At 64.5% G+C, this 50,209-nt stretch carries 43 protein-coding genes; 17 read left to right on the top strand and 26 right to left on the bottom strand.

Annotation, left to right across the window (positions count from 1 at the left end; translation table 11 throughout):
* Positions 1–382: 382 nt before the first annotated feature.
* Both AC1RTA_RS08565 and AC1RTA_RS08560 read right to left on the bottom strand, forming a co-directional pair.
* Positions 383–1,081 carry an FRG domain-containing protein gene (locus AC1RTA_RS08565; RefSeq protein ID WP_492784496.1) on the bottom strand — a complete coding sequence of 233 codons (699 nt, stop codon included), beginning with the start codon at positions 1,079–1,081 and terminating at the stop codon, positions 383–385.
* A gap of 480 nt (positions 1,082–1,561) precedes the next feature.
* Positions 1,562–2,272, bottom strand: coding sequence for an N-acetylmuramoyl-L-alanine amidase family protein (locus tag AC1RTA_RS08560; RefSeq protein WP_492784495.1), 711 nt, complete (start codon positions 2,270–2,272; stop codon positions 1,562–1,564).
* Between the two features lie 49 nt (positions 2,273–2,321).
* On the opposite strand from AC1RTA_RS08560, the gene AC1RTA_RS08555 reads away from it, so the two are divergent.
* The 3 genes from AC1RTA_RS08555 to AC1RTA_RS08545 all read left to right on the top strand — a co-directional run bounded on the left by AC1RTA_RS08555 (position 2,322) and on the right by AC1RTA_RS08545 (position 4,988).
* Positions 2,322–4,148 carry a M61 family metallopeptidase gene (locus tag AC1RTA_RS08555; protein WP_492784494.1) on the top strand — a complete coding sequence of 609 codons (1,827 nt, stop codon included), beginning with the start codon at positions 2,322–2,324 and terminating at the stop codon, positions 4,146–4,148.
* Positions 4,149–4,168: 20 nt separating this feature from the next.
* Complete coding sequence (locus AC1RTA_RS08550; RefSeq protein WP_492784493.1) at positions 4,169–4,534, top strand: cupin domain-containing protein; 366 nt, start codon at positions 4,169–4,171, stop codon at positions 4,532–4,534.
* A 76-nt stretch (positions 4,535–4,610) separates the two neighbouring features.
* The gene (locus AC1RTA_RS08545; protein WP_492784492.1) at positions 4,611–4,988 is read left to right on the top strand and encodes a hypothetical protein; all 378 of its coding nucleotides are present in this window, start codon (positions 4,611–4,613) and stop codon (positions 4,986–4,988) included.
* Between the two features lie 8 nt (positions 4,989–4,996).
* On the opposite strand, the gene AC1RTA_RS08540 is transcribed toward AC1RTA_RS08545, so the two are convergent.
* Positions 4,997–5,329 (bottom strand): DUF1840 domain-containing protein, encoded by a 333-nt coding sequence (locus tag AC1RTA_RS08540; protein WP_014235905.1) that lies wholly within the window; start codon positions 5,327–5,329, stop codon positions 4,997–4,999.
* A gap of 163 nt (positions 5,330–5,492) precedes the next feature.
* Here AC1RTA_RS08540 and can point away from each other — a divergent pair, with 163 nt between their 5' ends.
* Both can and scpC read left to right on the top strand, forming a co-directional pair.
* A complete protein-coding gene (can, locus tag AC1RTA_RS08535) occupies positions 5,493–6,149 on the top strand; it encodes a carbonate dehydratase (RefSeq protein WP_014235906.1) in 657 nt (218 codons plus the stop codon).
* 174 nt (positions 6,150–6,323) lie between these two features.
* Positions 6,324–7,883, top strand: coding sequence for a succinyl-CoA:acetate CoA-transferase ScpC (scpC, locus tag AC1RTA_RS08530; protein WP_014235907.1), 1,560 nt, complete (start codon positions 6,324–6,326; stop codon positions 7,881–7,883).
* 70 nt (positions 7,884–7,953) lie between these two features.
* Here the strand turns inward: scpC and AC1RTA_RS08525 are convergent, their stop codons facing one another.
* Complete coding sequence (locus tag AC1RTA_RS08525; RefSeq protein ID WP_492784491.1) at positions 7,954–8,469, bottom strand: DUF2059 domain-containing protein; 516 nt, start codon at positions 8,467–8,469, stop codon at positions 7,954–7,956.
* A 231-nt stretch (positions 8,470–8,700) separates the two neighbouring features.
* Here AC1RTA_RS08525 and AC1RTA_RS08520 point away from each other — a divergent pair, with 231 nt between their 5' ends.
* From AC1RTA_RS08520 to AC1RTA_RS08510, 3 genes are all read left to right on the top strand, one after another.
* Complete coding sequence (locus AC1RTA_RS08520) at positions 8,701–9,591, top strand: ROK family protein (protein ID WP_492784497.1); 891 nt, start codon at positions 8,701–8,703, stop codon at positions 9,589–9,591.
* 18 nt (positions 9,592–9,609) lie between these two features.
* On the top strand, positions 9,610–10,311 hold the full coding sequence (locus AC1RTA_RS08515; RefSeq protein ID WP_492784490.1) for an MOSC domain-containing protein: 702 nt from the start codon (positions 9,610–9,612) through the stop codon (positions 10,309–10,311).
* Positions 10,312–10,428: 117 nt separating this feature from the next.
* Complete coding sequence (locus AC1RTA_RS08510; RefSeq protein ID WP_492784489.1) at positions 10,429–12,681, top strand: bifunctional diguanylate cyclase/phosphodiesterase; 2,253 nt, start codon at positions 10,429–10,431, stop codon at positions 12,679–12,681.
* 10 nt (positions 12,682–12,691) lie between these two features.
* Here the strand turns inward: AC1RTA_RS08510 and AC1RTA_RS08505 are convergent, their stop codons facing one another.
* From AC1RTA_RS08505 to rsmB, 9 genes are all read right to left on the bottom strand, one after another.
* Positions 12,692–13,804, bottom strand: a complete 1,113-nt coding sequence (locus AC1RTA_RS08505) for an SPM autocatalytic domain-containing protein (protein WP_492784488.1) — start codon at positions 13,802–13,804, stop codon at positions 12,692–12,694.
* A gap of 221 nt (positions 13,805–14,025) precedes the next feature.
* Positions 14,026–16,050, bottom strand: coding sequence for a primosomal protein N' (locus AC1RTA_RS08500; protein WP_492784487.1), 2,025 nt, complete (start codon positions 16,048–16,050; stop codon positions 14,026–14,028).
* Between the two features lie 651 nt (positions 16,051–16,701).
* Positions 16,702–17,784, bottom strand: a complete 1,083-nt coding sequence (gene hemE / locus AC1RTA_RS08495; protein WP_014235914.1) for a uroporphyrinogen decarboxylase — start codon at positions 17,782–17,784, stop codon at positions 16,702–16,704.
* 99 nt (positions 17,785–17,883) lie between these two features.
* Positions 17,884–19,338 carry a TrkH family potassium uptake protein gene (locus AC1RTA_RS08490; protein WP_492784486.1) on the bottom strand — a complete coding sequence of 485 codons (1,455 nt, stop codon included), beginning with the start codon at positions 19,336–19,338 and terminating at the stop codon, positions 17,884–17,886.
* Between the two features lie 10 nt (positions 19,339–19,348).
* Positions 19,349–20,779, bottom strand: a complete 1,431-nt coding sequence (gene trkA / locus AC1RTA_RS08485; protein WP_014235916.1) for a Trk system potassium transporter TrkA — start codon at positions 20,777–20,779, stop codon at positions 19,349–19,351.
* Positions 20,780–20,895: 116 nt separating this feature from the next.
* On the bottom strand, positions 20,896–22,152 hold the full coding sequence (locus AC1RTA_RS08480) for a sigma-54-dependent transcriptional regulator (protein ID WP_130459642.1): 1,257 nt from the start codon (positions 22,150–22,152) through the stop codon (positions 20,896–20,898).
* A 23-nt stretch (positions 22,153–22,175) separates the two neighbouring features.
* On the bottom strand, positions 22,176–24,296 hold the full coding sequence (locus tag AC1RTA_RS08475; RefSeq protein ID WP_130459641.1) for a sensor histidine kinase: 2,121 nt from the start codon (positions 24,294–24,296) through the stop codon (positions 22,176–22,178).
* Positions 24,293–24,901 carry a DUF4390 domain-containing protein gene (locus tag AC1RTA_RS08470; protein WP_492784485.1) on the bottom strand — a complete coding sequence of 203 codons (609 nt, stop codon included), beginning with the start codon at positions 24,899–24,901 and terminating at the stop codon, positions 24,293–24,295. The genes AC1RTA_RS08475 and AC1RTA_RS08470 overlap by 4 nt, the downstream gene beginning before the upstream one ends.
* Positions 24,861–26,198 carry a 16S rRNA (cytosine(967)-C(5))-methyltransferase RsmB gene (gene rsmB, locus AC1RTA_RS08465; protein ID WP_492784484.1) on the bottom strand — a complete coding sequence of 446 codons (1,338 nt, stop codon included), beginning with the start codon at positions 26,196–26,198 and terminating at the stop codon, positions 24,861–24,863. Before rsmB ends, AC1RTA_RS08470 begins: the two co-directional genes overlap by 41 nt.
* 173 nt (positions 26,199–26,371) lie before the next feature.
* Here rsmB and AC1RTA_RS08460 point away from each other — a divergent pair, with 173 nt between their 5' ends.
* Both AC1RTA_RS08460 and AC1RTA_RS08455 read left to right on the top strand, forming a co-directional pair.
* Positions 26,372–27,274, top strand: a complete 903-nt coding sequence (locus AC1RTA_RS08460) for a cation diffusion facilitator family transporter (RefSeq protein WP_130459638.1) — start codon at positions 26,372–26,374, stop codon at positions 27,272–27,274.
* Positions 27,274–28,197, top strand: a complete 924-nt coding sequence (locus tag AC1RTA_RS08455) for a S1/P1 nuclease (protein ID WP_492784483.1) — start codon at positions 27,274–27,276, stop codon at positions 28,195–28,197. The genes AC1RTA_RS08460 and AC1RTA_RS08455 overlap by 1 nt, the downstream gene beginning before the upstream one ends.
* Before the next feature lie 89 nt (positions 28,198–28,286).
* Here AC1RTA_RS08455 and htpX read toward each other — a convergent pair whose 3' ends face one another.
* From htpX to def, 3 genes are read right to left on the bottom strand one after another with little or no spacing between them, the layout of a single operon-like run.
* The gene (htpX, locus tag AC1RTA_RS08450) at positions 28,287–29,132 is read right to left on the bottom strand and encodes a zinc metalloprotease HtpX (RefSeq protein WP_130459636.1); all 846 of its coding nucleotides are present in this window, start codon (positions 29,130–29,132) and stop codon (positions 28,287–28,289) included.
* 57 nt (positions 29,133–29,189) lie between these two features.
* Positions 29,190–30,116 (bottom strand): methionyl-tRNA formyltransferase, encoded by a 927-nt coding sequence (gene fmt, locus AC1RTA_RS08445; RefSeq protein WP_492784482.1) that lies wholly within the window; start codon positions 30,114–30,116, stop codon positions 29,190–29,192.
* Positions 30,117–30,171: 55 nt separating this feature from the next.
* Positions 30,172–30,675, bottom strand: a complete 504-nt coding sequence (gene def / locus AC1RTA_RS08440) for a peptide deformylase (protein WP_130459634.1) — start codon at positions 30,673–30,675, stop codon at positions 30,172–30,174.
* A gap of 180 nt (positions 30,676–30,855) precedes the next feature.
* Here def and AC1RTA_RS08435 point away from each other — a divergent pair, with 180 nt between their 5' ends.
* The 5 genes from AC1RTA_RS08435 (at position 30,856) to AC1RTA_RS08415 (ending at position 36,252) form a co-directional block, all read left to right on the top strand.
* Positions 30,856–31,362 carry a LysM peptidoglycan-binding domain-containing protein gene (locus AC1RTA_RS08435; protein ID WP_492784481.1) on the top strand — a complete coding sequence of 169 codons (507 nt, stop codon included), beginning with the start codon at positions 30,856–30,858 and terminating at the stop codon, positions 31,360–31,362.
* Positions 31,363–31,448: 86 nt separating this feature from the next.
* The gene (locus tag AC1RTA_RS08430; RefSeq protein ID WP_492784480.1) at positions 31,449–31,850 is read left to right on the top strand and encodes a hypothetical protein; all 402 of its coding nucleotides are present in this window, start codon (positions 31,449–31,451) and stop codon (positions 31,848–31,850) included.
* Between the two features lie 9 nt (positions 31,851–31,859).
* Positions 31,860–32,978, top strand: a complete 1,119-nt coding sequence (dprA, locus tag AC1RTA_RS08425) for a DNA-processing protein DprA (RefSeq protein WP_492784479.1) — start codon at positions 31,860–31,862, stop codon at positions 32,976–32,978.
* 10 nt (positions 32,979–32,988) lie between these two features.
* On the top strand, positions 32,989–33,477 hold the full coding sequence (locus AC1RTA_RS08420) for a Smg family protein (protein ID WP_130459632.1): 489 nt from the start codon (positions 32,989–32,991) through the stop codon (positions 33,475–33,477).
* Between the two features lie 189 nt (positions 33,478–33,666).
* The gene (locus tag AC1RTA_RS08415) at positions 33,667–36,252 is read left to right on the top strand and encodes a DNA topoisomerase III (protein WP_152090174.1); all 2,586 of its coding nucleotides are present in this window, start codon (positions 33,667–33,669) and stop codon (positions 36,250–36,252) included.
* An 89-nt stretch (positions 36,253–36,341) separates the two neighbouring features.
* On the opposite strand, the gene AC1RTA_RS08410 is transcribed toward AC1RTA_RS08415, so the two are convergent.
* The 3 genes from AC1RTA_RS08410 to AC1RTA_RS08400 all read right to left on the bottom strand — a co-directional run bounded on the left by AC1RTA_RS08410 (position 36,342) and on the right by AC1RTA_RS08400 (position 38,999).
* On the bottom strand, positions 36,342–36,818 hold the full coding sequence (locus AC1RTA_RS08410) for a Dps family protein (RefSeq protein WP_014235930.1): 477 nt from the start codon (positions 36,816–36,818) through the stop codon (positions 36,342–36,344).
* A 114-nt stretch (positions 36,819–36,932) separates the two neighbouring features.
* Positions 36,933–37,844, bottom strand: a complete 912-nt coding sequence (locus tag AC1RTA_RS08405; protein WP_014235931.1) for a hydrogen peroxide-inducible genes activator — start codon at positions 37,842–37,844, stop codon at positions 36,933–36,935.
* A 450-nt stretch (positions 37,845–38,294) separates the two neighbouring features.
* On the bottom strand, positions 38,295–38,999 hold the full coding sequence (locus AC1RTA_RS08400) for a pseudouridine synthase (RefSeq protein ID WP_152090176.1): 705 nt from the start codon (positions 38,997–38,999) through the stop codon (positions 38,295–38,297).
* Positions 39,000–39,143: 144 nt separating this feature from the next.
* Between AC1RTA_RS08400 and AC1RTA_RS08395 the strand changes: the two genes are divergently transcribed.
* The gene (locus AC1RTA_RS08395) at positions 39,144–39,575 is read left to right on the top strand and encodes a hypothetical protein (RefSeq protein WP_492784478.1); all 432 of its coding nucleotides are present in this window, start codon (positions 39,144–39,146) and stop codon (positions 39,573–39,575) included.
* A 372-nt stretch (positions 39,576–39,947) separates the two neighbouring features.
* Positions 39,948–40,451, top strand: coding sequence for a thiol peroxidase (tpx, locus tag AC1RTA_RS08390; RefSeq protein WP_492784477.1), 504 nt, complete (start codon positions 39,948–39,950; stop codon positions 40,449–40,451).
* Positions 40,452–40,554: 103 nt separating this feature from the next.
* On the opposite strand, the gene AC1RTA_RS08385 is transcribed toward tpx, so the two are convergent.
* The 7 genes from AC1RTA_RS08385 to dnaA form a co-directional block, all read right to left on the bottom strand.
* Complete coding sequence (locus tag AC1RTA_RS08385; RefSeq protein ID WP_492784476.1) at positions 40,555–41,679, bottom strand: acyltransferase family protein; 1,125 nt, start codon at positions 41,677–41,679, stop codon at positions 40,555–40,557.
* Between the two features lie 423 nt (positions 41,680–42,102).
* Complete coding sequence (locus AC1RTA_RS08380) at positions 42,103–42,618, bottom strand: hypothetical protein (protein WP_492784475.1); 516 nt, start codon at positions 42,616–42,618, stop codon at positions 42,103–42,105.
* Positions 42,619–42,772: 154 nt separating this feature from the next.
* Positions 42,773–43,891, bottom strand: a complete 1,119-nt coding sequence (locus AC1RTA_RS08375) for a hypothetical protein (RefSeq protein WP_492784474.1) — start codon at positions 43,889–43,891, stop codon at positions 42,773–42,775.
* Positions 43,888–44,901 carry a PD-(D/E)XK nuclease domain-containing protein gene (locus tag AC1RTA_RS08370; protein WP_492784473.1) on the bottom strand — a complete coding sequence of 338 codons (1,014 nt, stop codon included), beginning with the start codon at positions 44,899–44,901 and terminating at the stop codon, positions 43,888–43,890. The genes AC1RTA_RS08375 and AC1RTA_RS08370 overlap by 4 nt, the downstream gene beginning before the upstream one ends.
* Before the next feature lie 300 nt (positions 44,902–45,201).
* Entirely contained in the window at positions 45,202–47,694 is a 2,493-nt protein-coding gene (gene gyrB / locus AC1RTA_RS08365; RefSeq protein ID WP_130459613.1) for a DNA topoisomerase (ATP-hydrolyzing) subunit B, read from the bottom strand.
* Positions 47,695–47,766: 72 nt separating this feature from the next.
* Positions 47,767–48,873 (bottom strand): DNA polymerase III subunit beta, encoded by a 1,107-nt coding sequence (gene dnaN, locus AC1RTA_RS08360; RefSeq protein ID WP_014235938.1) that lies wholly within the window; start codon positions 48,871–48,873, stop codon positions 47,767–47,769.
* A 229-nt stretch (positions 48,874–49,102) separates the two neighbouring features.
* The coding region (gene dnaA / locus AC1RTA_RS08355; RefSeq protein WP_492784472.1) for a chromosomal replication initiator protein DnaA at positions 49,103–50,209 on the bottom strand (1,107 nt) is incomplete at its 5' end.

Genomic DNA, 50,209 nt, shown 5'->3' with positions numbered 1-50,209 from the left:
GATGTGGGGGCGGTGATGGGGGCCGTGCAGGCCGGTGTGCGGGAGAAGTTTGGCGTCGGGCTGACGCCGGAGCCGATTTTTCTCTGAGGTTGGTTTGGGGTCTTCGCCTCGGAAGGCGTCGCTTCGTCTCAGACGTGATGGGGTGTTTTACGGCTGGGTTCCGCGCCTGACGCGCGGGCGTCCTTTCTTTTGTCTCGCCAAAAGAAAGGAGCCAAAGAAAACGCGAGCCCGGTTTGGCGCCCCTTCGGGGTCCCCTGCGCTACTCGCTTCCGGCGGGGGCTGCGCAACTCGGGCCTAAAAGGCCCTCAAACAGTGCTCGCCCTTGTCCCGCCAGAAGCTGCGTTGCTCGGCGCCGCACAGGGCCTTTCGGTGCCACGACCACTTACATCTTAACGGGTTGATGCTTCCAGTTCAGGTGAGCGCATAGCCCTTCAAGATCAGGAAATAGAGTACGGCGACTAATTCCATGGCGTTCTAACGAACCAACGATATCTTGTCTCTTCTCAGCAGGAATGCGGACCTCAATCAAATTGTTCTTTGCATGCGAATTGTGTTCAATCCCCACAAATTTTTTCTGGGTCTTTGAGTATCGATGAAGCGTGAACCAACCATGCTGAGCAATGATTCTCGGGTTATTTAATCGGGGCTGGAAAACACGTGTCTGTGTAGTTTCAAAAGGGTCCTGTGAATAGACATTCTTTTCCTGAAATCCATCCGCCATCAACGCATAGACGTAAGCATCCCCCGGTTCCCTATCTGCGCAGGCAAACCACAGTGCAACCAACGGGTTACTTGTCCAATCAAGGAGGCGAGTTCTAAGACCAAAATGTTGGGCCAATACCAAAAGATTTAAGGAATTGTGTTCCACACCTGACAGATATGAGGCTCCCAATATCTGTAGTTGCTCCAACATCTGCTTTTCTTCTTTAGTGGTATCAATCTTGGGATCTAGCCTTGCAATACTTGGAACCAAGTTGCCCTTAATTGCTTGTCCTCGAAAAACAACTAACTCCGCCAGCAAATCAAAGAACTCTGTTGTGCTAACGAAGTCTCTCAGGCTCTCTACGACAAATTTTTGCACAGACCAGTCCCCCAATTTGGCGATATCAAACCTGGCCAAAGCTCAGTAGCCAACAACCTTAATATTGAATCAAGACCTCGGAGCATCCTATGACCCCATCACGAATAATGTCAAAGGAATGCGCACTAAATTTTGACGAGGGCGTCCCCCCTTCCACCCCCGCCGAGCAGCGCAAGGCGGGCGGGGGGCTTTCGGCGAGGACTGTTTGAGGGCCTTTAGGCCCGAGTTCCGCAGCCGCCCCGCTCGACTGAGCAGCGCAGGGGAGCCCGGAGGGCCGGGGGTGAGGGTTCCCCTTCTTTTGGTTCCTTTTCTTGGGGAAGCAAGAAAAGGAACACGCGCGCCAGGCGCGGAACACAGCCGTCAATCAACAAACCACGCCTGAAGAATCCCCAAACCCCATCGGCCAAAAAGACAATATCCACGCCACTCTCGGCCACCCCCATGCCGAAGACGCCCGTCCCCATTGCCTCTCCCGAAGCCTCACTTCCCCACAGCCAAGCAGGCCGCCAACCCCTCCGCCAATCCGTCTGCCATAACCTTCTGCCGCGAACGATCCCGCAACAACAACTCCTCATCCCGATGCTTCAACACCCCCGCCTCGAACAGCACCGACGGCATCGCCCCGTGGGAGATGACGAACAGCGTGTCGTAGAAGCGCACCCCGTTCTCCTCGTCCGCCCAGGGCCGGGGCGTGCCGGCGGCGGTGGTGCCGTGGTGGGTGGCGGGGATGAAGCCCCGGGCCCGCAGCGCCCGCCCCATGGCGGAAGCGCAGGCCAGGCTTTCTTCCAGCCGGGGATTGCGGTGGGAGATGAAGAGGGCGAAGCCCCGGTCCTCGTCGGCGAAGTCCAGGTCTTCGCCCATCCAGTTCCAGGCGGTGAGCTTGAAGGAGGCCACCGAGTCGTGATGGATGGAAAGCAGGAAGTCGCTGCCGGCGGCGGCATCCACCCGGGCCTGCAGGCTTTCGATTTCGCCGTCGAAATTCACCGGACGCACCGTGAGGCCCCGGGCTTCCAGCACCGGCTGCAGCACCCGGGCCAGGTTGAGGTTGAAGTCGAATTCGGTGGCGCCCCGGGCGCTGATGGCGCCGGAGTCCCACAGGCCGTGGCCCACGTCCACCGCCACGGTGCCGGCGGCCCGGGCCGGGAGGGGGGCGAGGGCGGTCAGCAGCAGGCAGGCTAGAATGGCGGCCATGCTCCAGCGGCGGCCCCGCCGCCCTTCACTCTGACTCCGCGTGATTCCCATGGCCAAGAAAACTCCTTCCGTCGCTCTGCCGTCTGTCGATTACCGCCTGGTGCCGCTCAGGCCCGAGGCCCATCTGTTCCAGGTGACGTGCACCGTAACCGACCCGGACCCGGCGGGGCAACGCTTTGCCCTGCCCACCTGGATTCCAGGCAGCTACATGATCCGCGAATTCGCCAAGAATATCGTGCGCATCGAGGCCAGTGCCGGCGGCAAGGCGGTGGGCCTGACCCAGATCGACAAGGCCACCTGGCAGGCGGAGAAGGTGCCCGCCGGCACCGCCTTGAGCGTGACCATGGAGGTCTACGCCTGGGACCTCTCGGTGCGGGGCGCCCATCTGGATGCCAGCCACGGCTTCTTTAACGGCACCAGCGTCTTTCTCTGCGCCCTGGGCCAGGAAGACCGGCCTTGCCGGGTGGAACTGGTGAAGCCCCAGGGCAAGGCCTACGCCGCCTGGCGGGTGGCCACCAGCCTGCCCGTGGCCAAAGGGGAGAAGGGCGCCGCCGACCTCTACGGCTTCGGCCGCTACCGGGCCGCCGACTACGACGAACTGATCGACCATCCGGTGGAGATGGGTACTTTCGCCCTCGTCGAATTCAAGGCCCGGGGCGTGCCCCATGCCATCGCCGTCACCGGCCGCACGGACGTGGACCTGAAGCGTCTGGCCGCCGACCTCAAGCCCATCTGCGAGTGGCAGATCGATCTCTTTGGCGGCAAGGCCCCCATGGACCGCTACGTCTTCCTGGTGATGGCCGTGGGCGACGGCTACGGCGGCCTGGAGCATCGCGCCTCCACGGCCCTGCTCTGTTCCCGGGACGACCTGCCCAACAGCAATACACCCGCCAGCGGCCCCCTGCCCGAGGCCTACGTCACCTTCCTCGGCCTGTGCAGCCACGAGTATTTCCACACCTGGAACGTGAAGCGCATCAAGCCCGCCGCCTTCGTCCCCTACGACCTCACCCAGGAGGCCTACACCCGCCTGCTGTGGGCCTTCGAGGGTTTCACTTCCTATTACGACGACCTCTGCCTGGTGAAGAGCGGCGCCATCGACAGCGCCACCTATCTCAACCTGCTGGCCAAGACTGCCAGCGCCGTGAAGAAGGGCCCGGGGCGCCACCTGCAGAGCGTGGCCGAATCCTCCTTCACCGCCTGGACCAAGTATTACCGGCAGGACGAAAACGCTCCCAACGCCGTGGTCAGCTACTATGCCAAGGGCTCCCTCATCGCTCTGGCCCTGGACTTGAAGCTGCGGGCCGAGAGCGGCGGCAAGGCGAACCTGGATCAGGTGATGCAGCTGCTGTGGCAGCGCCATGGCCGTACTGGCATGGGCGTGGCGGAGGAGGGGCCTAACAGCGTCTTCGCCGCCGTGGCCGAGGTGGGCGGAGCGGCTGCCGCCCGCTGGCTGAAGCAGGCGGTGACGGGCACCGGCGATCTGCCCCTGGAGCGGCTGTTGAAGCCCTTCGGCGTCACCCTGGCCTGGGAAGCGGCTTCCAGCTTGCCTGTCCTCGGGGCCAAGACCGGCGGCGAGGGTAGCGAGGTGAAGCTGACCAGCGTGTACAACGGCGGCCCGGCGGAAGCGGCGGGTCTCTCGGCCGGCGACGTGCTGATCGCCTGGGACGGCCTCAAGCTCACCCCCGCCGCCCTGGACAAGCGCCTCAAGCGCCACCGGGCGGGGGATCAGGTACAGCTGCACGCCTTCCGCCGCGACGAACTGATCGAAGCCAACCTGACCCTGGCCGCCCCGGCGGCCGACACCGCCAAGCTCAGCCTCACTGCCAAGGCCGACCGGACCGCCCAGGCCCTGCGCCAGGGCTGGATCGGCGCCTGAGCATCGTGGAGAAGCCCGCCATGACAGCCCCCCGCGCCATCCACTTCGCCGACCCGCTGCCGGCGCCCACCTTGGACCAGCCGGCCCCGGAACGCTGTATCGGCGCGCCGCCCCGGCGCACCACCTGGGAGCTGTATGAGCAGCAGGGCATTTCCATGGGTGTGTGGGCCTGCGAGCCGGGGGCCTGGAAGATCGCCTTCCACGCCCATCGCCACGAGTTCTTCCAGGTGCTGGAAGGACGGCTGCAACTCATTGCCGACAGCGGCGAGGTACGGGAATACGGGCCCGGCGAGGCGGCCATCATTCCCGCCGGCTTCAGCGGGGTGTTCAAGGTGATCGAGGCGGTGAAAAAACGCTACGTGATGGTGGACCAGCCCGCCGGCTGAGGCGGGGTAAATACCCATGGCGGCTGAGGCCGTCCCCTCTTATGATGGAGCCAATGGCAAACGGGGAGGGCGGAATTTGTCCGTACTCAAGGCACTGTGGGGCGACCTGATCCTGGGCGTGCGCTGGCTCTTCAGCAAGCACGCCTGGAAACTGCTGCTGGCCGTGCTGGTGCCGGCCGGTCTGGTCATGTTCATCGGCTACCTGTCCCTGGCCAAGCCCCAGTTCTACCCCGGCTACCTGTGCCGCCTCTCGGAAAACGGCGCCATCGTCACCCTTTTCTACCTCTCCGCCGGCCTGGCCCTGAGCGGCATGGTGCTCATCGGCGAGGTGGTGAACCTGGTGGAAGCACAACGCCAGCAGCGCTCCCCGGACAATCAGCGGCGCATCGCCGTGGCCGGCATCCTGGCCCTGGCCTTCGCCGCGGCCATCGTCTTCGTCATGCGCAGCTGCTGAAGGCGCCTTCAGTCTTCGTAGAAATCCTTGGCCGCCGTCCAGGTCACCGGCTTACCCGCCAGATGGGCCCGGTCGAACATGCGGATGAAGGGCTGCACCCGCTGGGAGAGGGCCACCAGTTCGTGGGCCTCGACGCCGACGCCGCTGTCCGGCGCCGCCTCGGCGCTTTCCCCTTCCTTGTGGCAGAGGGCCGCCAGGCGGGCCAGGGCCTCGGTCATGTCTTCGGGCACGATGACGCCCCGGGCGGTGGGCTCCTTGCCGAGAATTTTCAGCAGAACCCGGGCCACGTCGGCGAAAGTGATGATGTCGGCGGTGGCGACGGACTGGAACTTGACGATCATGGTGTGCTCTCCTGTGGCGGCAGGGCCCGCCGGGCCTGGGCTTGGCGCCCTGGTGCAGGCCTCGATTCTACCCCTCTCCCGGCCCTTCGCCCCCGACCTTCGACCTACCCGGCGCCATGGGGTAAAATGCCGTTATTCATAATTATGTAATGGAAGGCCATGCATGGCATCCAGTCTTGACCACCTTTTCGAACAGAACCGGATATGGTCGGAACGCATTCGTTCCGAAGATCCGGAATTCTTCGACCGCCTCGCCACATTACAGAATCCCGAATACCTGTGGATCGGCTGTTCCGATTCCCGGGTCCCGGCCAACCAGATCACCGGCCTGCAACCGGGGGAAGTGTTCGTCCATCGCAACATCGGCAACGTGGTGGTGCATAGCGACCTGAACTGCCTCTCGGTGCTGCAGTACGCCGTCGATGTGCTGCACGTGAAGCACATCCTGGTGGTGGGCCACTACGGCTGTGGCGGCGTCAAGGCGGTGCTCGACAACCTGCGCGTCGGCCTGGTGGACAACTGGCTGCGCCACATCCAGGACGTGCGCCAGAAGCACCTGGCCATGCTCAATGCCATCGCCGACCCGGCTGTCCGCCTGGACCGCCTGTGCGAACTCAACGTCATCGAGCAGGTGCTCAACGTCTGCCATGCCACCGTGGTCCGCGATGCCTGGGACCGGGGCCAGGACCTGACGGTGCACGGCTGGGTCTACGGCCTGGCCGACGGCCTGGCCAACGACATGAACATTTCGGTGAATTCTCACCAGGACACCCACGCGGCCTACGAGGCTGCGATCGCCCAGATCGGCTCGCCGGCCTGATCTGACTTGCGGAGAGGCCGCCCGCAACACGGGCGGTTTTTTCACGTTAACGGACGCCCATCCGCGTCCCGCCGGCGTGCATCACCTTTGAGACCAGCCAGCCGCTGGACCCGGGCCACCCAAGAAAGTCCGGGCCGTTGCTGACACCCACAATCAACAGCAGGAGTTTCACCCATGTCCGGAACCCGGATTCTTAACGCTGCCATGCGCAGCAAGATCATGTCGGCCGAACAGGCCGCCGCCCTCATTCAGTCCGGCATGAACGTCGGCATGAGCGGCTTCACCGGCGCAGGCTACCCCAAGGTCGTGCCCGCCGCCCTCGCCAAGCACATCATGGACTCCAATCTGAACGGCAAGAAGTTCAAGATCGGCGTCTGGACCGGCGCTTCCACCGCCCCCGAACTGGACGGCGCCCTGGCCATGGTGGACGGCGTCGAGATGCGTCTGCCCTACCAGTCCGACCCCACCTGCCGCAAGCGCATCAACGCCGGCGAAATGGAATACATCGACATCCACCTGTCCCACGTTTCCCAGTTCGTCTGGGGCGGCTTCCTCGGCAAGCTGGATGTGGCCGTGGTGGAAGTGGCCGGCATCACCGAGGACGGCAAGCTGATTCCGTCCTCCTCCGTCGGCAACAACAAGACCTGGCTGGACCAGGCCGACAAGATCATCCTGGAAGTGAACTCCTGGCAGAGCCTGGACCTGGAAGGGATGCACGACATCTATTACGGCACCGCCCTGCCGCCCCACCGCAAGCCCATCCCCATCATCCGCACCGAAGACCGCATCGGCCAGCCTTACTTCAACGTCGATCCCAGCAAGATCATCGCCATCGTTGAAACCAACAAGCCGGACCGCAACTCCGCCTTCACCCCGCCGGACGCCAACTCCAAGCTGATCGCCGGCCACATCCTGGACTTCCTCCAGCATGAGGTGAAGATGGGCCGCCTGCCGACCAATCTGCTGCCCCTGCAGTCCGGCGTCGGCAACGTGGCCAATGCCGTGATGGCCGGTCTCAAGGACGGCCCCTTCGAGAACCTCACCGCCTACACCGAAGTGCTGCAGGACGGTATGCTGGAACTGCTGAAGTGCGGCAAGATGACCTGTGCTTCCGCCACCTCCTTCTCCCTCTCCCCCGAGGCCCTGGCCGATCTCACCGCCAACCTGAAGGACTTCAAGAACAAGATCATCCTGCGGCCCCAGGAGATCTCCAACCATCCGGAAGTGATCCGCCGCCTGGGCGTCATCGCCATGAACGGGCTCATCGAAGCCGACATCTACGGCAACGTGAACTCCACCCACATCATGGGCACTTCCATCATGAACGGCATCGGCGGCTCCGGCGACTTCGCCCGCAACGCCTTCATCTCCATGTTCATGACCCCCTCCAGCGCCAAGGGCGGCACCATCTCCTGCATCGTGCCCATGGTTTCCCACGTGGACCACACCGAGCACGACGTGCAGGTGATCGTCACCGAACAGGGCCTGGCCGACCTGCGTGGCCTCTCCCCCAAGGCCCGGGCCAAGGTGGTCATCGAGAAGTGTGCCCACCCCAACTTCAAGCCGGCCCTGCAGGAGTACTACGAGCGTTCCCTGCGCTACTCCCCCGGCCGCCACACCCCGCACCTGCTGGACGAAGCCTTCACCTTCATGCCCAACTGGATGGCCAACAAGGCCGCCCGGGAAGCCTGGCGCGACGACTCCCTGGTGCAGGCCGACGCCTGGAAGAAGTAAGCCGGGCGGTTCTTTCCGCCCAAACGAAAACCGGCCCCGAGGGGCCGGTTTTTTTTCGAGGAAAATCCTTTCAGGGCTTGCCGCTGGCGGCCTGCATCTCGGCCACGAAATCCCGTTGGATTGCCTTCAGCTGGGCGCCCATTTCCGCCATGGAGCGCTGGGACTCCTGGGATATCTGACGCAGCACCAGGGGCATCTTCTCGATGGTGGCGCGGCCCGCCGGCGTTTCGTAGAAGGCGAGCATGCCGGCCACTTCGTCCTCGGTGAAGGTCTGGGTATAAAGGCGCATGTACATCGGCTCCTGGCGCTCCCAGGACAACTGCTCCTGGATCAGGGCCACCATGCGCGCCGTCATCCGGGTGATGGCCGCCTCCTGGGCCGGGGTCGGCGACTTGCCCCGCAGGCTCTGCTGCGCCAGGCCCTGCATCATGCCCTGGGCCTGCTGCTGCACTTGCTGCAACAGGGCGCGGGCCTGGGTCACCTCCAGCAGGCGCCGGACCGAGGCTTCGCTGGCCGGCTCGGCCAGGGCTGCAGAGCCCCCGAGCAGAAGGACAAGGAGCAGCAGGTTGCGGATTGATGAGCGCATGGGGATTCCAAAAAAGGGATGGAGTAAAAGACAAGGCTACGAGCCCGGGGATTATGCCGTCCGACTTGGCAAACGCCAATGCGGGCTGCCCCGCGTCCCGGCCGGCTTTTCCCGCTCCCGCCCCTGTGCCAGAATGGCCCGCCTGCCATTTGCCGACGCTGCAATGCCCATCCCCGCCACCATCCGCACCATAGCGACCACCCCGCCTCTGCGGCTGCCGAGGGCGTGACCGTGCGTCTCGGCATCGACCTGGGCGGCACCAAGATCGAGATCATTGCCCTGGGCGACGACGGCCGGGAGCTGCTGCGCCGCCGGGTGCCGACGCCCCGGGGCGACTACGGCGCCACCCTGCAGGCGGTGGCAGGCCTGGTGCGGGAGGCTGAAGCGGCGCTGCAGATGACGGGCAGCGTCGGCGTCGGCATGCCCGGCAGCGAATCGATCCTCACCGGCCACATCCGCAACGCCAATTCCACCTGCCTCATCGGCCAGCCCCTGGGTCGGGACCTGGAGGCCCTGCTGCAGCGGCCGGTGCGCCTGGCCAACGACGCCAACTGCTTCGCCCTGTCCGAAGCCATGGACGGGGCCGGGCGGGGCGCCCGCTGCGTCTTCGGCGTCATCCTCGGCACCGGGGTCGGCGGCGGCCTGGTCATCGACGGCCAAGTGCTGCGGGGTGCCAACGGCATCGCCGGCGAGTGGGGCCACATCCCCCTGCCCGGCGCCGGAGCCGACGACCTGCCCCTGCCGCCCTGCTACTGCGGCCGCCACGGCTGCGTCGAAACCTATCTCTCGGGCCCGGCCCTGGCGGCCGACCATCAACGCCACGGCGGCGAAGCCATGGAGACGGCCGCCATCGCCGCCGCCGCGGCCGCCGGCGACGCCCGCTGCGAGGCCACCCTGCAGCGCTATGAAGCCCGTCTGGCGCGGGCCCTGGCCACGGTGATGAATATCGTGGACCCGGACGTGATCGTCCTCGGCGGCGGTCTGTCCAACCTGCAACGGCTCTATGCCAACGTGCCCCGCCTGTGGGCACCCCACGTCTTTTCCGACCACATCGCCACCCGCCTGCTGCCGCCCGTGCACGGCGACTCCTCCGGAGTGCGGGGCGCCGCCTGGCTGTGGTGATTGCCTGAAAGTGAAAGCATGGCCCTGATCGTCTCCCGCCTCGCCGTCGGTCCCGTTTCCGCCCTGCCGGAAGGCCGCCCCACGGCTATCTACAAGAATGCCGTGGACGGCCCGCTGGCCATCGGCCCCCTCGGTCTGGAGGGCGACGCCCAGGCCGACCGGCGCGTCCATGGCGGGCCGGAGAAGGCCGTCCATCTTTACCCCAGCGACCACTACGGCAAGCTGGCGGCGGCCTTTCCCGAGGCGGCAAGCACCCTGGTACCCGGCAGCCTGGGGGAAAACCTGGCGGTGGCCGGCACCGACGAGGCCCAGGTCTGCGTCGGCGACATCTACGTCTTCGGCAGCGCCCGCCTGCAGGTTTCCCAGCCCCGCTCCCCCTGCTGGAAAATCGACTCCCGCCACGGCGCCGACGGCATCGCCGCCCACATCGCCGAGCACGGCCTCACCGGCTGGTATTTCCGCGTCCTCACCCCGGGCTCGGCCCGGGTGGGCGATGCCCTGCAACTGGAAGCGCGCAACCCGGACCCGGTGTCCCTGGCCGAACTGTGGCAGGGCTGGCAGATCCACCGGCCGCCCCTGGAACTGTTGGAGCACCTGGCCGCCACCCCGGGCCTGACCCCGGACTGGAGCCGGCGCCTGCGGCAGCGGGCCGACTGGCTGCGGGCCAATCCCCAGGCGGCTGCCGCGGCCGCCACCACCTGGCATCCGCGCCGCGACTGAATGCCCATTGTTTGACGTACGTTAAACCTTGCCGGCATCGGCATACTAGGATGGGATTAAAGTCATATAGGCGGAATGCACCGCCAGGAGCGGCTCCCATGGCCACAGGACGTGCCGATGAAGACTGACGCGCCCATCAGACCCCAGGTCTCCCTGCGCCCCATCCGGCGTGGTGTCGAGGCCTTGCCCCTGTTGCTGGCCCTGCTCCTCAGCGCCCTGCTGTGGGCTGCGGTGGATATCATCCTCGCCCACGAGAAGGAACGGGAGCTGGAACACGGCTACCGCCAGCTGGACTATCTGCGCCGCACCTTCCAGGAACACAGCCACAACACCCTGACCACGGCGGACCAGATTCTCCGCCTGCTCAAGGCCGAGTTCGAGGAGCGGCCGGGTACCCGGGAGTTCAGCGAATTCCGCCGGGCCCTGGAGCACAGTTCCATCTTCGTCCAGCTGGGGGTGATCGGGGCCGACGGCGAACTGCAGTGGAGCAACGTCCCCTTCAAGCAGGTCAACCTGAAGGACCGGGAGCACTTCCAGGTCCATGTGGACCGGGACAGCGGCCAGGTCTTCATCAGCAAGCCGGTGCTGGGCCGGGCCTCGGGCAAGTGGTCGATCCAGCTCTCGCGCCGCCTCAACCACCAGGACGGCAGCTTCGCCGGCGTCGCCGTGGCCTCGGTGGACCCCCAGTACCTGGCCCGCTTCTATCAGGAAGTGGGGCTGCAGGCCGGCACCGTGCTGGGCCTCATTGGCTACGACCGGGTGCTGCGGGTGCGCGTCACCGACAAGGAAACCGCCATCGGCCAGACCCTGAGCGACGGCGCCCCCCTGCTGCGGGCCCTGCACCAGGGCAGCGACGGGCGCTTCCGCGCCCCCAGTTCCTTCGACGGCACCATGCGCCTCTACAGCTACGGCCAGATGCCGGGCCTGGCCCTATCCGTGGTGGCGGGTTTCGACGAGGCCCAGGTCCTGGCGCCCTACCAGGAGCGGGCCCGCAGTTATCGTCGCATCACCGCCGCCAGCACCGCCGCGCTGCTGCTCACCGGGCTGCTCCTGTGGTGGCTGCTGGCCCGCCTGCGCCAGGCGCGGCAGGAAGTGGAGGCGGCCCACGCGGTCTTCTCCGCCTCCCCCGATCCCATGGTGATGCTGCAGCGGGACCCCGGCGGCCACTTCCACTATCGCTATTTCAATCCCGCCGCCCTGACCCTGGCCGGCCGCCGCGCCGAGGAAATGCAGCACCATCCCCTGGACCAGGTGCTGACGCCGGAAGATGCCCTGCGCCGCCAGCTGATGCTGGAGCAGACGGTGCGCAGCGGCCAGGTGCAGGAGGCCGAACAGACCACCACCTACCCCAGCGGCGAGCGCACCGTGCGCTGGACCGCGGTGCCGGTACACGATGGCAGCGACCACATCAGCCACGTCGCCCTGATCGGCCACGACCTCACCCAGCTGCGGGAAGAGCAGCGCCAGCTGTGGCTCTCCGACGCCATCGTGGCCCAGACCCACGAGGCGGTCATGGTCACCGATGCCAGCGAGCGCATCTTCCGCGTCAATCCGGCCTTCTGCCTGATGACCGGCTACGCGCCGGAGGAGGTGGAAGACCATTCCCCCGGCCTGCTGGCCTCCGGCGTGCACGACGCCGAGTTCTACCACCACATGCACCAGGCCCTGCAGAGTCGTGGTTTCTGGCAGGGGGAGGTGTGGCAGCGGCACAAGGACGGCCATCTCTTCGCCTGCCTGCTGGATATCTCGACCCTGCGCGACGGCGAAGGCCGCCTCACCCACTACGTGCACGTCTTTTCCGACATCACCGAACAGAAGCATCTGGCCGAGCAGATGGAGCACCTGGCCCATTTCGACGGCCTAACCCAGCTGCCCAACCGCAACCTGTTCCAGGACCGGGTCTGCCAGGCCCTGGCCCGGGCCGAACGCAACGGCACCGGCCTGGCCCTGATGTTCATGGACCTGGACGGTTTCAAGGCGGTGAACGACAGCGCCGGCCACAACACCGGCGACCGCCTGCTGGTGGAGGTGGCGCGGCGCATCACCAGCGTGCTGCGCAAGGTGGACAGCGTCTCCCGCCAGGGCGGCGACGAATTCACCGTGCTCCTGGAGAACCTCAACAACGGCCAGGGCATTGCAGAAACGGAAGAGGCAGCGCGACGCATCATCGCCGCCATCAACGAGCCGGTGCTGCTGGACAGCCGCAGCTTCCGCGTCGGCGCCAGCATCGGCATCGCCTTCTACCCGGCGGACGGCGACAACGTGGAACTGCTCATGGCCCGGGCCGATGCGGCCATGTACCAGGCCAAGGCCCGGGGCAAGAACCGGCATCTGTGCTGGACGCCGGAACTGGCCCCGGGAGAGGCCTGAGGCCAGCCCTTCAGGTGGTGGCCAGATCCACCTGCTGCAGGGAACCGGCCTCGCCGTTCTCGGCCAGCCAGACGCCGGTCTGGCGCACCTGGCCCTGCTGCTGGTTGTCCCCGTCCTTGAGGCTGAACTCGCTCTGCACCGAGCCCAGCCAGAGGGCGCCCACACCCGCCTCCTGCAAGGTCTGCAGGCCGGCGCTCTTGCCCTCCTGACCCGCCTTTCCGGCTGCCGCCGTGTCGGCGCCGGGCTGCCACAGCCGCAGTTGGGAATAGATGGCGTCGGCCTCGTCGATCCAGTTGTTGCCGTCCGTGTCGTAGGCCTTGAGATCGGCGAAGCCGTTGCCGGAAAGGGCGCCGAACAGCTCCCGGCCGTCGTTGATGGCGCCGTCGCCGTTGCGGTCCAGGGCCAGGAAGGCGGAGCCCCGGCCGAGGCCGGCCACCGACTCCTTGTCGCCGTCCGCATCCAGGTCGAAGTCGAAGCGAGTGTCGGCCAGCTCGGCCGCCTTGCCGGGGAAGTTGAGCACCAGGGGATCTTTCAGTTCCCAGGTACCGCTTTCCTTCTGTTGGTAGTCGGCCTCGTACTGGCGTTGCATGGCCACTTCCAGGTCGAAGTCGATGCAGCGGCCGTCGGCGGTGCGCACGCTGCCACTGGCGCAGACCGTGGTGGATTCGCTTTCCCGCACCTTGAGGTTGGTCTCCGATTCCCAGGTCATCACCCACACCCGGGGCATACGGGGCTGGGCTTCAAAATCCCCCGCCGCCGGCGTTCTGGCTGACGCCCCTTTGCCCTGGCCCAGGTCGGGCAGGCCGGCGCTGTCCTCGTCCTTGTCGCAGCAGCAGTCCTTGTCGCCGGCGGTGAGCATGGCGAACAGCCGGGTGATCATCTCCTGCAGCAGCTGGTCAACCCTGCGCCGGCGGCTTTCGTCGCCGCTGGCGATGGCGCCGCTGCTCCAGCTTTCCGGCACCAGGGCGATGGCCGAGGCCCTCGGCTCCACCTCCTGAGCGACGATCTTGCGGTCGTTGGCGTAGCTTTTCATCATGTTCTTGAACTCCTCGTCACGCTCGACCCGAAAGACATAGCTGCTCTCCCGGGTTTCGCTGGCCGTGCGCTGACAGCTGATATCCATCTGGCAATCCTGGATTCTCATGATTTCTCTCCACAAAAAACCGACCCGGAATGGGCTCGGGCCAGAGCCTTTGCAAGAGTCTTGCCAAATGTAAAAAAGCTTGTGTTTCAGCGGGTTGAAGCGGAGCGGGGGTATTCCATCGGGCTTGCCGGCGGCAATGATGGACGGTCTTGGCGGCAGGATGTGGCTGGGTGTGGCCGGCAACGGCCGCCGCCCCGGCTTCAGAATTCCAGGGGGTCCACTTCCAGATGCCAGCGCAGGCGGGAGGGCGCCTTGATGCCTTCGAGCAGGGGCCGCCATTCGGCCAGGAAGGCCTGCAGGGCGGGGCGGGAGGTGGATTCGGCGAGCAGCTGGGCCCGCTCCAGGTTGGCCCGGCGGGCCATGCGCATGGGCACCGGGTCGTACAGCAGCACCGGGCCGTTGCCGTTGAGGTCGGCCCCCAGGGCCCGGGCCTGGGCCAGGTACTCCAGGGCCGGCCCCATCTCCGGCGCCTCGGCCCGCAGCATGACCTGGTAGGAGTAGGGCGGAAAGCCGGCGCTGCGCCGTTCTTCCAGCTGGCTGGCGGCAAAGGCGGCGAAGTCGTGCTGCTGCAGGGCGCCGTAGAGGGGATGTTCCGGGTGTTCGGTCTGGATCAGCACCTCGCCGGGCAGTTCGGCCCGGCCGGCGCGACCGCCCACCTGCATCAGCTGGGCGAAGAGGCGCTCCGGGGCGCGCCAGTCGGCGGCGAAGAGGGCCGCATCGGCGCCGGTGACGCCCACCAGGGTGAGGCGGGGAAAGTCGTGGCCCTTGGCCAGCATCTGGGTGCCCACCAGGATGTCGGCCTCGCCGGCGTGGATCTTTTCCGCCAGGGCTTCCCACTGCTTGCGGCTCTTCGCCGAATCCCGGTCCACCCGCAGGATGCGGGCCTCGGGAAAGCGTTCCTGCAGGGTCGTCTCCAGGCGCTGGGTGCCGCGGCCGAAGGGATGGATGTCCTGGTTGCCGCAGCTGGGGCAGGCCCGGGGAATGCCGTTCTCGAAGCCGCAGTGGTGGCAGCGCAGGCGCCGGTCGGCCAGGTGCAGCACCAGGTTGGCGGCGCAGCGGCGGCAGCGGGAAATCCAGCCGCAGGAGGGGCAGGCCAGCACCGGCGCGTAGCCGCGCCGGTTGAGGAACACCAGGCTCTGCTCGCCCCGTTCCAGGCGCACCTGCAGGGCCGCCAGGAGGGCCGCGGAGAGGCCGTCCTGGAGCTTCTCCCGGCGGGTGTCCAGCAGCCGCACCGGCGGCAGGGAGGCGGCGGCGTTGGCCCGGTCCGCCAGGGTAAGCAGGGTGTAGCGCCGGGGAATACCCTCGCCGGTGGCGTTGGCCCAGGTTTCCAGGGACGGCGTCGCCGAGCCCAGGACGATGGGCACGCCCCGCTGCCAGGCGCGGAACACGGCCACGTCCCGGGCCGAGTAGCGCATGCCGTCCTGCTGCTTGAAGGAGGGATCGTGTTCCTCGTCCACCACGATCAGGCCCAGGTCGGGCAGGGGCGTGAAAATGGAAAGGCGGGTGCCGAGGACAATGCGGGCCTCGCCCTTGAAGGCCGCCTTCCAGTGCCGGGTGCGGGCGGCCTCGGTGAGTTCGCTGTGCAGGCTGACCAGGCCGACGCCGGGGAAGCGGCGCCGCACCCGCTCCTCCAGCTGGGGCGTCAGGTTGATTTCCGGCACCAGCAGCAGGGCCTGATGGCCGCCGGCCAGGGCCGCCTCCACCAGGCGCAGGTACACCTCGGTCTTGCCCGAGCCGGTGATGCCGTAGAGCAGGAAGGGGGCGAAACGGGGCGCCGTGCCCACCCCCGCCGCCAGTACGGCGGCGACGGCCTCGGCCTGGCCCGGGGTCAGCTCGGGCGCCACCTGGGGCGCCTCCGCCTTGACCTTGGCCTTCACCGCCCGGGCCTTGGGCGGATCGGTACGGCGCAGGCCCACCGGCAGGGCCGCCAGCATGACCTCGCCGATGGGGGCCTGGTAATAGCTGCTGCAGAATTCGGTGAGGCGGAACCAGTCCGGCGGCAGGGGCGGCACGTCATCCCGCAGGATTTCCGCCGCCTTCAGCTTGTCCAGGGGCAGGTCCCCTTCCTCGTCGGCGCCGAGCACGGCGGTGATGACGCCGATGCGCGTGCCCCGGCCGAAGGGCGCCCGCACCCGCCGGCCCACGTCGTCGGGCTGGGCGTCGGGGGCCAGGTAGTCGAACTGGCGGTGCAGGGGAACGTCGAGGGCGACGCGGATGACAGGCATGGGGATGGGCAAAGGGGCCGGCGGCATGAGACCGGCAAGGCCGGAAGCTTAAGGGATCGGGGGCCTTTGGGAAAGGCCGGCGGACCGGCGGGGATCTTCCGGGCCGGGCCCCGCTTCCACGGGCGGGATCTCGGCCCAATGCGCAGCCCAACTCTCAGCCCAAGTTAGGGGCACAAGTTCGCCGTCTTTCTCCTGAATAGGGGCCAAGCCCTTTGCCCGAAAGGACTTTTTCACTTACTCACAATTCCTGTGGATAACTTTGTGGATTGTGCCGGAATAATTTTGCTAAGCAGGCCCCCCGCAAGGGTTTTTGTCACTTTGCTGCAAAATAAGGCACTCCTATCACCCTTATAAATCAACGACTTGCAAATATGCCCAAAGTAATAGCCGGCCTTTTGTAACAAATCGTCACCGCGCCCTCTTTCTGTGCATAAGTCAAGGGGAAGGAGCGAAAAAACTTCAGGGGACGGCCCTGGGCGCCGGATATCCCCGGAATGGGGCAGGGGAACGGGAAAAGGGCGGGAGCAGGGAGGAAAAGCAGGCGGGAAGCCGCTGACGGCAGGGGCCCCGTGGGGAAGGCCGCCCCCCGCCATGCGGCGGGGAGGGGGATTGCAGACCGGCGCCCCGGGCGGAGCGCCGGGCAGGGCTGGATCAGCCCTGCTGCCGCAGCTTGCGGCTGTGGCCGTGCACCGCTTCCACCAGCGCCGTGACGTGGTCCGGCGGGGTGAACTGGGAAATGCCGTGGCCCAGGTTGAAAACGTGGCCGGTCTTGCTGCCGCCGGCGGCGTGGTAGGAATCCAGCACCTTCTTGGCTTCGGCCTGCACCACCTCGGGGGAGGCGAACAGCACATTGGGGTCCAGGTTGCCCTGCAGCGCCACCTTGCCGTTGGTGCGGCGGCGGGCTTCGCCGATGTCGATGGTCCAGTCCAGGCCCACGGCATCGCAGCCGATGGCGGCGATTTTCTCGATCCACAGGCCGCCGCCCTTGGTGAAGACGATGCAGGGAATCTTCTCCCCGTCCTTCTCCTTGGTCAGGCCGGCGACGATGCGGCGCATGTACTGCAGGGAGAATTCCTCGTAGGCCGCAGCGGACAGACCTCCGCCCCAGGAGTCGAAAATCATCACGGCCTGGGCGCCGGCTTCGATCTGGGCGTTGAGGTAGGAGGTCACGGCATCGGCGGTCACCGAGAGGATGCGGTGCATCAGGTCGGGACGGTTGTAGAGCATGGTCTTCACATGCCGGTAATCGTCGCTGGAGCCGCCTTCCACCATGTAGCAGGAGAGGGTGTAGGGGCTGCCGGAGAAGCCGATGAGGGGCACGGAGTTGTCCAGGGCGCGGCGGATCTCGCTCACCGCGTCGGTGACGTAGCGCAGGTGCTCGTAGGGGTCCGGGGCCTGCAGGTCGCGGATGGCCCATTCTTCGCGCAGGGGACGCTCGAACTTGGGGCCTTCGCCTTCGGCGAAGTACAGGCCCAGGCCCATGGCGTCGGGCACGGTGAGGATGTCGGAGAAGAGGATGGCCGCATCCAGGTCGTAGCGGGCCAGGGGCTGCAGGGTCACTTCGCAGGCCAGGGCCGGGTTCTTGCACAGGTCGAGGAAGCTGCCGGCGCGGGCCCGGGTCTCCCGGTATTCCGGCAGATAGCGGCCGGCCTGGCGCATCAGCCACAGGGGGGTGTAATCGGTGGGTTCCTGCAGCAGGGCGCGCAGGAAGGTGTCGTTGCGGGGTCGGGTCACAGGGGGCTCCGCCGGGTTAGCTAGAAAGACCCGGATTATCCTTCGGAACCCCCACCCCTGTCATTGGGATAGATCAAGCCGCCCCCAGATCGACAAGCCTCACTTGCGCCAGAAGGCCGGCGTCAGCACCACCAGCAGGGTGAAGATTTCCAGGCGGCCGAGGAGCATGGCGAAGGAGCAGACCCAGGTCTGGAAGTCGCTGAGGGACTGATAGTTGGTGGCCGGCCCCACCTCGTTCAGCCCCGGGCCGGTGTTATTGACCATGGCCACCACGGCGGAAAAGGCGGTGATGATCTCCAGCCCGGAAAAGGACAGGACCAGGGTCAGGGAAACCAGGCTGACCATGTACATGAAGCCGAAGGCCAGCACGGCGAACAGGATGTTCTGGGGCACCGGCTCCGTCCCCAGGCGCACCGGACAGACCGCCGCCGGATGCATGGCCCGCACCAGCTCCCGGAACACCTGCTTGTAGAGGATGATGGCCCGCATCATCTTGATGCCGCCACCGGTGGAGCCGGCGCTGGTGGCAAAGCTGCAGAGGAAGAGCATCCACAGGGGGGCGAACATGGGCCACAGGTTGTAGTCCGTGTTGGCGAAGCCGGTGGTGGTGGCGATGGAGATAGTGTTGAAGGCAGAAAAGCGCAGGGCCGTGGCGAAGTCCGGATAGACCTCGTGAAATTTGAGGAACACCGCCAGGGCGAACACGCTGCCGACGGTGACCAGCAGGAACCAGCGGGCCTCCGGATCCAGCAGGTAGGGAGAAATGCTGCGGCCGCGCAGGGCCAGGAAGTGGGTGGCGAAGTTCATGCCGGCCAGGAGCATGAAGAACTCGGTGACCAGTTCGATGGCGGGGGAATCCCAGTAGCCGAAGCTGGCGTCGTGGCTGGAAAAACCACCCAGGCCCATGGTGGAAAAGGCGTGCATGACCGCATCGGCCCAGTCCATGCCGGCCCAGCGGAAGCCCAGGATGCAGGCCGCGGTGATCAGCACATAGACGCCCCACAGACCCTTGGCGGTTTCGGCGATGCGCGGCGTCAGCTTCGATTCCTTCATGGGCCCCGGGGTCTCGGCCTTGAACATCTGGCGGCCGCCGATGCCCAGCAGGGGCAGGATGGCCACGGCCAGCACGATCAGGCCCATGCCCCCCAGCCACACCAGTTCGCAGCGCCACAGGTTGATGGAAAGGGGCAGATCGTCCAGCCCCACCATGACCGTGGCGCCGGTGGTGGTGAGGCCCGAGACGGTCTCGAAATAGGCGTCGGTGAAGGAGAGGTCCGCGTGGTACATGAGGGGCAGGGCGGCATAGAGGGGCAGCACGGTCCACACCAGCACCACCATGAGGAAGCCGTCCCGCACCGAGAGATCACCCTTGGTGCGGCGGGTGGCGCCGGCCAGCAGCAGGCCGGAGGCCACCGTCACCAGGATGGCTTCGTCGTAGGCGGCCTGGGCGCCGTCGTCCATGATCCAGGAGACGGCCAGGGGTACCAGCATGGTCAGCCCGAAGACCAGGATGATCATGCCCAGGACGCGGATCACCGGGTAGTAGCGTTGCATGGTGCCCCCGTCAGAGAAAGCCGAAGCCGACCTGGAACAGTTTTTCCACCTTGTGCACCAGCTTCTTGTTCACGCAGAAGACGATGACGTGGTCGCCGGACTGGATCACCGTGTCGCGGTGGGCGATGACCACGTGGCCGTAGGCCTGGATGCCCACCGGGCCCTGGTAGCCGATGATTTCCGGCGTCTCCAGGTCGCGCACGATGGCGGCGATGGTGACGCCCTTGGGCAGGGGGATCTCGCCCAGGCTGCGGCCCACCACCCGGGAGGAATTGCGGTCGCCGTGGGCCACCAGCTCCAGGGCCTCGGCGGCGCCCCGGCGCAGGGAATGGACCTGGGAGACGTCGGCCCGGCGCACGTGGGCCAGCAGGGTGCCGATGGAGACCTGGGCCGGGGAAATGCCGATGTCGATGGGGCCGCCCTGCACCATGTCGGCGTAGGCGCGCCGGTTGATCAGGGCCAGCACCCGCTGGCAGCCCAGGCGCTTGGCCAGGGAGGCGGCCATGATGTTGTCTTCGTCGTCGTTGGTGAGGGCGAGGAAGAGGTCCATCTCAGCGATGTTCTCCTGCTCCAGCAGGTCCTCGTCCGTGGCGTCGCCGCACAGCACCAGGGTGTCGCCCAGGCGTGGCGCGATCCATTCGGCCCGGCTGCGGTTGTGCTCCACCAGCTTCACTTCCAGGCGCTGCTGCAGGGCGGTGGCCACCCGGTAGCCGATGTTGCCGCCGCCGGCGATCATCACCCGCTTCACCGGCCGCATCATGCGCCGCAGCTCCCGCAGCACCGGGCGGATGTGCTCGCTGGCGGCAATGATGAAGACTTCGTCGCCGGCATGGATCACCGTCTCGCCCTCGGGAATGATGGGCTGGTCCTGGCGGAAGAGGGCGGCGATGCGGGCATCCACCTGGGACGGCAGGTGCTCCCGCAGCTTGCGCACCGGCTTGCCCACCAGGGCGCCGCCCTCGTAGGCCCGCACCGCCACCATGACCAGGCGGCCCTCGGCGAACTCCAGCACCTGCAGGGCCTCGGGGAAATCCACCAGACGCACGATGTAGTCGGTGATGTTCTCCTCGGGGCAGATGGCGAAATCCACGGCGAAGTTCTCGTCGGAGAGAAGCTGCTCGTCCTCGAGGAAATCGGCGGCCCGCAGGCGGGCAATGCGGGTCGGCACGTTGAAGCGGCTCTTGGCGATCTTGCAGGCCACCAGGTTGGTCTGGTCGCTCTGGGTCACGGCGATGAGCAGGTCCGCATCGTCCAGGCCGGCGTCGCCGAGGATGGACGGCAGGGCCGCATTGCCGCACACGGTGCGCAGGTCGAGCCGGTCCTGCAGGGCGGCCAGGCGCTCCCGGTCGTTGTCCACGATGGTGATGTCGTTGGCCTCGTGCACCAGGGCCTCGGCCACGCTGGCGCCGACCTGGCCGGCACCGAGAATGACGATCTTCATGCTTCCCCCAATGTCCTGGGCCGGCCATGGGGCGGCCGGCGGGAACCTGTTCTATTGCGTCGAGTGTAGCGCCGGCGGGGAAGGGCGGGGCGTGGACTGCTTCACGCCCAGGCGGATCAGCCCTCGCCGCCGCGCTTGCCGGTGCTGACGCCCAGTTGCTTGAGCTTGCGGTAGAGGTGGGTGCGCTCCACCCCGGAACGTTCCGAGACCCGGGTCATGTTGCCCCCTTCCTGGCGCAGGACGTGTTCGAAATAGAGCTTCTCGAAGGCGTCCCGGGCTTCCCGCAGGGGCTGGGAGAAAAGGGGCTCCAGGGGCGTGCTGGCGGCCTCGCCGTCGGTGGTGTGGAGCAGGCCGGCCACGTCCTCGGCGCTGATTTCCTCCTCCAGGGCGGTGAGGGCCAGGTTCTTCACCGCGCCCTGCAATTCGCCCCAGCCATCGGCGCTCCAGCGGTGCATGCGCAAGGCGTTGAGGGCGGCGCTGGAGAAATGGCGGGCCGGCGCTTCGCCCCGCTCCATCAGGTGGGAAAGCAGCAGGCCGGCGATTTCCGGCACCTCGTCGGCATGGGCGGAAAGCTGGGGCAGGGCCACCCAGACCTCGCCGAGACGGGCTACCAGAGCCGCATCCCAGCCGGCTTCGAGCAAGGACTGGAGCGGCTTGTGGCAGGCCACCACCAGTTGCAGCTTGTACTTCTCCAGGCGCTCCAGGGCGAAGGCCAGGTTCATCTGCTGCAGCTTGCCCAGGACCGCCAGGTCCGGCACGAAGAGGATGCCGCCGGAGGCTTGTTGCAGACGTTCCTGGGTCAGGGGCCCGGATTCGGCGGCCAGGTCGAGCCAGGGCGCATGGGGCGCCTGCAGGGTGCGGGCGCAGATGTCGGCGATGGCGCCGGCGCCGCCCTTGAGCAGCAGCACCGGGGCGCTCTTGGCCGCCTGCTCCAGGCGCTTCTTCAGGTCCTTGAGCAGGGGAAGCTTGGCCAGGGCATCCAGGGTCAGGGGCGGCTTGACGGTCTGGGCGTCGTGCTTCAAGGCCTTCTTCACCGTGGCCAGGAGCTTCTGCAGGGCAATGGGCTTTTCCAGGAATTCCACGGCGCCGTGGCGGGTGGCCTCCACCGCGGTGTCGATGGTGCCGTGGCCGGACATCATCACCACCGGCATGGTCAGCAGGCCCGAGGCGCCCCATTCCTTGAGCAGGGAAATACCGTCGGTGTCGGGCATCCAGATATCCAGCAGCACCAGGTCCGGGCGCTTCTCGGCCCGCAGGCGGCGGGCGGCCGTGGCGTTTTCCGCCAGCCAGATGTGATGTCCCTCGTCCTCCAGGATTTCCGACAGCAGTTCCCGGATGCCGATTTCGTCGTCCACAACCAGTATTTGAGCCATGTTGCTTGAGATCCTCGGTTTTCTTATGGGTTGGCCAGGGGCAGGCGGATGCTGATCTGGGCGCCGCCTCCGGTGCCGTTTTCATGCTTGTTGGTGATGTCGATGCGGCCTCCGTGCTCGTCCACGATCTTGCGCACGATGGCCAGGCCCAGGCCGGTGCCCTTGGGCTTGGTGGTGACGTAGGGTTCGAAGGCCCGGGCCAGGATTTCCGCCGGGAAGCCGGGGCCGTTGTCCTCCACCACCAGGCGGGCAAAGCGCCCGGCCGGCTCGGTGGCGAGGCGGATGGCCGGCGCCGGCTGCTCCGCCAGGGCGTCCTCGGCGTTGCGCAGCAGGTTGTGGATGATCTGCCGCAGCTGGGTGGCGTCCCCCAGCACCGGCGGCAGGTCGCCGGCCAGATGCACGTCGATGCTGGCGTGGGAGGTCTCGTAGAGCCCCAGCACCTCGCCCACCAGGGCGTTGAGGTCGAGCACCGCCAGCACCGGCGAGGGCATGCGGGCGTAGTCGCGGAAGTCGTCCACCATGCGCTTCATGGCCTGGACCTGGTTGATGATGGTCTGGGTGCCCTTGTTCAGGGTCTCGGCCGCGGCCGCATCCAGCTTGTCTTCCAGCTTCATCTGCAGGCGCTCGGCGGAAAGCTGGATGGGGGTGAGGGGATTCTTGATCTCGTGGGCCAGACGCCGGGCCACTTCGCCCCAGGCAGCGCTGCGCTGGGCGGCGATGAGCTGGGTCACCTCGTCGAACACCACCACGTAGCCGCCGCCGCTGCCGGCCGGCAGCTTGGAGCCCCGCAGCAGCAGGACCTGGGGCGCCAGGCCGGGGCGGTCCAGCTCGACCTGGGTCTGCCAGTCCTCTTCCGCATGGGCGGCAAAGCCGTCGCGGATGGCCCGGCCCAGCAGGTTCTGCCGGGGCCAGGCTTCCACCGGCTCGCCGGAAAGGCCGACGAAGTCGTCGCCGAGGATGGTGCAGGCTCCCGCATTGATGGCCCGCAGGACGAAGCGGGCGTCGAAGGCGAGGACGCCGGCGGAGAGGTTGGCCAGGATTTCCTCCAGATAGGCCCGGGCCGACTCCAGTTCGCTGCGGTGCCGCTCCGTCTCCTTGCGGGCATCGTCCAGCTGGCGGGTCATCTGGTTGAAGGACTGGGTCAGCACCCCCAGTTCGTCGCGGCTGTAGATGGCCTGGCGCGGCGTGAAGTCACCGGCGGCCACGGCCTGGGTGCCCTCGGCCAGGATCGAAAGGGGCGCCGAAAGGCGCCGGGCCAGCACATAGGCCACGGCGATGGCGGTAAACAGGGACAGCAGCAGGGCCAGGGTCAGGGTCAGGGCATAGATGTGGGTGAGGCCGCTGCGGGCCAGGGACAGCTCCTGGTAGTCCCGGTACACGTCCTGCACCGCATCGGCATTCTCGGCGATGGCCGGCGGCACCCCCTGGGTCAGCTGCAGGATGCGCGGCTCCTCGGTCAGGCCGTAGCCGGGAATGCCCACCAGCACCCTGAGGGTCATGTCCTTGCCTTCACCCTCGATGGAACCGATGCCCCGGGAAAGACGGGCCTGCTTCAGCTGGGCGGAGGAGGGCAGGGAGGGCAGCAGGGAAGAATAGTCGCCATTGGCGCTGGCGATGACTTGGCCGTTGGCGGCGAAGAGGGCCGCGCTTTCCACCCCGGCCTGGTCGCGCAGGCGGTTGAGCAGCAGGCGGCGGGTGCCGTCGGGCCGGTCGGCCAGCTCCTGGGCCATCTGCCGGCCCTTTTCGGTGAGGTCGGAAAGCATGGCGTCGAGGGCGCTGCGCCCCAGGTTGAGGCCCGACTCCAGGGCGGTTTCCACCCGCACGTCGAACCAGCTCTCGATGCTCTTGGTGACGAACTGCACCGACACGGCATAGATGGTGACACCGGGCACCACCCCCATGAGGGCGAAGAAGACCAGCAGGCGCAGCTTCAGGCGGGAGCCGAAGACCTTGGCCCGGTGCTCCTTCCACAGGGCCCGCAGCTGCCAGGCCACCAGGCCGGCCAGGGCCAGGGCCACCAGACCGTTGAGGGCCAGCAGCCAGGGATAGTTGCGGGCGAAAAGGGCCGTATTGGCCGAGGCCGAGGCCAGCAGGAAGAGCAGGATGCCGCCCAGGGCGGCGACGATGACCAGGAGGACTCTCACTTGGCGCCCTCCCGCGGCGGCTCTTCCCGGGGCACGGAGAAGGGCCAGTTGAGCCAGTCGGAAGCCAGGTTCCATTCCCGGTTGGCCAGGGCGGTCAGCTGGAAGGGCTTGGGCAGCTGGGAGGGATCGAGGCGCAGGCGCAGGGAAGCCTGGTAGGTTTCCCCGGGCCGGAGGGCCAAGGACTTGTCCAGCACCGTCCAGTGGCGCAGGCGGGAGAGGATGCGCAGGGCCTCCTCCAGGGAGGAGAAGTTCTGGTGCAGGGCACCGGAGGAAAGGCGGTACTGGCGGGTGAGGGCGTTGTAGGAGAGACGCAGGGTCTGGCTGCGGCTGGCCACCTTGTCGTCCAGCCAGTACCAGCGGACGCGGGTCAGCTCGAATTCCACCAGGAAGTTGAGCACCACCCCCCGGGTCACCGCCTCTTCCAGGCGGGAATTGAATTCGAAGGCGAAGTCGGCGGAAAGGGTGTAGCCGTCGTCCCCCGGGGTGAGCTGGGGATTGCGTACCTCCACCTCGCTCGCCGCCCCCAGGGCAGCCCAGAGACAGAGCCAGCAGATGGCGAGGAGCTTAAGCGGTCTTTTCCAGCAGCGCATAATAGAAGCCGTCATGTTCACTTCCTGGCAACAACTGCAACTCGTCGGCACCGTCGATGCCGATGCGGCGGGCATCCCCGTGGCGCGCCAGGAAGGCGCTCACCTGCTGGCTGTTCTCCTCGGGGAAAACGGAGCAGGTGGCATAGAGCAGGCGCCCGCCCACCGCCAGGGTCGGCCACAGCACCTCCAGGATCTGCCGCTGCACCCGGGCGAACTGGGCGATGTCGGTCTCCCGCCGCAGCCATTTGCTGTCCGGATGGCGGCGCACCACACCGCTGGCGGAACAGGGCACATCGGCCAGAATGCGGTCGAAGGGGCGGCCGTCCCACCAGTCGTCGGGGCAACGGGCATCGGCAGCACGCACGGCGGCCCGAAGGCCCAGGCGGCTCAGGTTTTCCTCCACCCGGCGGCAGCGCAGCCCGTCCACGTCCAGGGCCAGCAGGTCCACCCCGGCCCGCTCAAGAATATGGGCCGTCTTGCCGCCGGGGGCGGCGCAGGCATCCAGCACCCGCTGGCCGGCCCGGGCGTCCAGCAGCTCGGCGGCGCGCTGGGCGCCCCAGTCCTGAACCGAGACAAAACCTTCGAAAAAGCCGGGCAGGGCATCCACCGGCACCGGCTTCTGCAGCAGCAGGGCCGCGCTGCCCAGGGGCGCAGCGGCAATCCCGGCGGCTTCCAGGCGAGCCTGGTATTCCTCCCGGGAGCCCCGGGCCAGATTGACCCGCAGGGTCATGGGCGGCTGGCCGTTGCCGGCCGTGGCAATGGCTTCCCAATCCCGGGGATAGGCCCGGCGCAGGCGGGACAGCCACCAGTCGGGATGCCACCAGGCCCCCGACGGCTTGCCGGCGGCCCGGGCCAGCAGCTCGGGCCGCTGCCGCAGATAGCTGCGCAGCACGCCGTTGATCACCCCGCGGAAATTGCCCTTGGCCAGGGTGGCGGCAGCGGCCACGGCCTGGTCCACCACCGTGTGGCTCTGCTCCGGCCGGCTCTCCAGGCGGTACAGGGCGCACAGCAGCAGGCTCTGCAGCTGGGGTTCGGGCAGGGGCTTCTGCAGCAGGGCCGCCAGCACAGCCTCGCCCCAACCATAACGGCGCAGGGCGCCGTAGGCCAGATCCTGGGCCTGGGCCCGGGTCGGCCCCAGTTCACCCTTGGCCTGCTGCGCCAGCACTTCGGTCAGGCTGCGTCCGGCCTGGACGGCGGCAACGGCTGCACTGGCCAGCAGCAGGGCGCGGGCCAGGGAATCGGGTGCCGGCTCCGGAGCGGAGCGGACAGGAGAAGGGCGGCGGGCGGCGGGCGGGGAGTTGCGGGAAGACAAGGATTGCAGGCTCAAAAAAATCGGTAAAAAAGGCTGCCGGAAGTACATCGGCGTAGTCGAAGCAGTTTAGCATGGCCTTTCTGTCGCTCCGGCAGCACCGGAGCGGTTTTCGCCACTTTTCCCGCCGTCGCGGGTCCCTCGGGCCCGGGGCACTTTTGGGCGATAATCCGGCCATGCACACCAACACCTCCCTGACCCGCTACGCCTGGCTGTCCATTGCCGCCGCTATCGCCACCATCCTGCTCAAGGGGGCGGCCTGGTGGTGGACCGGCTCCGTCGGCCTGCTTTCCGATGCGCTGGAATCCTTCGTCAATCTGGCCGGCGCCCTCATGGCCCTGTGGATGCTGACCCTGGCGGCCCAGCCGCCCGACGAAAAGCACGCCTACGGCCACAGCAAGGCCGAGTATTTCGCCAGCGGCTTCGAGGGCCTGCTCATCCTGGTGGCGGCCCTGGCCATCGCCCACACCGCCATCAACCGCCTGCTGAACCCCCAGGCTCTGGAGCAGGTTGGCGTGGGCCTGGCTATTTCGGTAGTGGCTTCCCTGGTCAATCTGGGCGTCGCCCGGGTCCTCCTGGCCGCAGGCAAGCAGTACGGCTCGGTCGCCCTCAAGGCGGACAGCGCCCACCTCATGACCGACGTGTGGACCTCCGTCGGCGTCATTGCCGGCGTGGCCGCCGTGGCCCTGACCGGCTGGCTGTGGCTGGACCCGATCCTGGCCCTGATCGTTGCCACCCACATTCTCTACACTGCCTGGCACCTGATCCGGGATGCGGCTGCCGGCCTCATGGACGCCGCCCTGCCGGAAGAATTCCTCGGCAACCTGGAAAGCACCTTGTTGCCCCACCGGCAGCAGGGCATCGGCTTCCACGCCATCCGTACCCGCCAGGCCGGCACCCGGGCCTTCATTTCCCTGCATGTGCTGGTGCCGGGGGAATGGACGGTGCAACGGGCCCACGAACTGGCCGAGCAGGTGGAGGAGGACATTCGCCGGGCCATTCCCGGCGCCCACGTCACTACTCATCTGGAGCCCCTGGAAGACCCCCTGTCCCACCAGGACATCGACCTGGACCGCTGATGCGAGCCAAGGCGCTGCTCCTGATCCTGGGCATCGGCCTCGGCGCGCCTCCTGCCCTGGCCTGGAACGGGGCGGGGCACCGCATCAGCGCCAGCATTGCCTGGAACAGGCTGTCCGCCCCGGCGCGCCAACAGGTGAGCCGCCTGCTGCAGGCACACCCGGACCTCGCCCGCTGGCAACGGCAACAGAAGCACTACGGCAGCCTGGAGCAAAGCCGGGTGCTGTTCATCGAAGCCTCCACCTGGGCCGACGACATCCGTCACGACAGCCACTACCACGACAACGACGCAGAGACGCTTTCCGACACGCCGGACATGATGGCCCGGCATCGGGACTGGCACTACGAGAATCTGCCCCTGACGCCTGGGCAGGGCGGGCCGGAGGAGCGGGCGCCGCAGCGGGGACAGCTCACCACCCGCATCAAGCAGTTGTCAGCCCAACTGGCCGACCGGCGCCTGGGCGACCCGGAGCGGGCCTACGCCCTGGTCTGGCTGATCCATCTGGTGGGCGACATCCACCAGCCCCTGCACGTGGTCAGCCGCTACGACGAGGAAGGCAATCCGGATGCCGGGGGCAACGACCAGACGGTGATCGACCCGGCCAACAACCGCAGACCCGAAACCAGCCTGCACACCTATTGGGATGATCTGCCGGGACCCTCCCGGCTGCGGGGAAACCAGCTGCTGGATGCCGCCCAGTTAATGGACTCCGACATTCAGCACACACCACAGAAGACGGTTGCCGCCTGGCGGCAGGAGTCATTGCAACTGGCACGCACCCGGGTTTATCCCGGCATCGACAGCAATCTGGTGCCGGTACTGGATGAACGTTACAGCAGGCAAGCCAAGGCAGTCGCAGATAGACGGCTGGTTGAAGCAGGGCGTCGGCTGGCCGGACTGCTCAACAGAATATGGGGTAAGTGACGTTTCACGTGGAACAAAGCCGGCGAACGCCGCCGGGTGTTTCACGTGAAACAGGGCGGTGAAGACCGCCCTGTTTCTTTTGGGAATTGTCAGCGGGCCAGCTGACGCAGCCGCGCAATGCGTTCTTCGGTCGCCGGATGGGTGGAAAACAGTCCGGCCAGACCACCTCCCGACAGGGGATTCATGATCATCATCTGGGCCGTTTCCGGATGGGCCTCCGCCGCCGGCATGGGAATGCCCCGGGCGTAGGCATCGATCTTGGCCAGGGCATCGGCCAGGGCCAGGGGGTCGCCGCTGATCTGGGCACCGCCCCGGTCAGCCTCGAATTCCCGGGCCCGGGAAATGGCCATCTGGATCAGGCTGGCCGCCAGGGGCGCCAGCAGGGCCACCAGGATGCCGGCCAGGGGATTTGCCGGTCGACCTTCTTCGTCCCGGCCACCGAAGAACATGGCGATATTGGCAAGGGCCGAAATGGCGCCGGCCATGGTGGCGGAAATGGTGGAAATGAGGATGTCCCGATGCTGCACGTGGGCCAGTTCGTGGGCCATGACGCCCCGCAACTCCCGCTGGGAGAGCATCTGCAGGATGCCGGTGGTCGCCGCCACCGCGGCGTTCTCGGGATTGCGGCCGGTGGCGAAGGCATTGGGCTGAGCCTCGTCGATGATGTACACCCGGGGCATGGGCAACCCGGCACGACCAGCCAGCTCCTTCACCATATTGTAGAGATAGGGGGAGGAAGCCTCGTCCACCTGCTGCGCGTTGTACATGCGCAGCACCATCTTGTCCGAATTCCAGTAGGCGAACACATTCATGGCACCGCCCAGAAGCAGGGCGATCACCATGCCCTGGGCACCGCCCACGGCGCCACCGATGACACCGAAAAGGGCGACGATGGCCGCCATCAGCAGGGTGGTCTTGAACCAGTTCGCACTCATCTCAAACCTCCGGACAATCTTGTATGGGTGGTTAACTCGGGGCGTCTGTCGCCAAATTCAAGCCGCCGGCAGTTCGAACCGCGCCCCTGTGGACACGCCGTGGCCGGCGAGGAACTGGGCTACGGGCAGGCGTTTGCCGCCGGCCTTCTGCAATTCGGTCAGCAGCAGGGAGCCACTACCGCAAGCCACCAGGATGCCGTGCTTGTCCGCCGCTAGCACGGTACCGGGGACACCGCTTTCGCAGCGGGGCAGGGCGGCCCAGACTTTCAGGGGCGCACCGTCCAGCACCGCGGTGGTTCCGGGGAACGGAGTGAAGGCCCGGATCTGCCGATCCAGCTCGGCTGCCGGACGGCGCCAGTCCAGGGGCGCCTCGGACTTGTCCAGCTTGGCGGCGTAGGTGACACCGGCTTCGGGCTGGGCGACCGCCGGCAGCGGCAGGCGCTGCAAGGCACTGACAATGAGCTGGGCCCCCTGCACCGCCAGCTTGTCGTGCAGAGTCTGGGACGTGTCCTGGGCCGTGATGGGCGTACTGGCGGAAAGAAGCACGGGGCCGGTATCCAGGCCCGCTTCCATCTGCATGATGCAGACGCCGCTTTCCGCATCGCCGGCCAGAATGGCCCGGTGGATGGGAGCCGCGCCGCGCCAGCGGGGCAGGAGGGAGGCATGGATGTTGAGGCAGCCATGGCGCGGAATGTCCAGCACGGCCTGGGGCAGGATCAGGCCATAGGCGGCCACCACCATCACGTCCGGTGCCAGCAGGCGCAGCTTCTCCTGGGCCGCCTCATCCTTCAGGGTCAAGGGCTGGAATACTTCGCTGCCCCGGGACAGGGTCAGTTGCTTCACCGGCGAGGCCTGCAGGGTCATGCCCCGACCCGCCGGCCGGTCGGGCTGGGTCAGGACCAGAGGAATGTCGTGGCCTGCCTCGTAAAGGGCGGCCAGGGCCCGGGCGGCAAATTCGGGAGTGCCGGCAAAGACGATTTTCATGGGGGGAGAACCAGAAGGAAGGAGGGCAGGGGAGCAGAGCTGCTCCCCCGGAAAATCAGGCGGTGATGCGGGCCTGCTTGGCCAGCTTGGCCTTGATACGGCCCTGTTTGAGCTGGGACAGGTGATCGACGAAAACCTTGCCCTGCAGATGATCCATCTCATGCTGGATGCAGACGGCCAGCAGGCCGTCCGTTTCCAGGGAACAGGTCTTGCCGTCCAGGTCCAGGTAACGCACGGCGATATGCTCGGCCCGCTCGACCTTGTCGTAAATGCCCGGCACCGAGAGACAGCCTTCTTCACCCACCTGCAGTCCGTCGCGGTGGGTGATTTCCGGATTGATCAGCACCAGGAGTTCGTCCTTGGTTTCCGACACGTCGATGACAATCACCTGCTTATGTACATCGACCTGGGTGGCGGCCAGACCGATACCCGGCGCCTCGTACATGGTTTCCGCCATGTCCCGGGCCAGGGCACGAATGCCGTCGTCAATTTTTTCTACCGGAACCGCCACTTTTTTCAAGCGGGGATCCGGGAAGCGCAAAATAGGGAGTAAAGCCATAAAAAGCTTGCCCGAATAATCTATTACATGCAGAATTTAAACCAAATCCCTAGATTCGGGACATGGGTGTGGACAACAAAAGGGCCGCCCTTGTTCCGGCAGCGCGAGGACGCCACGATGATTCGACACCTGTTCGGCCGCCCTGGCCTGAACCCCGCCCGCATTATAGCCACCCTTCTGTTGGCTGTCGCCGCCTCCAGCGCCAGTGCCCAGGAATCTCCCCGCCTCGCCGACAACGCGCCGGACCGCCACATCGTGGTGCCGGGCGACACCCTGTGGGGCATCGCCGGCAAGTTCATCCAGGAACCCTGGCGCTGGCCCGAAATCTGGCGCCTGAACAAGGACCAGATCAAAAATCCCCACCGCATCTACCCGGGCGACGTCATCGTCATGGTCACCGGTGAGGACGGCAAGCCCCAGCTCAAGTTGGCCAAGCCCGTCAAACTGCAACCGCGCCAGTACAGCGAAGCCATCCAGGAAGAAATTCCCACCATTCCGCAGCACGTCATCGAACCCTTCCTGTCCCAACCTCTGGTAGTCGAGGTGGACGGGCTGGACAAGGAAGCCCGCATCGTCGCCACCCAGGAAGAGCGGGTTTACCTGGGCAATGGGGACAAGGGGCCTTCGTCATCAATGCGCGGGAACCAAGTGAACTATGGCAGATTTATCGGCCCGGGATTCCCCTGAAGGATCCGGAAAACCAGGAAATTCTCGGCTACGAAGCCTTCTACCTCGGTACGGCCCGTCTGCTCCAGCCCGGCGAACCCGCCGTCATGGAAATGGTCAATGTGACCCAGGAAGTGGGCAAATTCGACCGGCTGATTCCTGCCGGCCGCCCCCCGCTGATTACCTACGCACCACACAAGCCCAACACCCCGGTGGAAGCCCGCCTGATATCCGTCTATGGCGGCGTGGGTACGGGTGGGCGCTATTCGGTCATTACCCTCTCCAAGGGCGCCAAGCAAGGAATGGAAGTCGGTCACGTGCTGGCGCTGTACCGCAGCGAACAGAACTACCAACACCGCAACGAGCAGGGGGAACAGGAAGCTGTACGGGTTCCGGCCCAACGTTACGGTCTGGTCTTCGTTTTCCGGGTATTCGAGAAAATCTCCTATGCCCTGGTAATGGATGCCAAGGTGCCCATTTCCCTGGCTGACACCGCTCGCAACCCCTGAGCCACAACCGTGGCTGATCCGGCCCTCACCGCCTGGCTCCGGCTGACGCTGGTTCCGGGCGTCGGGCCGGAGACCCAGCGCCATCTACTGGCCGCCTTCGGCCTGCCGGAACAGGTTTTCTCCGCCCCACGCAGTGCCCTCAAGCAGGTCGTCGGCAAGAAGGCCGATCTGCTGCTCGATACGGACAATCAGGAAGCGGTGGACCGGGCCCTGGACTGGGCCGGCAAGCCGGGCAACCGCATCCTGACCCTGGCCGATCCGGACTATCCCCAGCTGCTGCTCGAATCCGCCGATCCGCCCAGCCTCCTCTATGTGAAGGGCCGGGTGGAACTGCTCAACCGGCCCGCCCTGGCCATTGTCGGCAGTCGTAATGCCACGCCCCAGGGCCTCAAGGATGCCGAGGCCCTCGCTGCCGATCTGGCGGCCCAGGGGCTGACCATCGTCAGCGGCCTGGCCCTGGGCATCGACGGCGCCGCCCATCGCGGCGGGCTGAAAGGGGAGGGCGGCAGTGTCGCCATCATCGGCACCGGGGCCGATCGCATCTACCCCTCGCGGCACAAGGAACTGGCGCTGCAGCTGGCGACCGAAGGCGCCATCGTTTCCGAATTTCCGCTGGGTACACCGGCGGTGGCCCACAATTTTCCCCGCCGCAACCGCATCATCGCCGGCATGGCCAAGGGCTGCCTGGTGGTGGAAGCCGCCCTGGAAAGCGGCTCCCTCATCACCGCCCGCCTGGCCGCCGAACTGGGCCGGGAAGTGTTTGCCATTCCCGGCTCCATCCATTCGCCGGTGGCCAAGGGCTGCCACCGGCTGATCCAGCAGGGGGCCAAGCTGGTGCAGGAAGCCCGGGACATCGTGGAAGAAATCGGTCCCTTCGACCCCCCGGGCTGCAGGCCAGCAAGGACGCCACTTTCCACCGGCAATACGCCAACAACCGCGCCAATCCTCGATCCTGGCCAGGCTGCCGTACTCGATGCCCTCGGCCACGACCCGGCCAATCTGGACCAATTGCTGCAGCGCACAGGCTTGACGACGGAAGCCCTATGCGCCATCCTCGTGACGCTGGAACTGGCGGACCGCGTTGCCAGTCTTCCCGGAGGCCGCTACCAGCGGCTTTCCCCCACCTGATACGTTGCCAATGTTCGACATCCTCGTCTATCTCTTCGAAAACTACGTCGATTTCGCCGACTTCAGCAAGTCCGGCAATCAACCCGATTCACCCGATTCCCAGGCCGACACGGCCCTCAGCCGCAAACTCACTGCGGCCGGCTTCTCCGAAGAAGAAATCAGCGAAGCCCTGGAATGGCTCCAGGGCCTCAAGGCCACCCTGCCGACCCGCCAGCTGCAGGCCGATTCCCGTTCCCTGCGGGCCTACACGCCGGACGAAAGCGCCCACCTGGGTGCCGACGCCCTGGGCTTCCTGCATTTCCTGGAACAGGCCAAGGTCCTTTCCGCCGACCTGCGGGAACTGGTCATCGAGCGGGCCATGGCCCTGCCGGACGACCGGTTGTCCCTGGGCCGCTTCAAAGTCATCGTGCTGATGGTCCTGTGGAGCCAGGAGCAGAACCTGGATACCCTCATCGTCGAAGAACTGCTCTCCGACGCGGAACCCGAACACCTGCATTAAGTCCATCCGTCGGGCCTGCCAGCCGGGGCGACTGAGGGGTCGCACCAGATGGCGCAGGCAGCATGATGGGCGAAGCACGCAATATGCAGGCTTCGCGCGTCAAATTAGTGGCTGCTTGCTTGCCAAGGCCCGTAAGTCCCTCTTATCATCCCCCGCACCTCCCGACCGGGACTGCCAGAGGCCCCTGCCATGGGCAAACAGCTCATCATTGCCGAAAAACCTTCCGTCGCTGCCGACATCGCCAAAGCCCTTGGCGGTTTCACCAAGCATGACGACTATTTCGAGAGCGACAACTTCGTTCTCTCCTCTGCTATCGGCCATCTGCTGGAACTGGTGATCCCCGAGGAATACGAGGTCAAGCGCGGCAAGTGGTCCTTTGCCCACCTGCCCGTGATCCCGCCCCACTTCGAACTGAAGCCGGTGGAGAAAACCGAGTCCCGCCTCAAGCTGCTGACCAAGCTGATCAAGCGCAAGGATGTGGACGGCCTGGTGAACGCCTGTGACGCGGGCCGCGAGGGCGAGCTGATCTTCAATTACATCGCCCGCCACGCCAAGTCCGGCAAGGCCGTGCAGCGGCTGTGGCTGCAGTCCATGACGCCCCAGGCCATCCGCGACGGCTTCGCCCGTCTGCGCCGCGGCGAGGAAATGCAGGGGCTGGGCGATGCCGCCGTGTGCCGTTCCGAATCCGACTGGCTGGTCGGCATCAACGGTACCCGGGCCATGACCGCCTTCAACTCCAAGACCGGCGGCTTCCACCTCACCACCGTGGGCCGGGTGCAGACCCCGACCCTCTCCCTGGTGGTGGAGCGGGAACGCAAGATCCGCGAATTCAAGGCCCGTCCCTACTGGGAAGTGGAGGCCACCTTCGCCGCCGCTGCCGGCGAATACAAGGGCAAATGGTTCGACGAAGCCTTCAAGGGCAAGGACGAGGACGAACACGCCCGGGCCGACCGCCTGTGGGACGAAGCCCGGGCCAAGGCCCTGCAGGCCAAGTGCGAAGGCCAGCCCGGCGAAGTGAGCGAGGAGGCCAAGCCCTCCACCCAACTCTCGCCCCTGCTCTTCGACCTCACCAGCCTGCAGCGGGAAGCCAACAGCCGCTTCGGCTTCTCCGCCAAGAACACCCTGGGCCTGGCCCAGGCCCTGTACGAAAAACACAAGGTCCTGACCTATCCCCGGACCGACTCCCGGGCCCTGCCCGAGGATTACCTGGGCACGGTGCAGGCCACCCTGCAGATGTTCAACGGCGAAAACCTGACCAAGGGTTCCGACACCTCCGTGGTGGACCGCTACGGCATCTTCGCCAACAAGATTCTCAAGTCCAAGTGGGTGGTGCCGAACAAGCGCATTTTCAACAATGCCAAGATTTCCGACCACTTCGCCATCATCCCCACCACCCAGGCGCCGAAGAATCTCTCCGAGCCGGAACAGAAGCTCTACGACCTGGTGGTCAAGCGCTTCCTCGCCGTTTTCTTCCCCGCCGCCGAATACCTGATCACCACCCGCATCACCCGGGTTGCCGGCGAACCCTTCAAGACCGAAGGCAAGGTCCTGGTGAATCCGGGCTGGCTGGCCATCTACGGCCGCGAAGGCCAGGAGGGCGACGAGGGCAACCTGGTGGCCGTCTCCCAGGGCGAGAAGGTGCAGACCGAGGAAGTGGCGGTCAATCAGAACGACACCCGGCCCCCGGCCCGCTACTCGGAAGCCACCCTGCTCTCCGCCATGGAAGGCGCCGGCAAGATGGTGGACGACGAGGAACTGCGCGCCGCCATGGCCGGCCGCGGCCTCGGCACCCCGGCCACCCGGGCCCAGATCATCGAAGGCCTGATCACAGAACAGTATCTGCACCGCGAAGGCCGGGAGCTGATCCCCACCGCCAAGGCCTTCTCCCTCATGACCCTGCTCAACGGCCTGGGCATCTCCGAACTGACCTCGCCGGAACTGACCGGCGAATGGGAATGGAAGCTGGCCCAGATCGAGCGCGGCGACCTTTCCCGCAGCGCCTTCATGCAGGAAATCGAGGAAATGACCCGGCACATCGTGGACCGGGCCAAGAGCTACGACAGCGACACGGTGCCCGGCGACTTCGGCCTGCTCAAGTCGCCCTGTCCCAAATGCGGCGGTCTCATGCGCGAGACCTACAAGAAATTCCAGTGCGGCGATTGCGACTACGGCCTGTGGAAGATCGTCGCCGGCCGCCAGTTCGAGCCGGAGGAAATCGAGACCCTGCTCACCGAACGCCAGGTCGGCCCCCTGATGGGCTTCCGCAACAAGATGGGGCGGCCCTTCAATGCCCTGATCAAGCTCAACGACAAGAACGAACCGGAATTCGACTTCGGCCAGGACCGCTCCGGCGAGGACGGCGGCGAACCGGTGGACTTCTCCGGCCAGGAAAGCCTGGGACCCTGTCCCAAGTGCGGCAGCCCTGTCTATGAGCACGGTCTGGCCTACGTCTGCGAAAAGTCCGTGGGTCCGGCCAAGAGCTGCGACTTCCGTTCCGGCAAGATCATCCTGCAACAGGCGGTGGAACGGGAACAGATGCAGAAGCTGCTGTCCACCGGCCGCACCGATCTGCTCAAGGACTTCATCTCCGCCCGCACCCGGCGCAAGTTCTCCGCCTTCCTGGTGAAGGGCAAGGACGGCAAAGTCAGCTTCGAGTTCGAGAAACGGGAGCCCAAGGCCCCTGCGGCGAAAAAAACCGCCGCCAAGGCCGAGCCCAAGGCAGCGGCGGAAAAGCCCGCCAAAGCCCCGGCAAAGCGCAAGGCGAAGGAAGCCTGAGGTTAAGCAAGGCAAAAGAAAAGGGCTCGGTGTGAACCGAGCCCTTTTTGCATCCGGACCGCCGCCAGGCGGCGAAGCGGTGAATTTACTTATTCTTCGAGCAGGACGCGCAGCATCCAGGCGTTCTTTTCATGCACTTCCATGCGCTGGGTCAGCAGATCGGCCGTCGGCTGGTCGTTGGCCTTGTCCACCACCGCGAAGACCTGGCGGGCGGTGCGGGCCACGGCTTCCTGGCCGGCCACCAGCTGGCGGATCATGTCCTTGGCCTTGGGCACGCCGTCTTCCTCGGTGATGGAAGCCAGTTCCACGAAGCGCTTGTAGGAGCCGGGAGCCGGGTAGCCGAGGGCGCGGATGCGCTCGGCGATCAGGTCCAGGGAGTTCCACAGTTCGGTGTACTGGGTCATGAACATGGTGTGCAGGGTCTGGAACATGGGGCCGGTGACGTTCCAGTGGAAATTGTGGGTCTTCAGATAGAGGATGTAGCTGTCTGCCAGCAGGTGGGAAAGGCCGTCGGCGATTTTCTTGCGGTCTTTCTCGGTGATGCCGATATCGATCTTGGTTGCCATGTGGATTCTCCTTTCAAGCTTCTCAATAACCATGCGCCCATTGTGGCCGATGGCGGCCGCCCGGGCCAATGACTTATCCCTATGGATTGAATAGGGACGGGCAATACAGACGGACTACAGTACCTTAACCCCGGGTGGCGGACATTGCAAAATGGCGGCCCGCACCGCATCGATGGCCTGGGGCCGGGGGAAGGTGACGCGCCAGGCCAGCACGATGCGGCGGGAAGGCTCCGGCGCCTTGAAGGGAATGACCCGGGCCAGGGACGGGTCCGGCGGCGCCACCTCGACGGCGGAAGCGGGCAGCACGGCAACGCCGGTGCCGCTGGCCACCATCAGGCGGATGGTCTCCAGGGAGCCGCCCTCATAGGAACGTTCCAGCCCGCCCGGCTCGGTCAGACGCGGACAGGCGGCCACCACTTGGTCGCGGAAACAGTTGCCCTGGCCCAGTACCAGCAGTTCCTCGCCCTTCAGTTCCCCCGCATCCACCGATTTCCGCTCGGCCCAGGGATGGGCCGCCGGCACCAGCATGCGGAAGGGTTCGTCGTACACCGGCTGGGTGACGATACCCGGCTCGTCGAACGGCTGGGCCACCACGATCACGTCCAGCTCGCCCCGCTTCAGGGATTCGGCCAGCACGTGGGTGAAATTCTCCTGCAGGTAAAGATGCATGTGGGGCACGGCCTGGTGCAGGGCCGGCACCAGTCGGGGCAGCAGATAGGGGCCGATGGTGTAGATCACCCCCAGGCGCAGGGGTCCGCTGAAGGGATCCTTGCCCCGCTGGGCGATTTCCTCGACCCGCTGGGCCTCGTTCAAAACCTTTTCGGACTGCCGCGCCACCTCTTCGCCGATGGGTGTCAGCCGCACTTCGGCGGCGCTGCGTTCGAACAGCAGCACCCCCAGGCGCTCTTCCACCTTTTTCAGGGCCACCGACAGGGTAGGCTGGCTCACGTGGCATTTCTCGGCGGCGCGGCCGAAGTGGCGCTCCCGGGCCAAGGACACGATGTAGCGCATTTCCGTCAGGGTCATGCTGTGTATAACTCAGGTAAAAGTGGTGGAACCAATTGTGCACAACCTGGGCAGGCAAGGGTAGGGGAAAAATCCCTGCACAATCTTCCCACACCACTGCACAGAGGTTTCTCACAGGGATTTTTCGGACCTAAGCCAATGAATGGGATTGGCTTTTCAAAGTTATCCACAGACTTGGGGCTGAGTTAACTGGTTTACGTCTTTGTATACATAAAAAACAGTGAACAACCCCTAGGTAAAAGCCGGGAAAACCGGAACGGCTGAAAAAAGCCAAAGCGGGCAGGGAAAAAACGACCCATGCCAGAAGGCAGAAAGGGCGGGGCAAAGGAGAGATGGTGGCTGGAGAAGCGCTATTTTTCTTGCTCACAGGCATGGCACCCTGAAAATTGCCGTCATTCCTTGATTCCCCGGCACCAAAGAAAAAGTCCCGCGTTGGCGAGGCTTTTGTACTCAGGCCGGCTTCAGCTTTTCCAGATCCTCGGCTTCCAGCCAGCGCCACTCGCCCGGTGCCAGATCCGCGGGCAAGTCCAAAGCGCCGATCCTCACCCGCTTCAAACCCTCCACCCGGTTGCCTACAGCGCCCAGCATGCGCTTTACCTGGTGGTACTTACCCTGGGTGATGGTCAACCGCAGTACGGTGTCGCTGACGAGCTCGCAGCTATCCGCAACCACCGGCTCGTATTCGCCATGAAGGAGAACCCCGGCCAGCAGCTGATCGATCTGGGCCTGGTCGATGGGATGCTTGGCCGTGATCTCATAAACCTTGGGCACCTTGCGCTTGGGCGAACTCATCTGGTGGATGAACTGGCCGTCGTCGGTCATCAGCAGCAGGCCCGTGGTGTCCTCATCGAGGCGGCCGACGCATTGCACGTCCCGGTTCACCAACTCCTCCGGCAGCAGGGTGAAGATGCTGCGGTGGTGCTTGGGCTTGTGGGAGCACTCGTAGTCCCCCGGCTTGTGGATCATCAGGTAAGCCTTTTCCCGGTAACGCCAGGGCTGGTCGTCCACGGTGAATTCAAAACCCTCGGGATCCACTTCCAGGAAGGGGTCTTCCACCACCACCCCGCCGATTTCCAGCCAGCCGTTACGCACCAGGGCCCGGCATTCCTTGCGGGTGCCGAATCCCTGGCTGTGCAGCAGTTTTTCCAGTTGCATGGTGACGCTCTCTCCTAATCCGGCCGCCGCGGCGACCGCTTACACACTTTTACAACCCCTTGCCGGGGTGAAACACCTGGGACGCCCTGGCCTTCCTATACTGGGCCCGTCGATTCAATGAACCCCGAACCCAGGAGAAACACCATGTCAGGACGCCATGTTCTCGCCTTTCTCGCCCTTGCCGGCTTCGCTTTTGCGGTACAGGCCCAGGAAGCCCCCCAGCCGGCCCCCAAGGGCCCCGCCATGCAGGAGCGCTGCGCCGCCAACCCCAAGGCCTGCGAACGGCTCAAGGAGCGCCACGACGCCTTTTGCAAGGATAACCCCCAACGCTGCGAAGAGCTCAAGGCAAAACGGGAGGAAATGCGGCAGAAGTGTAAACAAGACCCGGCCGCCTGTGACAAGGCGCGGGAAGAAATGCGTGCCAAAGCCCGGGAACAGTTCGAACAGCGCTGCAAGGAAGATCCCAAGCGCTGCGACGACATGAAGAAGCGCTTTGTCGAAAGCCGGGGCAAGCGCCACGGCGACCGGCCCGCTCCCGCACCGGCTGCACCGGCATCCGCTCCTGCCCAGAACTGAAGCCTCTTTTCTTCTCTTTTACCGCCCCCTTCACCGGGGGCATTTTTTTTCCGGCTCCAGCTAAGGGTTGTTCACTGTTTTTTATGTATACAAAGACGTAAACCAGTTAACCTGGCCCCAAATCTGTGGATAACTAATTTTTCTCCAGATACAACAATTGCTTAAGCCAGAAAAATCCCTGTGAAAAACGTCTGTGTAGCGCTGTGAAGCAATTGTGCAGGGTTTTTGCCAAACCTGCGAAACAGGGAGTTGTGCACAACTGGTACCCGATCCATACCCAAGTTATGCACAGGCTGCTAACAGGTGTTGGGGAACCGCCGCCATCGTTGCTACTCTGACAACCTCAACCCCATCCATCAGCGAGGAAATTCCATGAGCCAGACCGTTACCCTGGGCGGCAACCCCATTCAAGTGGCCGGCCAACTGCCTGCCGCCGGCAGTACCGGCCCCGCCTTCACCCTGACCGGCAAAGACCTGGGCGAAGTGACCCTGGCCGGCCTGGGCCCGGTGCGCAAAGTGCTGAACATTTTCCCCAGCATCGATACGCCCACCTGCGCCACCTCCGTGCGCCGCTTCAACCAGGCCGCCGGTTCCCTGGCCAACACCGTGGTCCTGTGCATTTCCGCCGACCTGCCGTTTGCCCAGGCCCGCTTCTGCGGCGCCGAAGGTCTGGAAGCGGTGCGCACCGTGTCCACCTTCCGCAATCCCGAATTCCTGCAGAACTACGGCGTGGCGGTGGAAAACGGCCCCCTCAAGGGTCTCTGCGCCCGGGCTGTGGTGGTGCTGGATGCCGACAACAAGGTCCTGCACAGCGAACTGGTCGGCGAGATCAAGAACGAGCCGAATTACGACGCAGCCCTGGCGGTACTCAAGTAAGGCTGCCTGAAAAAAATAAAACGCCCGGCTATGCCGGGCGTTTTTCATTACGGCGTTGCTGGCGGATCGGCAAGCAACCCGCCCAAGTCTGAAGCACCTCCGATCAGGCCCCCTTCCACGCAGGCACATAACCGGCCGGAGAAGTGGAGCCCTGGGTCAGGCGGCGCCCCAGGGCCGCCGCCGGCTGTTCGACCCAGCGGTGGAACAGCTGAGCCAGCAGCACACTGCAGACAAAGGACAGCAACAGGCCCAGGGCCGCCTGCTCCGGCGAATAGAGTTCCAGCCGGGTCCACAGGGCGCCGACAAACACCAGCACCGGGAAATGCACCAGGAACAGGCTGTAGGAAATCCGTCCCAGTTCCAGCACGGCCTTGTGCTGCGGCCAGCGGGCACCCCAGCCGCGCCATTCCGCGTGCCATAGCAGCAGGCCCACCAGCAGGGCGCTGAGCAGGCGCCAGCGCCATTCAAAACCCATGGCTGCCAGCAGCAGCAGGGCATAGAGCCAGAACTGCAGGGGGGAACGGGCTTGGCGCACGGCATGGTGAATGACGATGCCCATGAAGAAGTAGGGGAAGAAATAAAGCCACCAGCCGTCCAGGGACCCATCCAGATTGAAGTGGAAGAGAGCAAAGGCCGCCGCCGGCCAGCCCAGCAGCAAGGGCATATTGATACGGCCCCGGCCCAGACTGTCGCGCAGCCACAGGCTGCAGGCGTACACCAGGGCCAGCTGGAAGTTGATGCAGACGAACCAGAAGCCCGCCGACAATTGCTCATAGCCCAGCAAGCCCTGGAGGAAGAAGAGGTGGGCCAGCACCTGGGGCAGGCTCACCGGGGACCCGGTGATCTCCTCCGGCAGCCATTCCCGCCCATAGGCGTAGGCCAGGCACACCAGGATCATGGCCGCCAGGTAAGGCAGCCCCAGGCGGCAGTAACGCTGCACCATGTAGCGCCCCAGGGCCGGCAGGCGCCAGTCGCTCCCGCTCATGCTGAGGGCCATCACATAGCCCCCCACGACGAAGAACACCTGGGTGGCCCGGGCGTGGTCCGCCAGCCAGTCCAGCAGGTGGCCCAGCAGGGGCGCGGCCCATTCCTTCAGCGGCGGATACAGGGCGAAGTGATGCCAGGCGATGATCACCGCCGCCACGGCCCGCAGGCCGGTAATGAAATAACGCTTGTCGGAAGCCGGGCTCGCCGTACTTCCACCCTCGATCACTGATTGCATGGGCATGATGGCCGGCCGTGCAGCGCCGCAGCGGCATTGCCGGCAGAAGTATTGAAAAAGCGGGGCGGGTTGAGCCGAAGCAGCGCTGACGCGCTAAAACGCCGGAAAAGACCGCCAGGGCGGCAGCCTTTCGGGGTGGGAATATCGGTTCCCTTTTGTGACTTTCAAGCCCTCGACCTGGAAGAGGATGACGGACTTAAAGATGGGCAGAGTCTAGGGAAAGTAACAGCCTGGGGAAAGCCGGGAATGGCGTACGGGGATTGACGGGCAGGGTGGTGAATCAACCCGGTTTTAGTAGACACTCTTAAGCCGAATGTAAGTCTGCTTGTCGGCCATTGCTGACGCTCACAACAATCAAATGCAACGACTGCCCCAAGCAACAAAACCGTCTGTCGAAGTGACTATGGAAGTCGGGGCGATTCACCTCATTTACACAATTAATGGCAATTCTTGCTCAATTAAATGAATCAGCCTTGGGGCGAGTTGCCCCCCAACTTTCACCATTCCAGTCGAGCTGAAGTGCAGAATCCCCTTCACTCCGCCGTAAATCAGTTCGTAGCTTGCGGAATCCGTTTTATGAGGAACGCCATCCAGGACAATAAGACTCTCCTGGTTGATACCCTCTTTTGAGCTAAATTCCATCCGAGCCAAGAGGTCTTTGCCAAGCACGACATCTGTCACTTTCAGGCCAACTAGCTTGACAACTTCAACACTCTCTAACACCGATACTGGCTTATTCTTTGCGAAAGTCACCGGTTTGCAGGTGAACCCTAGCCCGACCAGAGATTCGAGCGTGTTTAGCAGGTCACGAATGCTACGGCCTGGGTTCTCTATGCGAAAGAACATCTCACCATCCATATTCAGGACAGCGAAGTCGGTGAAGTTGACCGTGGAGACCTCTTGATAATGTGGTTCGCCGTCATCACCAACCAGGGTGATGACCACCTTCGACCTCCAAAGAAATCGGTGCAGCTGTTGACCCCATGCACCGATTACAGTCGTGAAGCCTTGGTTGACGTCAGGTCCAAGTGGGTGCTTTCCCAAGACCACCGAAAGGTCAGGCGTGCCTTTTGGGAGATGTATGCGATACCACCTGCACCTAAGCTGCATCTCCGTCTCCCGCAGTGCCGGCAAACTCATCGCTAAGCTGATTCACCAACTCCCGTGCTCTTGCTTCAACCACACTCGAAATCTCTTCAATTTCATGCTTAAAAGGGGCACGACGTCGGTTTGAAAGCACTCCATCCTCGCAAGGATAGACGCCACTTAGGATGAACGAAAAGCCAGTACAGTCTCTAGGGTTGGCAAACATTGCTTCGATGGCGTAAGCATGGCCAGCACCACCGGTTTCACGTGCTTCCCAAGCTATCTTTGTGATGTAGTAATCGTCTTCATTGAGCAAATCATTGAAGATGTCAGACCTGGTAACACCGTTTCCACGAAGAGCTACACGTTCAACATGTGTTTCAGTCTCAACGTCCTCGCCCTCCTCGTCGTCGCCATCATCGGACACTAGGTCATCCGGCTTCGCTTTGAAGACGTACACCGACGTCACATCAGTGCGGTTGTAGCCCGGCAGGCTTGATGCAAGTTCATGAAAGAACTTGGAGCGAAGACGAGCTGAAGGCACCCCGAATAAGGAAATAGTCACCTTTTCGAGCTTTGCATCCGCGGCTGCCTCGAGCTTCTTAATCAACGATTGAGTGACATCATTCACAAACTCGTTGTGGGTATTTCGGACTGTGAACCCATCCTCGGTCTCGAGCAGTTCGATAGTCCCATCACGTTCTTGTCTCTGGGCAAATTCACTAACCTTGTAGTCGACAGTCGAATACTGGACTGTCAGGCAGACCTTTCCATGCTCTTTGTGGATTTGAACGACCTCACCATGGCTCTCAAGGTCCTCTTTGAGTTGCTTAACGGCGACATCCAGGTGGTCTTTGGTTACTTCGCCATTCACATCCATCGAAGTAATTCGCTCCCGCCGAGGTGCAATACCAAGCCGACCAGCAATGTCCTTATGGTCCTGGTAGTCATGAATCTGCCTGGAGAAGTAGGTCGCTAGACTTTTTCTTGGCGTCTTCTTGCTGACGACGATATTTCGCCGTTCTAGTAACTTCATGATGGTCGGAATATCGACCTTATGCTGATTGAGGGCATCAAAGACGTTCTTGTCGGATGCGTAATACAGAGAGGGACCGTGATTGCCTCTTTTCATTCGCGCCACCCCATGTCGCCCGGATTGTAGGTATTCGTGACCGCGGTGATGCGGTCAATCTTAATTTTGTTGAGGATGGCCTCTCGGGCGGGGTCAAATCCCCAGTCTCTGGCGTATTTCTTCTTGGCCTTTTCAAAGACAGTCTTGAGGTCATCACTTGCCTCACTGTCGACGACCCTGATGCGTATGGTCTGTTCGACCTCAAGCATCTGATAGCGTGATAGGCAATCCAGAAAATAGGCAAACTCCTCAGCTGAGCTACCTGGGCGGTTGTAGTAGATGAGGAACCCCGCTGCGCAGTTACTGGCAGCTGCGTGACGAATAATCAGATACGGCCCGGTCATCGACTCAATGGTGGCAGCCTGCTTTGAGCCGTCACCATGACGTCGAACCATTACCAAATCCGGATAGTGGTAGGTGTACTCTTTGGGTAGTTCATCATCGTTCTGCAGGCGGATGATGTCGTTCCCAATGCTGTAGAGCTTTTGGATATCTGCTGGCCCCAGGTAGTGAATAATTGCCCCTGCAGGAAGCGGTAGGTTCTGCAGGTCCATCTTGCCAATAGCTTCTTGGAAAGACTGGGCGTATTTGTTGTCGTGGTTGTGGATGAAGAGCAATCCCCGAACCTCATGTGCCTCATCCTCAAGCACCGAATACTTATCCCGCCAGTAGTTCGATTCCTGAGCGCATTCGATAGTCATACTCAGCGACTTGAAGGCCCCGCGTAACTTGACATTCGTGATGCTCTTCTTCGAGTAGCTCTTAAGGTCAGTATGCAGGTAGACCGTTTTCCCCAGATATGGGTCGGCATAGGAAAACACTACATCACCTGGATGTGTTTCTTTAGGCTTCCCAGTTTTCCCCTCGCCCTTTTTGGGCTCGCTCTTGTGTTCTGGGTTGGTGCACTTGAAGTTGTCGTCGTGCTTTGGATGAATGCCCCAGAGAAAATACTTGAAGATGTCTTTTGACAGTTTTTGGGCGATTTCGCCGATATTTATTGTTTCAGCCATTCTTCATTCGCAGGAAAGGCCCCCGCAACCTTACAATAAGGCGCGCCAGGGAATGCCATTATGCTATCGAAAATGCCAGGCAGCCCATATCGTAAAGATGCCAGATGAAAAAAAGTGAACCGCCAAGGGGTTTGTAGAGATATCCGAGGGCTGCTTTACTACCCAGAGGGGTCGACGTCTTGACGAGAGTCGAACGTCAGCAATGGCCGATGAGCAGACAAAAAAATGCCACTCACAGGGAGTGGCATCTTCATTTAATGAGGTCCAAATAAAACTAGACCTCAATTAAATCCGACAACATCACACGTCGATGTTCTGCGCCCGCAAAGCATTGCTTTCGATGAAGTTGCGGCGGGGTTCCACCAGTTCGCCCATGAGGGTGGTGAAGACTTCGTCGGCGCCGATGGCGTCGTCGATGCCGACCCGCAGCAGGCGGCGGACGTTGGGGTCCATGGTGGTTTCCCACAGCTGCTCGGGGTTCATTTCGCCCAGACCTTTGTAGCGCTGCTTGCTGATGCCCTTTTCCACTTCGTTGAGCAGCCAGGTCATGGTGCTGGCGAAGTCGGCGACGGCCATCTTCTTTTCGCCGCGCTGGATCAGGCCGCCGGGGCCGAAGAGGCCGTTGAGCAGTTCGGCGGTCTTGCGCAGCTGCAGGTAGTCGCCGGAGCGCAGGAAGTCTTCGTCGATGCTGCTGACCTTGCGGTTGCCGTGGTGCATCTTTTCCATGCGCACCTGCCAGCTTTCCTGGGCTTCGTTGTAGTGGGCGAAGACGTCGATGCCGTCGCTGGACACCTTGGCCAGCAGGGCGGCACTGGCCTTGGCGGCGGCTTCGTCGTCCAGCTTCAGCTCCAGGTTGTGGTGCACCAGGGCGTGCAGCACTTCCGGGTTGATGTGGTTGGAGAGGCGGTTGATGACGGCCTCGGCCAGCAGGTATTCCCGGGCCAGGGATTCGAGGGCCGCGCCGCTGATGGGCTCGGCGCCCGCCCGGGGCAGCAGCTCGGTGCCTTCCATGGCCATCTGCAGCAGGAACTGCTGGTACTCGTGGTCGTCCTTCAGGTAGCGCTCGGTCTTGCCGTGCTTGACCTTGTACAGGGGCGGCTGGGCGATGTAGATGTGGCCGCGTTCCACTAGCTCGGGCATCTGCCGGTAGAAGAAGGTGAGCAGCAGGGTGCGGATGTGGGCGCCGTCCACGTCGGCATCGGTCATGATGATGATGCGGTGGTAGCGCAGCTTCTCCGGCTTGTATTCGTCCTTGCCGATGCCGGTGCCGAGGGCGGTGATGAGGGTGGCGATTTCCTGGCTGGAGATGAGCTTGTCGAAGCGGGCCTTTTCCACGTTGAGGATCTTGCCCTTGAGGGGCAGGATCGCCTGGAACTTGCGGTCCCGGCCCTGCTTGGCGGAGCCGCCGGCGGAGTCACCCTCCACCAGGTACAGTTCGCACTGGGTGGGGTCCTTCTCCTGGCAGTCGGCCAGTTTGCCGGGCAGGCCGACGCCGTCCAGGATGCCCTTGCGGCGGGTCATTTCGCGGGCCTTGCGGGCCGCGTCCCGGGCGCGGGCGGCCTCGACGATCTTGCCGCAGATGGTCTTGGCGTCCACCGGGCGTTCCAGCAGGAATTCGGTGAGCTTGGCCGCCACCACTTCTTCCACTGCCGGACGGGCTTCGGAAGAGACCAGCTTCATCTTGGTCTGGGAGGCGAACTTGGGATCGGGCATCTTCACCGAGAGAACGCAGGCCAGACCTTCGCGCATGTCGTCGCCGGTGATTTCCACCTTGGCCTTCTTGGCGATCTCGTTCTCTTCGATGTACTTGTTGATGATGCGGGTCATGGCCGCCCGCAGGCCGGTGAGGTGGGTGCCGCCGTCAGACTGGGGAATGTTGTTGGTGAAGCACAGCACCTGCTCCTGGTAGGAGTCGTTCCACTGCATGGCCACTTCGACGCCGATGGTGACGCCGGTGTCGCCGACCTTGGCTTCGCCGGCGGAGTAGAAGATGCTGGGATGCAGGACGGACTTGGTGCGGTTGATGTATTCGACGAAGCTTTGCACGCCGCCGGCAAAGGCGAACAGCTCTTCCTTGCCGTTGCGCTGGTCCACCAGGCGGATGCTGACGCCGTTGTTGAGGAAGGACAGTTCGCGCAGGCGCTTGGCCAGGATTTCGTAGTGGAATTCCACGGTGCCGAAGATTTCGTCGTCGGCCAGGAAGTGCACTTCGGTGCCGCGCTTGTCGGTATCGCCCAGCACCTTGAGGGGGGAGACTTCGAAGCCGTCGCGCACTTCGATAACGCGTTCCACCGGGACGCCCCGGTTGAACTCGATGAAGTGGCGCTTGCCGTCGCGGCGGATGGTCAGGCGCAGCCACTTGGAGAGGGCGTTCACGCAGGAGACGCCGACGCCGTGCAGACCGCCGGAAACCTTGTAGGAATTCTGGTTGAACTTGCCGCCGGCGTGCAGCTCGGTGAGGGCGATTTCGGCAGCGGAGCGCTTGGGCTCGTGCTTGTCGTCCATCTTCACGCCGGTGGGAATGCCGCGGCCGTTGTCGGTGACGGAGATGGAGTTGTCGGCGTGGATGGTGACGGTGATGTCGTCGCAATGGCCGGCCAGGGCTTCGTCGATGGAGTTGTCCACCACTTCGAAGACCAGGTGGTGCAGGCCGGTGCCGTCGGAAGTATCGCCAATGTACATCCCCGGGCGCTTGCGCACGGCCTCCAGGCCTTCAAGGATCTGGATGCTGGATTCGCCGTAGGCGGGGGCCGCTTCCTGCGGGGTGTTCATTTGCGGGTTTTCTTCGCTCATTGTTCCTGTTCCACTTAAAACTGCAAAAGGTCCGCCGGGCGGCGGACCTTAGATCACGGCGTTCGGCGGCGATCAGATGCGCATGGGCATGACGACGTACTTGAAGCGGTCGTTGCCCGGCACGGTGATGAGGGCGCTGGAATTGGCGTCGTTGAAATTGAGGGTGACGGTGTCGCTGCTGACGTTGTTCAGCACGTCGAGCACGTAGCCGACGTTGAAGCCCACATCCAGGGAGTCGCCGGCGTATTCCACTTCCAGCTCTTCCTGGGCTTCTTCCTGCTCGGCGTTGGCGGCCATGACCTTGAGGCTGTTGCCCTGGAGCACCAGGCGCACGCCGCGGAACTTCTCGTTGGTCAGGATGGCGGCGCGAACCATGGACTGCAGCAGGGCAGTGCGGCCCAGCTCCAGGCTGTTCTTCAGGGTGGCGGGGATGACCCGCTCGTAGTCGGGGAACTTGCCGTCGATCAGCTTGGACACCAGCACCACGTTGCCGAAGGCGAAACGCACCTGGTTGGCGGAGAGGGTGATTTCCAGGGCGTCGTCGGAATCGGCCAGCAGGCGGTTCAGCTCGAGCACGGTCTTGCGCGGCAGGATCAGTTCCTGGCGGGGCAGCTCGGCTTCGATCTCCATGCTGGCGAAGGCCAGGCGGTGGCCGTCGGTGGCCACGGCGCGCAGTTCCTTGCCTTCGGTCAGCAGCAGCAGGCCGTTCAGGTAGTAGCGCACGTCCTGGGCGGCCATGGCGTACTGGGTCTGGGCCAGGAGCTGGCGGAACTGCTTCTGGGTGACGGAGAAGCGCTTGGCGTCGTCGTTGCCGATGGCCATGCGGGGGAAGTCGTCGGCGGGCAGGGTCTGCAGGGTGAAGCGGCTCTTGCCGCCGCGCACCAGCAGGCGCTTTTCTTCCAGCACCAGGCTGACTTCCGTGCCTTCGGGCAGGGAGCGCAGGATGTCCTGCAGCTTGCGGGCGCCGACGGTGACGGCACCGTCGCCTTCACCGCCTTCGGCGGCGGCGCTGGTGGTGATCTGGATTTCGATGTCGGTGGCCAGGAAGGTCAGGGCGTCGCCCTTCTTTTCCAGCAGTACGTTCGACAGGATGGGCAGGGTGTGCCGCTTCTCCACAATGCCGGAGACCGATTGCAGCGGCGAAAGCAGCGTGTCGCGTTGGGTCTTGATTAGAAGCATAGAGATCAATCCTTAAAAGATAGTAGCGGCGCCAACTCTGTGGATAACTCGCGTTGATCCGATTATTGCAGAAGCCTGTGTTGCGAAAACCTGTTGCCTCCGGCTGCCCGCGCAAAAGGGCGGGTCACCGGGTGAAGCCTGGGAAAATCGGGGCTGCCCACGGCGAAACCTCGATTATCCACATTTCATCCCGGGAAAAAACCCGGGGCACGACATAAGTGCAGGCTTTTCAGCCTTTCAGGACCTGCAGCAGCACATGCAGGTCGTGGTTCAGTTCGTTGTCCTTGGCCCGCAGGGTGTCGATGGTGCGGACCGCATGCAATACCGTGGTGTGGTCCCGGCCGCCGAAGGCATCCCCGATCATGGGGTAGCTGTGGGGCGTCAGGTCCTTGGCCAGCCACATGGCCACCTGGCGCGGCCGGGCGATGGCCCGGGTGCGCTTCTTGGAATAGAGGTCGGCCACCTTGATCTTGTAGTACTCGGCCACGGTCTTCTGGATGTTCTCCACCGTGATCTGCCGGTTGAAGGCGCCGATGACGTCCTTCAGCGCGTCCTTGGCCAGGTCCAGGGCGATCTCGCGGCCGTGGAAGAGGGAATAGGCCAGCACCTTCTTCAGGGCGCCTTCCAGCTCCCGTACATTGGAACGCAGGTGCTTGGCGATGAAGAAGGCCACCTCGTCGTCCAGGGCCACGCCCTCGGCTTCGGCCTTCTTCTTCAGGATGGCCACCCGCATTTCCGTCTCGGGCGGCTCGATCTGCACCGTCAGGCCCCAGTCGAAGCGTGTCACCAGGCGGTCGTCGAGGCCGTTGATGTCTTTCGGGTAGGTGTCGCAGGTGATGATGATCTGCTTCTTGGCTTCGGTGAGGGCGTTGAAGACGAAGAAGAACTCTTCCTGGGTGCGGTTCTTGCCGTTGAAGAACTGCACGTCATCCACCAGCAGCACGTCCAGGGACTTGTAATAGCGCTTGAAGACGTCGAAGGATTTCTGCTGGTAGGCCCGCACCACGTCCGAGTAGTAGTCCTCGGCGTGCACGTAGCGCACCACCTTGTCCGGATCGGCCTGCAGGATGGCGTTGCCGATGGCGTGGATGACGTGTGTTTTGCCCAGACCGACGCCGCCGTAAATGAACAGGGGGTTGTAGGAGACACCCGGATTCTGGGCCACCTGCATGGCGGCAGCCCGGGCCAGGTCGTTGGCCTTGCCCACCACCAGGTTGTCGAAGGTGAAGCCGGGAATCAGCCGGGTCTTCTCGTAGCTGCTCTGGGGGCCGTTATTGCGGCGGGCGGCGGGAGCCGGTGCCGGGGCGGCGGCAGGTGCCGGGGCCATGGTTCGGGG

The sequence above is a fragment of the Azospira sp. MPR-E4 genome (assembly GCF_058809645.1).
Note: the sequence above shows the minus strand (reverse complement) of the source record. Positions and strands in the feature narration are given on the sequence as shown.

Excerpts from the sequence above, each read along its gene's own strand:
- dnaN (WP_014235938.1), bottom strand. The coding sequence starts at position 48,873 with ATGCTTCTAATCAAGACCCAACGCGACACGCTGCTTTCGCCGCTGCAA.
- AC1RTA_RS08470 (WP_492784485.1), bottom strand. The coding sequence starts at position 24,901 with ATGACGGCTTCTATTATGCGCTGCTGGAAAAGACCGCTTAAGCTCCTC.
- AC1RTA_RS08430 (WP_492784480.1), top strand. The coding sequence starts at position 31,449 with ATGGAAATGGTCAATGTGACCCAGGAAGTGGGCAAATTCGACCGGCTG.
- fmt (WP_492784482.1), bottom strand. The coding sequence starts at position 30,116 with ATGAAAATCGTCTTTGCCGGCACTCCCGAATTTGCCGCCCGGGCCCTG.
- AC1RTA_RS08375 (WP_492784474.1), bottom strand. The coding sequence starts at position 43,891 with ATGAAAAGAGGCAATCACGGTCCCTCTCTGTATTACGCATCCGACAAG.
- AC1RTA_RS08405 (WP_014235931.1), bottom strand. The coding sequence starts at position 37,844 with ATGACCCTGACGGAAATGCGCTACATCGTGTCCTTGGCCCGGGAGCGC.
- AC1RTA_RS08510 (WP_492784489.1), top strand. The coding sequence starts at position 10,429 with ATGAAGACTGACGCGCCCATCAGACCCCAGGTCTCCCTGCGCCCCATC.
- AC1RTA_RS08540 (WP_014235905.1), bottom strand. The coding sequence starts at position 5,329 with ATGATCGTCAAGTTCCAGTCCGTCGCCACCGCCGACATCATCACTTTC.
- AC1RTA_RS08410 (WP_014235930.1), bottom strand. The coding sequence starts at position 36,818 with ATGGCAACCAAGATCGATATCGGCATCACCGAGAAAGACCGCAAGAAA.
- trkA (WP_014235916.1), bottom strand. The coding sequence starts at position 20,779 with ATGAAGATCGTCATTCTCGGTGCCGGCCAGGTCGGCGCCAGCGTGGCC.
- htpX (WP_130459636.1), bottom strand. The coding sequence starts at position 29,132 with ATGAGTGCGAACTGGTTCAAGACCACCCTGCTGATGGCGGCCATCGTC.
- AC1RTA_RS08515 (WP_492784490.1), top strand. The coding sequence starts at position 9,610 with ATGGCCCTGATCGTCTCCCGCCTCGCCGTCGGTCCCGTTTCCGCCCTG.
- AC1RTA_RS08480 (WP_130459642.1), bottom strand. The coding sequence starts at position 22,152 with ATGGCTCAAATACTGGTTGTGGACGACGAAATCGGCATCCGGGAACTG.
- can (WP_014235906.1), top strand. The coding sequence starts at position 5,493 with ATGGCATCCAGTCTTGACCACCTTTTCGAACAGAACCGGATATGGTCG.
- AC1RTA_RS08385 (WP_492784476.1), bottom strand. The coding sequence starts at position 41,679 with ATGCCCATGCAATCAGTGATCGAGGGTGGAAGTACGGCGAGCCCGGCT.
- AC1RTA_RS08490 (WP_492784486.1), bottom strand. The coding sequence starts at position 19,338 with ATGCAACGCTACTACCCGGTGATCCGCGTCCTGGGCATGATCATCCTG.
- AC1RTA_RS08420 (WP_130459632.1), top strand. The coding sequence starts at position 32,989 with ATGTTCGACATCCTCGTCTATCTCTTCGAAAACTACGTCGATTTCGCC.
- AC1RTA_RS08560 (WP_492784495.1), bottom strand. The coding sequence starts at position 2,272 with ATGGCCGCCATTCTAGCCTGCCTGCTGCTGACCGCCCTCGCCCCCCTC.
- gyrB (WP_130459613.1), bottom strand. The coding sequence starts at position 47,694 with ATGAGCGAAGAAAACCCGCAAATGAACACCCCGCAGGAAGCGGCCCCC.
- AC1RTA_RS08415 (WP_152090174.1), top strand. The coding sequence starts at position 33,667 with ATGGGCAAACAGCTCATCATTGCCGAAAAACCTTCCGTCGCTGCCGAC.
- AC1RTA_RS08525 (WP_492784491.1), bottom strand. The coding sequence starts at position 8,469 with ATGCGCTCATCAATCCGCAACCTGCTGCTCCTTGTCCTTCTGCTCGGG.
- AC1RTA_RS08370 (WP_492784473.1), bottom strand. The coding sequence starts at position 44,901 with ATGGCTGAAACAATAAATATCGGCGAAATCGCCCAAAAACTGTCAAAA.
- scpC (WP_014235907.1), top strand. The coding sequence starts at position 6,324 with ATGTCCGGAACCCGGATTCTTAACGCTGCCATGCGCAGCAAGATCATG.
- AC1RTA_RS08500 (WP_492784487.1), bottom strand. The coding sequence starts at position 16,050 with ATGCCTGTCATCCGCGTCGCCCTCGACGTTCCCCTGCACCGCCAGTTC.
- def (WP_130459634.1), bottom strand. The coding sequence starts at position 30,675 with ATGGCTTTACTCCCTATTTTGCGCTTCCCGGATCCCCGCTTGAAAAAA.
- tpx (WP_492784477.1), top strand. The coding sequence starts at position 39,948 with ATGAGCCAGACCGTTACCCTGGGCGGCAACCCCATTCAAGTGGCCGGC.
- AC1RTA_RS08550 (WP_492784493.1), top strand. The coding sequence starts at position 4,169 with ATGACAGCCCCCCGCGCCATCCACTTCGCCGACCCGCTGCCGGCGCCC.
- AC1RTA_RS08455 (WP_492784483.1), top strand. The coding sequence starts at position 27,274 with ATGCGAGCCAAGGCGCTGCTCCTGATCCTGGGCATCGGCCTCGGCGCG.
- AC1RTA_RS08555 (WP_492784494.1), top strand. The coding sequence starts at position 2,322 with ATGGCCAAGAAAACTCCTTCCGTCGCTCTGCCGTCTGTCGATTACCGC.
- AC1RTA_RS08395 (WP_492784478.1), top strand. The coding sequence starts at position 39,144 with ATGTCAGGACGCCATGTTCTCGCCTTTCTCGCCCTTGCCGGCTTCGCT.
- AC1RTA_RS08505 (WP_492784488.1), bottom strand. The coding sequence starts at position 13,804 with ATGGATATCAGCTGTCAGCGCACGGCCAGCGAAACCCGGGAGAGCAGC.
- AC1RTA_RS08460 (WP_130459638.1), top strand. The coding sequence starts at position 26,372 with ATGCACACCAACACCTCCCTGACCCGCTACGCCTGGCTGTCCATTGCC.
- AC1RTA_RS08400 (WP_152090176.1), bottom strand. The coding sequence starts at position 38,999 with ATGCAACTGGAAAAACTGCTGCACAGCCAGGGATTCGGCACCCGCAAG.